Raw genomic sequence first — 57,671 nt, forward strand, 5'->3', positions numbered from 1 at the left:
TACGTTTAGAGGCAATAGTTCCGAAGATATAGTACAAGCCTGGTATCACTAAAATACCGAACACTGTTCCAAACAACATACCTCCCGCTGCTGCCGTACCGATCGTACGGTTTCCTATTGCACCTGGGCCAGACGCCATAACTAAGGGAATCAAGCCAGCGATAAAGGCAAAAGACGTCATCAAAATAGGCCTAAACCTAACTTTTGCCCCATCCAAGGCAGCTTCAATAATACTCAATCCTTGCGAATGCCGCTGAGCAGCAAACTCAACAATCAACACGGCATTTTTACCAAGTAAACCTATGAGCATGACCAAAGCGACCTGTGCATAAATGTTGTTTTCCAATCCCAATAACTTCAATAATAGAAAGGCACCAAAGATTCCGATTGGTAAAGAAAGTAGTACCGCGAAAGGCATAATAAAACTCTCATATTGAGCAGAAAGAATTAAATAAACGAAGCCGAGACAGATCAAAAAGATGTAAATCGCCTGATTTCCACGCCCTACTTGATCCTTGGAGATACCAGCCCAGTCAATACCATAGCCTCGAGGTAACGTTTTGGCGGCGACTTCATTAATCACCTGGATTGCTTCACCACTACTGTAGCCGGACGCGGCAGAACCTGAAATTTCAGAGGCCAAATACATATTGTGGCGCGTGATCTCAGAAAGACCATAGACCTTTTCCATATGCATAAATGCTGAAAATGGGACCATTTCATCCTTTTCATTCTTCACATACAGCTTTAAGATATCTTCCGGCAAAGCCCTGTATTGCGGCAAAGCCTGAACCATAACTTTATATTGACGGTCATACTTAATGAAGTTCGTTTCGTAGTTACTACCAACCAAAGTCGAAAGCGTATTCAGCGCATTGTCAATCGTAACACCCTTTTGTTGCGCTAGATCATTGTCTATATGCAACATGTACTGTGGAAAACTCGCGCTATAGAAGGTAAATACAGACGATAACTCAGATCTCTTGTTCAACTCACGCACAAAATCCTTGCTTACCGTTTCCATTTTTTTGTAGTCGCCAGAACCTGCTTTGTCCAGAAGACGAAGCTCAAATCCACCCGCGGCACCATAGCCCGGTACGGCTGGTGGTTGGAAAAACTCGATAGACGCCCCTGGGATATTTTTGGCAGCAGCCTCAAGTTGCTCAATAATCTCTTGTGAGGATTCTTTACGTTCTTCCCAGCTTTTCAAGTTGATCAAACAAGTACCTGTATTTGCTCCAGTTCCTTCAGTCAGGATTTCATAACCCGCTAACGACGATACCGATTGTACACCATCAATGTTTTCAGCTTCTTTTTGCAATGTCTGGGCCGCTAAATTGGTTCGTTCCAAAGTCGATCCTGGCGGCGTTTGAATAATGGCATAAATCATCCCCTGATCTTCATTGGGAATAAAACCTGCAGGAACAGCATTGTTCAAAAAATAGGCTCCAATACAAAAGCCAATTAATACTAAAAATGTAAACGTCCGTTTATCTACTATCCCTTTCAACAAGTAAACATATTTGTTGGACATCCTATCGAACAATCTATTGAAAGAATCCAGAAACTTATCGATAATGGATTTCCTTCTTGCCTTGCCATGATTATTCTTCAGCATGATCGCACATAATGCAGGAGTCAGGGTCAATGCAACAACCCCGGACAAAATAATTGAAGTTGCCATGGTAATCGAAAACTGCCGATAGAATATACCCACGGGACCGGACATAAAGGCAACGGGGATAAAAACCGCCGCCATAAGGAAGGTGATCGCAACAATGGCACCACTGATTTCATGCATCGCTTTTTTGGTTGCCTTATAAGCCGAAATATGAAGCTCTTCCATCTTGGCATGGACGGCTTCAATAACCACAATCGCATCATCCACAACCACACCAATGGCAAGCACCAATGCAAACAGTGTAATCAAGTTGATGGTAATTCCAAAAAACTGCATGAATAAAAACGATCCCACCAATGAAACCGGCACTGCAATGGTGGGAATCAACGTTGAGCGCCAATCTCCTAAGAATAGAAATACGACAATAGCGACAAGCATAAATGCTTCCAATAACGTATGAACTACTTTTTCCATGGATGCATCCAAAAACTTGGAAACGTCGTAACTAATTTCATAATCGAGTCCCTTCGGAAAAGATGCCTTCAACTCTTTCATTTTGCTTTTTACATCTTGAATGACCTGAGATGCGTTACTTCCATAAGATTGTTTCAAGACAATCGCCGCAGATGGCTTTCCGTTCAGTGTCGAATAGATATCGTACATCGCCGAGCCAAATTTGATATCCGCAACGTCTTTTAAACGTAGCATTTCGCCATTTTCGCCCGCACGTAAAACGATGTTGCCATAACCTTCAGTTGTGGTAAAGCGTCCAGGGTATTTCAATACATATTCGAAAGATTGGGAGGTCATACCGGACGATTCACCAGCTTTACCCGGTGAAGCTTCTAAACTCTGTTCAGATAAGGCCTTCATTACCTCTTCTGCAGATATTTTGTAAGCCGTCATACGATCGGGTTTCAACCAAATACGCATGGCTAATTCACGGGTTCCAAGTATATTTGCCACCCCAACACCGTCCACGCGGCGCAATTCGGAGACAATGTTCATGTCCGCATAGTTATACATAAAGTTTCCATCCAGCTCTTTATCTTTACTGTAAAGATTGATGTACATGAGCATATTGGATTCTTCGCGTGTAATCTTCACTCCTTCACGCACCACAATTGGTGGAAGTTTATTGACCACAGAAGCTACACGGTTCTGCACATTTAAGGATGCCTGATTGGGATCGGTACCTAGGTTGAATACCACTTGGATACTGGCTTCACCGTCGTTACCGGCATCAGAAGCCATATATTTCATGCCCGGAACTCCATTAATTGCCCGTTCTAAAGGAATGATAACTGATTTAATCATCAACTCACCATTTGCTCCTGGATACTCGGCTGTAATATTGACCTTCGGTGGCGATATCGAGGGGAATTGTGTTACAGGAAGCTGCACCATAGAAAGTACACCCAAAAACACAATAATCAGTGATATAACGATTGAAAGCACTGGTCTATTTATAAAACGACTAAACATAAGAATTTAAGTGTAAGGGGCTATTCTGTTTTTAATTTCAAATTGGAAATGGCGTCTTTAGGTTGTACAAAGCTGTAACTGACCTTCTCATCTTCCTTCGCTTTCTGAATACCGTCCAACAAAAATTTATCATCTTTTTGAAGCCCACTCGTTACCACATACAAATCTGGTAGGGAGTTACCAATTGTGATATGACGCGCTTTTAATTTACCATCCTTATCGACGACATACACATATTTACGGTCCTGCATTTCGTATGTCGCTTTCTGTGGTATAATTAAAACCTGTTTCAACGGAAAATTCATGACGACCTTGCCGCTCTCGCCATGTTTTAATAGACGGTTTGGATTGGGAAACTTCGCTCTAAAAGCAATATTTCCAGTTTCACTGTTAAATTCACTTTCTATGGTTTCTACAAGACCATTTTGAGAAAATAGCTCATTATTGGCAAGTAACAGGCCCACATGGGTATCGCCGCGTTTACTAACGTTAGTTTGATAGCTCAAATATTCTGGTTCGGAAACATTAAAATAAACCAGCATCTCGCTATTGTCGGAAAGACTGGTTAATAATTCACCTTCATCCACCAAACTTCCCAGTTTCAACGGAATACGGTCGATAGTTCCGTCAAAAGGTGCTCTGATTTCTGTAAAGGAAAGATGCAATTTCGCAATCGCAGCCTCCGCCTTAGCCTGTTCAAGCTTTGCTTTAGCCATCGCTAATTCATTGGGCGATACGACGTTTTTATCAGCTAGCATTTTTGTATTTTGAACTTCAATTTCTGCCACATTAACCTCTGCCGAAGATTTACGGTATTCGGCCTCATACATCTTCGGCATAATCCGAAAAAGTAGTTGCCCTTTGTGGACAAATTGTCCTTCATCTACGAAGATCTGCTCGAGATAGCCTTTCTCCTGAGCCCGAAGCTCAATATTTCGGAAAGACCTAATCTGGGAAACAAAGTCCTTACGGATAGTGGTGTCCATTTGCACCGGAGAGGTCGCTGTAAATTTCTCCTTTTCTTCCTTTTCTTCCTTTTTGGAAGTACACCCGATTTGGCATAAGGTAATAGCCAAACTAGCGAGCATAAATACTCTTTTCATTTGTAAGCGTCTAATTAAAAAATAAGTTTGATTGTTTGTTGTGCTGGTTGGTGAAATGACCTCTACTTTGGTTTATAGTCGTTCCGACTTGTTAATAGATTGTATAAATCGATTACGACTAAGCGGAGCATCCTTTAGGATATCCACCAAAGCATATGAAATTTCGAAGGATATATTTTAAATTCTCCAGTTTTGTTGAAGAACGTATCTTTGAGGGAAAAGATAGGCTATGAAATTGCAAAAAGGAATTTTCTTTGCAAATCGTAAAACAAAAATAAAAAGGACAATTGCAAAGAGAAGCAGCGCAATAAGTTGGGATGTGGCATGCAAATCTTTGGTCAATTGAAAATTCTCGTAATCAAATTCAGCTATTACAGGGGTATCGTCATGTACACTACCATAAAACAGCGGATCAATGTGTTCAGCCGATGCATCAATATACTGCTGTAAATCGACGTGATTGTGCTGATACATAAAACTAACGGTCGGACGATCGGATTCAATGAGAACTGCATGGCTATTACTGCTTCTTATAATTAAGAAGCATAAGAAAAAGAATATGGTAATAACCGCTTTCATTGCGGGAGCAAATATACTAGCGTAAAAACGATTTTATCGATCTTTAACAAATTTTAACAAAACAATTACAATTGAAAGATCCTCCTAGAAAAGACTGAGTTGCAATCCATGTGCATTCTTTCTTTGAGGTGCTGCATCCCCGTAAACTGTCCGTCCACCGTATTTCCAGGAATCTCGCTTTTCCTCTGCAATAATTTGCTGAATATCAAACTGTGGCTCAAAATTTCGTTCACTATCCAACACCAACTGATGTAATTTCTGGACGGACTTTAATTTGTCACTATGACCCAATTTAGATTTTTCAATGCCTTTTTTCAAAATCTGAATACTTTCATCGTAAATAGTTAATGGAACCGGAAACGGGTGACCATCCTTTCCCCCATGAGCAAAAGAAAATCGAGCCGGATCTTTAAATCGTGATGGTGCACCATGAATTACTTCGCTGACTAAGGCCAATGATTGCAACGTACGGGGGCCAATTCCCTTTAAAAGAAGTAGATCTTCAAAATCAATAAGTGGACTTTCCCGAGCAACGTATAACATAGCGCCCAACCTTTTTAGATTGACATCCGAGGCACGTACATCGTGATGAGATGGCATGGCCAATTTAGCGAATTCTTGTATAACTTTAAACGAATCCTCTCCCACCAACGTCATAATACCCGCTCTGTTTGCCGCCGCTTCAGTAGCCGTTAAATTGAAGATCATACCCTGTGAAGGACCGGTGATACCCGCATGCGGTTCCTCTACAAACGATTTAATCTTTTCAGAATGCCAATGGTAACGACGGGCAGTCCCATCTTTTTCATGCATACCTTGCTGCACGACTGACCAATTGCCATTATCTGCCACGATAAAATTATGTAAATACAATTGGTAACCGTCTTGAACGGCTGTGTTATCCACCTTCGCAACAAGCTTGCTACTGCGAATCAAGTCGCTACCATTTAATCCAATACGATCAGAAACCTGAAGCAGTTCTTGTGGGGTATGCATGGACAACTTGCCTTTTCCACCGCAGATGTAGAGTCCCAATGACTTGGCGTCTGGATTAATAGCGCGTTTTAATGCACCCATAACAGCCGTTGTAATTCCAGAGGAATGCCAGTCCATGCCAAGAACAGCTCCAAAGCTTTGAAACCAAAATGGATCAGCAAGCCTCCTTAAAACCTCATCCTTTCCATAATCCATTAGCATAACTTCCACGATTGAACGCCCTAATGAAGCCATACGCTCGTAAAGCCACGCAGGTACTTTACCATAATGCAATGGAAGGTCTGCAGTACCGGATTTCCTCATATTAAACTAAATTTATTAGCACAAATCTATATCTTTTATTTTTAAAAAGCGAAAAAGGCTAGAATTTATCTAGCCTTTTCATTGTATGAGTAATGAGACGTTTACGACAACTATCGCTTCCTGCTTAACGACATCGCGCTGTATATAACATTTCAACTACTTACCCGTTAGCGCGGACAATAATCCAACCCGGAACGAAGGATCTTTCTCCGAAAACTCAATGGATTGTTTGTAGGTATCAACGTTAAAGAAGAGCTCAGCCGGTTCAGCTTTCTTATTATCCAAGAATAATTTAAAGCTATAGGCTGTTTTTTTAGATAGATCCGCATTCACTTTATTGGATGAAAATACGTTCGGAAGAATCACATCCTTTGTAAAAGAATCAGTCGTTGGTGTCTGAAATAATTCACCTAAAGCTTTAATTAAATTATCAGACTGTTGACCTGACGACGAGATTCTAATTTTACCTTTGGTAAAACCAACGTCATCACTTGGCTGGCCATCTATTATACCTGCGGGTATAAAATCTACAACCTCAAACTTCGCTCCCACCGTATCTTGCTTGTAAAGAGATTTTGTGATATAAATACGACTTGAATCCGTTTTGATTTCATCAGTAATACGTAAGAAAAAATTCTTTTTCTCAGCTCCCGGAGCACCATTTGTAAACTGCTCGATTTTCACGCCATCAATTTTGTTCGTTGCTGTGGTATCGCTTCCATCAGTTTTCTTCTGATTGGAGTTTCCGCAACCAGCCATCAGCATCGTAGCGGTTGCAAGAAATGCTATAGATTTAATCTTGTACATAATGAATTGTTTGTTATCAGTTATCAATGATTATTGCTCTTATAATATTACCATTATTACAGATAACAAACAACTATTAGCAATGTTTTTATTTTATTTCAATAAAGCATCATATAAAATTTCCACAGGATGATAAGATTTTCTTCCGACCCCATCTTTGATTTGATGTCTACAAGAGGTACCTGCTGCGGCAATCAAAGTATCGGCTTCCGTTTTCCGTACAGCTGGTAACAAAACCAGCTCGGCCACTTTCATTGAAACGTCGTAATGCTCGGCCTCATAACCAAATGAACCCGCCATACCACAGCAGCCAGAAGGAATTGTCTCTACGCTAAAGTTCGTCGGAAATGATAATACCTGTTCCGTAACAGTAACCAGATGGAAAGCCTTTTGGTAACAGTGACCATGAAGCTTGATTTTTCTTGCTGCCGTTGTAAACTGTTCTGGACGAATACGTCCTGCTTTCATCTCTGTCAGTAAAAATTCATCGATCATCAATGCATTTTTAGCGATGTTTTGCGCCTCAATACGAATATCGTCATCCACCAGGCTTAAATATTCATCTCTAAACGTAATGATACCGGATGGTTCAACCCCTAAAAGCGGGGTTTCGTCGGTGATTAATCCCTTTAAAAAATGTATATTTTTATTAGCAATTTTCTTTGCTTCTTTCACAAAACCTTTAGAAAGGTATGTCCGTCCACTTTGCACATGTTTTGGAATAATCACTTCATAGCCCAAGGCACTCAGCAATTTATACGCTATAATACCGATTTCTGCATCATTATATTCGGTAAACTCATCCGAGAAAAGATAGACCTTACGCTTGGCATCCCTGATAGGACCTTGTGTTTTTACCCACTGGCTCAAGGTTGTTCCATTTACTGTAGGCAGCGAACGTCTCGGTGCAAACCCGACAGTTTTCTTGACCAAGCCAGACAGAAAATCATTTTTTACAACAAAATTATAAAGGGGTGCGACCCACGACCCCAACTTCTGAGACTGCGTGAAATTAGCAATTAGTTTTGTTCTAAACCCTGCGCCATGCTCATCATAATAGTGCTGTAAAAATTCGGCTTTCATTTTGGCCACATCTACACTCGAAGGACATTCCGTTTTACAGCCTTTGCAGCTTAAGCAAAGGTCCATAACTTCCTTGATCTCCTCATGATCGAAACGATTTTTCTTTGTGGAATTCGTTAAAAACTGACGCAACATATTTGCCCGCGCCCGTGTCGTATCTTTTTCATCGCGCGTAGCCATAAACGAGGGACACATTGTTCCACCGGTAATTTCAGTCTTTCGGCAATCTCCCGAACCAGAACACTTCTCTGCCAACCGAAGAATAGACTCATCTCTAGAAAAATCGAAATAGGTCTTTATTTGTGTTCGGTTACTATCGTTGTCATAACGTAAATGAGCATCCATTGGCGGCGTGTTGACAATCTTATTAGCATTAAAAACGCCCTGTGGATCAAAGATATATTTTACATCTTCAAGTAATTTGTAGACTTTATCGCCGAGCACCTTGCCAATAAACTCTCCGCGAAGACGACCGTCACCATGCTCACCACTCAATGAGCCATTATATTTCAAAACTAGATCACTGGTTTTTTCAAGTATAGAACGAAAAGTACGCTTCCCTGCTGCTGTTTTCAAATTTACAAAAGGCTCAATATGCAATTCGCCTGCGCCAGCGTGCGCGTAATATGATGCATGCACGCCCTCTTCCATCAAAAGCTTTTGAATATCGCTCACATAAGCAGGGAGATCTTCAGGCGATACCGCACAATCCTCAATTAAATTTACGGGCTGACTATCCCCCGGTAAATTACGAATGAGCCCCAGTCCCGCTTTGCGTACATCCCAAACTAAATTCGTCTGTTCCATACCCGTAATATAGGGATAAGCATAACCAAGGCCACGCGCAACGAGATCGGCTTTCAATGCCATCGCTTTCGCTGCTGTTTCGGCCGCTGTATGCCCCCTAAACTCCACAATCAATAGCGCTTGCGGATCGCCTTCTATAAAAAAGCGATTATACTTGTACGTTGGATGCCCAACTGTAAAATCCATGATGTATTTATCCACTAATTCGGAAGCTTCCGGCTTGTGCGCTAAGGCTACCACATTACCATGCATACACTCCACCATATCCGCAAAATGAACACAGAGTAAACCTAGTTCCTGCGGTGGTAAGGACATCAGTTTGAGTTTCGCTTCTATAACGATAGCCAGCGTACCTTCAGAACCCGCCAACAAGTTACACATATTGAAAGGTGTCGAACGATCAGCAAGAATATCTAAAGCATAACCGGTATTTCTGCGCGTGATAGATCGTTTTGGATAGCCCGCTTCAATGGCACTTAAATGCTGTGGATCTGTCAATAATTCATTCATATTACGATAGATATCCCCCTCACGGCCCGCTAATAATAATTTCTTAAAATAGGCTGCTTCATCAACTGCTTCAAAGGTTACTTCAGAACAGTCGTCCAGCAGTACATTGGCTGAAATCAAATTGTGCCTTGTATCGCCCCAAACAATAGAATGCAGACCCGAAGAGTTATTGCCAATCATTCCGCCTATCATGGCGCGGCTCGCCGTTGAAGTTTCAGGACCAAACATCAGCCCAAAAGGCTTAAGATAGTTGTTTAAGTCATCGCGAATCACCCCCGGTTGAACTCGAACCCACTGCTCTTCAACATTAAGCTCAATAATATGGTTAAAATAACGGGAAATATCCATAATAATACCATGGCCGACTACCTGGCCTGCCAAGGAAGTGCCGGCAGTACGTGGTATGATAGTGACCTTATTCTGTCGCGCAAAATCAATTAATTTTTTAATATCATCAATATCTGCGGGTATCGCTACGGCCAACGGTTTTTCCTGATAGACAGACGCATCGGTCGAATAGGCTAGCAACATCGTTTGGTCCTTAGTTTCATGGGTATAATAGAGCTCCCCTTTGAGTTGTGAAGCTAATGAGGCTAATTGATTCTGATCTTTCACTTAATCTGCATTTAAAGTATAAAACAAATCTAGTTAAATTTATGCATTGGTAAAAGAGAAGAATGCAAGAAATAACCAAATCAAAAGCAAAAAACGCACAAAAACGCAAACAGGAACATTTGCCATAAATGAAGATTATATTTCGTTCCTTCAAACAATGCTTGTATTTTTGTAGCACTACATCATTTAAATTAACGATTGATTTCTTATATGCGTAATCTATTCCTTCGCTATACGCTCCATTCAGATTTTATTATATATACGATTCGCGTACTAATTGGCTTCCTTATCGGTTATCCTTTATTTGTATCCTTTCCTCAATATTCTGTTTCTTGGACCCTTATCTCGATTATACTGGTGATTTCTCCACAAGAGAATGAGTCAAAAAAAATAGCGATCGATCGGGCCAAATCCAATTTCATAGGATCCGCCATTGGACTGAGCTTATATTTTGTTCCGATCCAGCAACTTTACGCAATGGTAATCGGTATCCTGGCCTCGTTGATTACTTGTAAAGCACTCAACATTATAGCTGTAGCGAGGACATCGATGGTTGCGCTAATTATAGTCTATCTGCATGAACAGGAAAGCCGCTCCTACTTCGCTGCCCTAGATCGCTTTGGTTGTGTTTGTTTAGGCTGTTTGATCGGACTGGGCGTCATACTTTCTACAAGAAATATTATTTTGAAATTAAGAAAAAGATACATTTTTTAATCACAAACGCTGCTTACTAAAAGGCAATATATTTATTTTCAACCCATTAGCATATCCGATCAAATCAAAGCATTACCATACACGAACAATATTCACCAATACCAACAAGCTAACAGAATTATATTCATTATTCATTATAATATTTTGAATTTTATACTTAATTACGTACCTTTGCAGTCGAAATGACAAAAGTAGAATATAATTTAGATCAGGTTGACTATAGAATCTTGCGTTTAATGCAGGATAATGGACGTATCAACAACGCCGATATCGCCAGAGAGCTGGGAATGGCACCTTCTGCGATTCTAGAACGGGTAAAAAAGCTCGAGCAAAAAGAGGTAATTTTAAAATACAGTGCCAAGATCAATCCTGCAGCGGTCGATCAAAAACTTTTATCATTTATTTTCATAAAAGCCAATGATATCATTGGTGAACAAACAGTTGGATTGGCACTTGCCGAAATTCCTGAAGTACAGGAAGTACATGACATTGCAGGTGATGATGGTTACCTGATTAAAGTAAGAACTGCAGATTCGACCGGATTAGTTGATCTGATGCGAAATACTTTAAGTAAAGTGGAAGGGATCATCTCCACCCGTACTACAATTGTACTTCAAACGGTTAAGGAAGATCAGCAGGTCGTAATACCTGAGTAATAGAAAGGAAGTTTAATCATGTTGCAAGGACAAAAAAAGGCCGCTAACCCGTTGATGGTTGTTGTCGCCTATATCATTATTTATGTTGTATGGGGATCGACCTTTTTCTTTATAGAAAAGGCACTACATAGTTTTCCACCATTTATTTTAGGTTCGTTTCGATTTGTTACAGCCAGCGCAATCCTAATGGCATATTGCGCAATGAAAGGTTATAAATTGTTTAATAAGCGATCCGTTCAGGAAGCAGCGATCGTAGGATTTCTATTGCTTTTTGTCGATATGGCTGGGGTTATCTGGGCCGAACAATATGTTTCAGGTGGTGTTGCCGCCATTATTGCTGCAGCAGCAGCGATCTGGTTTATTTTATTGGATAAACCCAAATGGAAAGAAAATTTCAGCAGTGTTACCACGATTTTAGGTGTCGCGTTAGGCTTCTGTGGAGTGGTGATGTTATTCGCTGAACAGATTATGTCGACCAATGATAATACCGATGGAACACTTAAGGTGATCGCCCTATCTATTTTAGTATTGGGTTCTATCGCTTGGACCGTAGGGTCTCTAATTTCCAAATATTTCAAAAAATCTGAGAAACAAGAGGAAGAGGATTTACATGTCATGGTGAAGACCGCTTGGCAAATGGTTACTGCAGGTATACTCTTTAATATCACCGCCCTTTTCACCGGTGAGTATACAACATTTACGCTAAGTAGCGTGGCACCGGTGGACTGGTTCAATTTGGGCTACCTAATCACTTTTGGCTCAATCCTCGCCTTTAGCTCCTATATTTGGTTACTACAGGTTCGCCCCGCAATGGAAGTTAGTACGTATGCCTATGTGAATCCAATCATTGCACTTATTTTAAGTCATTTCTTCACTTCGCATGTAGTGACCTCATTGCAGATTTTCGGACTAGCTGTGATCTTATTTTCAGTCCTGTTAATGAACTGGAAAGCGTATCGAGCCAAACTGTCCGCGCGTAGCAAAAGTAGAAAAGTTCTCCAACCAGAGAGTAAGTTGGATACCAACCCTATCGCCGAGTCGGAATTAGTACACTAGGTTGTTATTTTTCTAATTATATGGACAAAGCTTAACATACGATGTTAAGCTTTTGTTGTTTTTAAAAATTAGCTAACATTGGATAAGATTTGTTCATATATAATTGGCTAACTTTGCCCAATATTTGGTTAAACGAAAAAAGAATGAAGATATCAAAGCAAATTGCCTTTATTGGTAGCCTTGGATTCGGTTCGCTTTTGATGGTTGCCAGTTGTAGCAAGCAGCTCCATCCAACGCAGAAAGATTTCCAACAATATCATATCAATAGCGATATGCAAGCTGATCCTACAGTCGTATCAATCTACGAGCCTTTCAAACATAAAATGGAAGTGGAGATGAATCGAGTTATAGGACATGCAGACAAAGCGTTGACAAAAGAGAAGACGGCAGAAACATTAATGGGCAATTTTTTTTGTGAAGCCTTGTTGTGGATGAGTGAACACAATGCCCATAACCCTGCGGATATAGCATTTGCTACTAAGGGTGGAATCCGAAATGATCTGAAAGCAGGCGATATTACCGTTGGACATATCTTCGAGGTGATGCCTTTCGAAAACACTTTAACAATTCTCGAACTCAAGGGAACTCAAATTCGTCAACTTGCAGACTATATCGCCTCAACACATGGTCAACCCATCGCTGGGATGACGTTGACCATTACAGGCAACAAAGCCCAGGACATTAAAATCAAAGGTCTAGCAATTGAAGACAATAAGTTATATAAATTGGTAACCTATGATTATCTCGCTAATGGTGGCGACAACCTGACGCTGTTGACACAATCTGTATCGCGGGCAAATTATCCGCAGCGGATGCGTGAAGGACTGATTGAATACGTGAGTGAATTAACGAAAGAAGGCAAAAAAGTAAATGCAGAATTAGATGGAAGAATTAAAATCAATTAACCGAAGATCATTTATCAAGCAAGTTGGTGGATTTTCTGCTGCAGTTGCATTGGGGTCACTTCCTTTTCAAGCTAACGCTAAGAGCAAAAAAGTAAAACTTACAATCTTACATACCAACGATGTGCATAGCCGAATTGAACCTTTTCCTATGGATGGTGGCAAATATCAAGGATTGGGTGGTGTGGCACGCCGGAGCACGCTTATCAATAAAATTCGCAAAGAAGAAGAACACCTCCTATTATTAGATGCGGGCGATATGTTTCAAGGTACTCCCTATTTTAATCTATTTGGAGGGAAGCTGGAGCTGGATCTCATGACGAAATTGGGGTATGACGCTGGGACATTTGGAAATCACGAATTTGACAATGGACTGGACGGACTTGTGAAATACCTGGACCATGCTAAATTTCCGTTTTTAACGGCCAATTACGACTTTAAAGGAACAGTATTGGAAGGAAAAACCAACGATTACACCTTATTTCATAAGGGTGGTATAAAAATCGGTGTATTCGGGCTCGGTGTAGATATCGAAGGATTGGTAGATCCCAATAACTTTAAGGGAATGAAATATCTGGATCCAATTGAGGTATCCAAAAAGGTGGTAAAGATACTCAAGGAAAAACATAAATGCGATCTCATCATCTGTCTGTCGCATTTAGGTTACCAATATGAAAACGATAAAGTGTCGGATTTGGTGCTTGCCGCCAAAACATCAGATATCGACTTAATTATAGGCGGGCATACGCATACATTTTTAAATGAACCCACATTAGTTACCAATTTAAAAGGTACGAAGACCGTTGTGAATCAAGTCGGTTTTGCAGGGATTAATCTGGGGAGGATTGATTTCATTATGGAGCCGGGTTCCAAAAAGAAACAAATGGTGGCGAGCACCTATCAAGTCGATCCTACAATTCCAGCGTCCATGTTGGCATAATTTGATTCACTATTCATAAATGCCAAATTGACTAATCAATTTGGCATTTTTTTTCAAGACAACAAGAAGACTTATAGACTTAAAACACGAGGTTTATATAAGCTGATTTACCCTTTAATGAAAAGAATTTTATCAATATACCTAGACTCCTTTAGAGGACTCTCACAAGCTGCATGGCTGCTTGCTATCGTCATGCTGATCAATAGAATGGGAAGCATGGTGATTCCATTTCTAGGCCTTTACATGACCAGAGTTTTGCACTTCGATATAAAACAAGTCGGAATTGTTTTGATGTGTTATGGCGTTGGCTCCGTCTGTGGATCTTATATAGGCGGCTGGCTGACCGATCGGATTGGTAGTTTCAAGGTTCAGTTTGGAAGTCTTGTGTTGGCCGCTCCTTTATTCCTACTGATACCATACTTTAAAGAGGTACAGTCGCTATCCATAATGATTTTTACGTTAAGCTTGATTTTTGATGCTTTTAGACCTGCAAACTCCGTATCAGTAGCAAGTTACGCTAAACCCGAAAATATCACCCGCGCCTTTTCATTGAATCGTTTGGCTATCAATCTGGGCTTCTCGATCGGTCCAGCGGTGGCAGGTTTTCTGGCATCCATCTCTTTCAATTGGATATTTTATGGAAATTCCCTTGCCGTTCTCTGTGCAGCAATAATTTTCTTTGTCTTTTTTCATAAAAGACAAAAAAGAAGCGATATCAAATCAAAAAAAGAGACTGCACCTGATAATGAAATGCCTCAACAAGGACGAAATCCTTATACCGATGTGCCATTTATCCTATTCAATATCTTTTGTTGTATCTTCTCTTTTTGTTTTTTTCAGCTGATCACTACCTTACCGATATTCTATCGAGAAGTTCACCATTTGAATGATCACCAAATTGGATTTCTGCTTGGATGGAGCGGCTTCGTCATCGTGTTGTTAGAAATGTTTATTGTTCATATGGCCGAGAAGAGATTTTCATTAATTAGCACACTCGTCTTTGGAACATTTTTATGTGCCATTTCATATGCCATGCTAAATTTCACTGGTGGACTTGCTTGGTTATATTTCACATTTTTTATTTTTGGATTGGGAGAAATGCTCACATTGCCTTTTATGGCAACCGTGTCTGTCAATCGGTCTTCCCCGAAAACCCAAGGAGCCTACATGGGCTTCAACTCGCTGGCCTTTTCAGCTGCAAATATTTTTTCGCCAATCCTGGGCACAAGTATTGTTGATTCCTTTGGTTTCACAACGCTATGGTGGGCAACTGCAACGAGTTTATCTGTTACAGCCATTGGGTTCTATTTGGTTTTGAAATGGATGAGATAGCTCAAATTGAGTCAATATAAAGGGCATATTTCATTTTGCAATACGCCCTTTTTTAATTGATCTCATGAACAAACTACCAAATTTTAATCCGCTTATTCACAGGAACAAACATTTTGTCTCCCTCCTTGGTATTCCAAGCTTTGTGAAAAGCGTCCAGGTTAATAATCGGCGCAAAAGCACGATACTGCGCTGGGGAATGTGGATCGGTCTTCACTTGGTTGACCACAAACTCATCCGTTGTTTTGGTCCTCCAAATAGTTGCCCAAGAAAGGAAGAAGCGTTGATCTTGTGTAAACCCATCTATCAATCCAGGATTGCCCTTATCTTTCAAATAAAGCTGCAAGGCATCAAAAGCGACAGATGAGCCGCCCAAATCACCGATGTTCTCGCCCAATGTGAAACGACCGTTTACAAAAACTCCTGGGACAGGCTCATAAGATTCAAATTGACGGACCAATGCATCTGCAGCGGCTTCAAATTTTGCCTTATCACTATCGCTCCACCAGTTGTTCAGATTTCCATTCCCATCATATTTAGCACCCTGATCGTCAAAGCCGTGTGAAAGTTCGTGACCAATTACCGCGCCAATACCACCGAAATTAACAGCTGCATCGGCCTTGTAATCATAGAACGGAGGTTGAAGAATAGCCGCTGGAAAGACAATTTCGTTAAACAATGGACTATAATAAGCGTTTACAGTTTGCGGGGTCATCCCCCATTCAGACTTGTCCACTGGCTTATCTTGTTTAGCCAAATTTTGATAAAATGCCCATTTGCTTGATGCCAATACGTTTTCATACAACGACATGCCCACTTCAAGTTTGCTATAATCTTTCCACTTATCCGGGTAACCAATTTTAACTTTAAACTTAGCCAGTTTTTCCAAAGCCTTTACTTTTGTGTCGTCAGACATCCAGGTCAGGTCCTTGATATGCTGGCCGAATGCTTTAATCAGATAGCTTACAAGCTCCTCAGCCTCGGCTTTAGCCTTTGGAGGAAAGCTTTCTTTCACATATAATTTACCCAATAGCTCTCCCGCGATGGAGTTAACAAACTCTACGCCGCGCTTGTCTAGCGCACGTTGTTCTTTTTGTCCTTTTAACTTACGCCCCCAAAAATCAAAAGACAGATCGTTTAATTCTTGCGTAGTGTATGACGCCGCGTTATTTAGCACATGAAATGTCAATAACTCTTTAATCACCGGTAGATTTTGAAGATTGAAAACTTTGTCAAGATTTTCATAGTATTTTATTTCCGGTATAATAACCGTGTCAGCCTTAAAACCGACGTCATTTAAGTATTTTGCAATATCGATATTCTTCACGATTTTTTTCAGATCCGCAACAGCGATAGGATTATACCGGCCATTGGCATCCCTTGATTGCTCAACAGTTTTAAGATTTGAGGCCAACTGCTTTTCAAAGGCAACAATTTTCGGCCCCTTTAGATCCCTTGTAAGTTGACCTGATTTGGCATAAAGTGAAGAGATATAAGTGGAATAATCATTTAATGTCTCTTCATTCTTCTTGTCATTTACCTGATAATAGGATCTTCCCAACCCGAGACTTCCTCCACCTAAATATAGCGTATTGACATCTGAATTCTTTAGATGTGCATAAACATAACCACTGAAAAAAGGATTTCCGCCAATAGGCGCCACTTCGACAAGATACTCATACAAGTCGTTGAAATTTTTAATCGCAGCGATTTTATTAAGATATGGTTTAACTGGCTCCAAACCTAGTTTGTTACGCGTATCCATATCAACGAAAGATTTATACAAATCTGCGATCTTCTGATTGTCTGTTCCTTTCTGAAATTCGCCTGAAAGTGACTCTTGCAGTACCTTTAACGTAGCAATATCTGTATTTTCACGAAGCTCATCAAATGATCCCCACCGCGCCTTATCGGAAGGAATCTTGACTGTTTTCATCCATTGTCCATTCACAAAATTGTAAAAGTCATCTTGAGGGCGCACGCTTTTATCCATGTAAGTCACATTAATTGCATTGTTTTGCGCGTTGCTTATCAATGAGCCACAGGTTAGCAGGGCTGCTAAGAGTATGTTTTTCTTCATATAAAATTGAGTTTGTTTGTCGCTATCTACAAACTTAAGAAAAGTTATGCTATTGTCGATGCAACAAATAAGTTTCAAAAAGCAACTCAGATTATCCCTGTTTGATTTCCCCCAAATGGATAACATCTTTCAGGTCAAAAGGTGTTTCTTGATAAACGAAGTAATTCAACCAATTATTGAACAACAGATTTGCATGGCTTGTCCAGCGAACCAAAGGGCGATTTTCAGGATTATCATCGATATAATAATTGACCGGCATTGCAATCTGCTGACCTTTTTCCAAATCTCGTTTATATTCTTCGTCCAATGTAAAAGGTGCATATTCCGAGTGTCCAGTCAAATAAAACTCTCGCCCCCCACGGGATGAAGCGATCGCAATGCCCGCTTCCGGAGATTCTGAAAGAATTTCCAAGCCATCTTTCGTTAAAAGATCATCCTTTTCAACAGTCGTATGGCGGCTATGGGGGATATAGAATTCATCATCAAACCCCCGGAACAAAGGGTGCCTTTTATCTAAAGCGGTATGCTTAAATACACCAAAAAGTTTCTCCCTTAACGGCTTCTTCTCTACCTCATAAAAATGATATAATGCTGCTTGGGAAGCCCAGCAGATATACAAACTGGAGGTTACATGCGTTCTCGCCCAATCAAAGATCGTCTTGATTTCGTTCCAATAGGTCACCTCCTCAAAAGCAACCATTTCAACCGGAGCACCCGTAATGATCATACCATCGTAGAAGTTTTCCTTTACCTCAGTCAGACTCTTATAAAACATTTCCAAGTGCTCTTCTGGTGTGTTCTTGGAGACATGTGTTTTAAGTCGTAAAAACTCCATTTCCACCTGCAAGGGATTATTGGACAGCAAACGGATAAAATCTGTTTCAGTGGTAATTTTAAGAGGCATTAAATTAAGTACTAAAACACGTAGTGGTCTAATATCTTGCTCATTTGCTCTTAAATCGCTCATGACAAATATATTTTCTTTTTTCAGCAGCTCAATAGCAGGAAGGTTATTAGGAAGTTTGACGGGCATAGATAATTTCTCCTTATACAATTAGCATGCAATATTAGCAAGAAAATGCCGAAAATACTAAATGAAACATAAATTATCTTCCATTACCTTGCTATCTTTACTAATCCTAGCATCTATCCAAAGTCTGATTCTAGCGGTGCCGAAAAAACAATAAACTTTTTACATAAACTAGGTAAAGAGATGTGTGTAAAAGATATTACAAACAAATTTGGGCCTATGCGTATTATATACTAATAAAAATACGTAGATGAATATGAGCAAAGAGAAATCAATACGCGAAATTGAAATTAACGGAAGATCTTACCATTACAGTTCCATTAAGGACCTTCCGGAAGGTAGCATCAATCGCTTACCTTTTAGCATTCGTATATTATTGGAGAATGTTTTGCGTAACCACGATGGATTCAGTATCACGAATGATCATGTTAATACACTGATCAACTGGTCGCCCCAGCCTGTAGATAAAGATATTCCCTTCAAACCGGCCCGGATTTTAATGCAAGATTTTACAGGAGTACCTGCAGTGGTCGATATGGCATCCTTGCGTGCAGAATTTATCCGTCATGGCAAGGATGGACAGAAGATAAATCCCGCCATACCAGTGGATCTCGTGGTTGACCACTCCGTTCAGGTAGATTACTTTGGCACTGAATATTCTTATGATAAAAATGTCGCGCTGGAATATGAACGTAACCGCGAACGTTATGAACTTCTGAAATGGGCGCAGAAAGGATTAGAAAATTTTACTGTCGTTCCACCCGGTATGGGTATCTGTCACCAGGTCAATTTGGAATATCTAGCCAAAGGCGTTATAGCACGTGACAATTGGCTTTTTCCAGACACATTAGTAGGGACAGACTCGCACACGCCAATGGTCAATGGTATTGGCGTGTTAGGCTGGGGAGTTGGCGGCATAGAAGCTGAAGCAGCCATGCTGGGACAACCCATCTTTTTCACCTGCCCAGAAGTTATCGGTCTCAAGCTCAGTGGAAAAATACCAGGTATGTGCACCGCCACGGATATGGTGCTTTCCATAACAAAAGTGCTACGCGAAAAAGGCGTTGTCGGAAAATTTGTTGAAGTATTTGGAGAAGGATTAGACAGCCTATCGGTAACAGATCGTGCAACAATATCAAATATGTCTCCGGAATTTGGCTGTACGGTTACGTATTTCCCAATTGATGACCGGACCCTCGAATACATGCATAGTACCAATCGAAGTGCTGAACAAATTAAAATTGTCGAAGATTATTGCAAAGACAACCTACTTTGGCGCACGGGTAAGGAGGATATTCAGTATTCGTCGGTGGTAGAGTTCGACTTGTCCAGTCTAGAGCCTACCGTGTCAGGCCCCAAACGGCCTCAAGATAAGATTTTGGTAAAAGATTTAAAAGCTACATTTTCAGCACTGTTAGACAGCGAACACCATCGACAATATGTTCCTGTGCTGCAGCGATCTGAATCAGCATGGCTCGCCGATGGCGGTTCAGGCACAGAGTTTACCTTTGGAAAAGTACCTGTCGACCATGCTTCGCCACATGAAGTTATTCAGGAGTCTATACATGCGGTTCGCATAAAACATAATCATAAGGAGTATATTGTTAGTGATGGTAGTATTGCCATTGCAGCCATCACAAGCTGTACCAATACGTCGAATCCTACCGTCATGATCGGCGCTGGCTTATTGGCTCGAAACGCGATCGAACGCGGACTTCGCACCAAATCTTGGGTAAAAACTTCCTTAGCACCAGGCTCAAAGGTCGTTACGCAATACCTAGAACGATCTGGACTCCAAGCAGACCTTGACGCCTTACGTTTTCACACCGTGGGCTATGGTTGTACCTCCTGTATTGGAAACTCAGGCCCCCTCCCGCCCCAAATCGCAGAAGCGGTAGAAAAGGGTGAACTGATTGTCGCCTCAGTATTATCTGGAAATCGAAATTTTGAAGCACGCGTACATCCGCAGGTCAAAATGAATTTTTTGATGTCGCCGATGCTAGTTGTTGCATATGCCCTCGTCGGGAGAGTTGATATCAATCTATTGGAAGAGCCAATTGATTACGACCCCAACGGTGAGCCTGTATATCTTAAAGATATTTGGCCCACTCGGGAAGATATTATGCAAACCGTCAATGCCTGTGTCAAACAGTCAGACTTTCAAGAAGTTTATGATGTGATCTTCGACGGGTCAACAGATTGGCAAGAACTTGAAGTAAATCTTGACCAAAATTACCAATGGGACAACACTTCCACTTACATCAAGGAATCACCTTTTTTCGAAAATTTACAAGCTGTTCCTAACCCGATACAGGATATTAAAAACGCAAGAGTGCTTCTTTATCTCGGCGATTCGGTAACAACGGATCATATCTCTCCTGCCGGCTCATTCAAAGAAGATACGGCAGCTGGACAATACCTTAGATCACATCAGGTAAGTAAAGAAGATTTTAATTCTTATGGATCTAGACGTGGGAATCACGAAGTCATGATGCGCGGAACATTTGCCAATGTGCGTATTAAAAACAAAATTACCGATCGTGAAGGTGGATTTAGCCGTTACTTCCCCACCAATGAGGTGAAGACGGTGTATGAAACCGCTATGGAATACCGTAAAAACAACACAGCGCTTATCATACTTGCGGGAAAAGAGTATGGTTCGGGTTCCTCTAGAGATTGGGCAGCAAAGGGAACATTCCTTCTTGGCGTGCGGGCTGTAATTGCTGAAAGCTTCGAGCGTATCCATCGAAGCAATCTGGTCGGTATGGGCGTAGCACCACTGGTTTTTATCAATGATGAAAATACAGAGAAATTAGGACTAGATGGAACAGAAGTCTATAGCATCACAGGACTTGAGACCGATTTAACACCCCATAAACTTCTCTCGGTAAAGGCGGTACATGAAACCGGAAAAGTCACCACATTTCAGGTAAAAGCAAGGCTTGATTCAGCGATCGAAATTGAGTATTTCAAGAATGACGGGATTCTACAATATGTGCTGCGTCAATATTTAAAGAACAACTAACATTGTCCAAATTAGCGCATCAAAATATCTAAAAAAGTAAAGGGCATTGATCAGTGCCCTTTAACTAACTATATAAAAACCTACCAGAGTTCTACAATACTTCAGTCTTACGCCCCAGCAGCCCAAGAATTATGTTTTAATGGCTAAATCAAAAATAGCTATAAAAAATCCCCGTTTTTATCCATGAAATCAGGTATTTTGTGCGCAAGCGGAAATAGCGCCTTTGACTTTATTTTAAAGTAAAATCATTTGGGAGAATTGCTTATTTTCGCTAAAATCAATGCCAACACGATACAGAATGGAAGAACTTGTCGAACAAACAATCACTAGACAGACATTTACAGCTGAACTGAAGCAAGTTCAGGAATTCTACAAATGCACCTTTGAGCAATGTGATTTCCAGGACGCAGAACTCGTAGATCTTCTATTCACAAATTGTGACTTTAAATCATGTAATCTTTCTAATGTAAGTCTAAAGGGCACACAATTAGATCATGTTGTTTTTGATGACTGCAAAATGCTAGGCATACACTTTAATGAATGTAGTTCATTTTCCTTTCATGCCAATTTCAGCCACTCGGTTCTGGATTACTCCTCTTTTTTTGAAAGAAACCTAAAGAAGTTTCAATTTGAAAACTGCTCTTTGCAACATGTAGATTTTGAACGGGCCAACCTTCAACAGGTGCTGTTTAAAAAAACGAATTTGCTAAATGCCCGTTTTGTACAATGCAATCTCGAAGGCTGCGATTTTCGGTCTTCGATCAATATCGAGCTAGATCCAGAGGCCAATCGTATGAAAAAAAGTAAATTTGGCCCGGAGCAACTACCTGGCCTACTACTTAAATATCAGCTGATTATTGATTAAATATGGAAAAGGTCGTTCAGCTTACTCCCAAAATCAATGTATTCAGTTAAAACATGTTGATTTATCGTTAAATAACGGATTTCAGGGATAAAACTCCCCACTTTGGATCAGGATATTTGTCATTCAAAGTTTAATAAGATGAAAAAAATATCCCTATCATTCGCAGCTATCTTAGCGGCCAGCACAATGTCGTTTGCACAGATCAATAAAGCATTCAAGATCAACTATGCCATTACTTATGCTGTCGATCCCAGCGAAAAAGTACAAGCAGCTCCAGTTTCTGTTTACGAAGCGTATGTTAACAATGATAAAATTAAAGTTATATCAGCTTCCGGAGACAGCGAAGAGTCAATCTTTCTCCTTAAAAAAAATGAAGAACAATCCATTATATTGTACCCTGCGCTGGCAAAATACGTCGTTAAAGAAAATGCGCGCAGCCCACATGCGATCAAACTCGTCCCGAACCAGACGAAAATGATTGCCGGTTATCCCTGCAAACTAGCTCAGGTCGAAATGCCAATTTCAGAAGATAATGATGAAAACAGTACCTTGTCGATCTGGTATAGCGATAAATTGCCAGCCACCTATTGGGAGGGATTTGATCTGTTCAAAAAAATCCCCGGGGCGGTGCTGCAGTTAACAACACCTCTTGGAATGGATATGATTGCCCAGAACATCGCCGATAGCCAACTGGACGATAAAGATTTTATCGTTCCTGAGGATTATGAGCAAGTAACATCCATGTATGACGACGAGGAAGATTCGGAAGAAAGCAATCAGATTGCTGAAAACCTGTATTTATTTGAAGATACTGAAACTAATCTCCTAGGGGTACAAGACGGTGAAGAAAAAACAATTGTACCAGCACAATACCTATACATCGCACCATTTGTTGGCGATCTTAGTATAGTTCAATATAAAAATGAAAAATATGGTGCCATTAATCTGGCCGGTAAACCAGTCATCCCCTTCCAATACGATTATTTAGGTTACGATGATTACCTTGGACAACTGGTTTTTGGACTAAACGAAAAATATGGGGTCATGGATAAATCCGGCAAAATTTTAATCTCCGCAAATTATGATATGATATCGTTCATTAACGGTGGTTATGCGGTATTTCAGCAGAAAAATAAATATGGTATATTGAATCAGGCGGGCAAAATAATTGTCCCGGCGACCTATAGCTATATTTCTGAAAATAATTCAACGCATTTCATCAGTATCGAAAACGACACGTATAATCTTACTGAAATAAAAACCAATAAAATCGTTGCTCCAGACTACGATTTAATTTCAGTTACAGAAGAACCTAATCTTTTCCTTGCTAGTAAAGATGGAAAATATGGTTATTTAGATGGCCAGGGAAAAGTGGCCATACCATTTATATACAGCGGGGCTACCTCTTTCAGTGATGGTGTAGCTTCTGTCTCATTAGCGGATTCGGACGATGTAATTTTGATTAATACAAAAGGTGAACGTGTAGAAATAGATGCCGCTGCAGAGGCAACAGATACAATTTAAGAACCAGAAACGACAAAAGGCAGCAGATATACCTGCTGCCTTTTTTGTTATACGGTTGCCATCATCAAAGATCAATAGGTGTTTATTTTTTCTTTTTAAACAGCTTTTTGCCAATCGTAGTTAAAATCACCACGATAATACCTCCTCCTAGTCCAAACAACAGCTCTTTTATCATTCCTGGCAGGGCTGGTAGCGCATGGTGTAAAAAATCAATATAATGCGCAAATATTCCGCCTGAAACCAGAATTAAAGCAAATGTACCTACAACAGCCAATAATTTGATAACAAAGGGCAGTGCACGGACTAAAAACCGACCTAGGCTCGCAACAGGACCTTTTTCACGGGAAGTTTTAATTAATTTATAACCTGCATCGTCCATACGAACGATAAGTGCTACAATACCATAGACTCCGACTGTAGCCAGAAAAGCAACAACCGAAACCGTAATAATTTGTAAGGACAAGCTTTTTCCCAGAACCGTTCCCAAAGCAATAATGACGATTTCCACAGAAAGAATAAAGTCTGTCGTAATAGCCGATTTTACCTTCGCTTTTTCAGCGGCAACTGAGTTTTCAGCAACAACAGTCTCCACTTTTGTTTCCTCCGTAGGATGTTTGCGATGGAACAGGTATTCAATAATCTTCTCAACACCTTCAAAAGCAAGATAGAAACCTCCTAAGATTAAAATATATTTGATGGCAATTGGAAAAAATACATTTAGTAATAATGCTATAGGTACAATTATCAATTTATTGAGCAGTGAGCCCTTTGTAATTGCCCATAAAACCGGGAGCTCGCGTGAAGCTAAAAAGCCAGTCGCTTTTTCGGCATTAACCGCTAAATCGTCACCTAAGATTCCAGCAGTTTTTTTTGTTGCGATTTTACTCGCTACTGCCACATCATCCATCAACGCTGCAATATCATCTAGAATTGCAAATATTCCTGAAGCCATATTTATATAAAAATTGAACGTAAAAATATAAATTTAATTCAATTTTGAAACAAGGAATTTAATTCATTTGCAATATCAAGCTACATTACATTTGAATTAAATACGTAATTTTAATACCACAAAGACAACCATTATGAAAAATTCAATTGCACCAGAGGACCAGTCTTTACTGCTGGAGACTTTAGAAAAAAGATTTAATAAATTTACGAATAGGCATCCACAGATCAGTTGGAATGAGGTTGCTGACAAATTACGTGACAATCCCCAAAAATTGTGGAGCCTCCACCAGATGGAAAAGAGTGCCGGTGAGCCTGATATCGTTATTATTGATCCAGAAACAAAGGTATATGCCTACGTAGACTGTGCGGAGGAAAGCCCCAAAGGAAGAAGAAGTCTTTGTTTTGACCAAAAGGCACTAAATGATAGAAAAGAAAACAAACCTATTGGAAGTGCAGTGGAAGAGGCTAAGAAGATGGGGACTGAGCTACTTTCCGAAGAACAGTATCGCCAGCTACAGATGTTCGGTGAATTTGATTTGAAAACTTCTAGCTGGATACAAACGCCAGAAGCTATCCGCAAACTTGGTGGTGCTTTATTCTGTGACCGACGCTATAGCCGAGTTTTTACGTATCATAATGGAGCCATCTCTTATTATGCAGCACGCGGTTTTCGCACCATACTTTTTCTTTAAATAAAAGCAATCAAATACCTAAAATAAACGCATTATTTTCCCACTCGTGACATACCGCTGTCATTCGCTAAACTAACTTTGAGGAAAAATAAGACGCATGAAAAATAAAACACTTCCTTCATTTAGTATAATTGGCCTCGCCATCCGTACGAGCAACCAAGATGGACAGGCAGCTAAAGACATTCCAGAACTTTGGGCACGCTTTTTTCAAGAAGATGTATTAAGCCGTATACCCAACAAGATATCCAGCGAACTCTACTGTATCTATACCGAATATGAAAAGGATCACACCTTACCTTATACCACTTTCTTGGGCTGTAAAGTGAGCAATCTTGAAGAAGTACCCGAAGACTTGGACGGTATTCATATCGCTGAAAATCGTTACCAACACTTTACGGCAGAAGGAAGTTTAGAAGATGGTATCGTTTATGAAACTTGGCAAAAGATATGGAGCTCAGATCTACCAAGAACGTATGCCGCAGACTTTGAAATATATGGCGAAAAAGCCCAAAATCCACAAGATGCAAAAGTGGATATATACATCGGTATCCATTAGTGGGTATACCGTAACAAAAAGTATGTCTTAAGGTATTCATCATATATTTTAAACTAAATAACACTTACCTTTGTACCGATTTAAAGAAAAATATTATGCAAGGCAATACGACATACAGAAAAAAAGTTGTTCGATATAGCTATTTAAAATTAATTGGAAGTTCAGTATTTGTCAGTATCATTTGTTGCTTATTGGCATACAGTCTCAAGCACAGCACAGGTTATGTACAGGAAGAGTTGTTTGAAAGAGTATTTGCCTGGAATCCTAAACTGTTTATTATTCTACCCAGCATAGGTATTACAGCTATTTATTTCTTACGGAAATACGCTTTTCAAAATAGAAAAAACAAAGGGATCAAAGAAATCTATACAACATTGGAAACAAGAAAAGACCATTTGCCTTTTTTTAAGATTCCATCACATTATATCAATGGTTTTCTAACTGTAATTTTTGGTGGTTCAACCGGTGTTGAAGTCTCCACAGTCGTTGCCACAGCCACAGTAGGTAACCAAGCGTATAAGAGATTACATCCGGCTTGGGCCTACAAAACCGAGTTGATCTGCGCAGGCGTAATTGCTGGAGTCACACTGTTGTTTGGAAGCGCATTGGGTGGTTTTCTTTTTGCTTTTGAGGTTATTGCACGGAGATATAATAAGACTTTACTCATTAGCGGACTAACTTCAATGGCTGTGGCATCCGTATTCGTTTATTACCTTGACGCAAGTCCTTTATTTACATTTGAGGTAAAAGCATGGCGATGGCAGGCGATCCCTTTTGTCGCTATTTTAGGACTGATTGGCGGGATCTTAGCGTTATATTTTACTAAAATTGTTATTTATGCAAAGTCCTATTTTGCAGGCATAAAAAGTAATTTTATCCGTGTCAATTTGGGCACAATCACTGTTGGGACGTTAATCTTTTTCTTGCCGGCACTGTATGGTGACAGCTATCATGGTCTTGGAGAAATTCTAAAAAGCAGTCTGCATGATTCTGTCAATTTACTATACTTTCTTCCGCTGATCCTGCTTGTTCTCTTAAAACCTTTTGTAGCCTCTTTGACCTTAGGTGCAGGTGGTGATGGCGGCGTTTTTGCCCCAAGTATTGTTACCGGTGCATTTTTAGGCGTTTTGTTTGCACAGCTTTGTAATCATTACCTCGGCACACAATTGGTGGTTATAAATTTTGCTCTTTTTGGTGCTGCAGCTATGCTTTCTGCGGCTATTCACGCACCATTTACGGCAATCTTTATTATTGCAAGCCTTGTTCCTTCAGGCTATTTATTACTAGCACCGCTACTCATCAGTAGTTTTATTGCGAAAGCGCTGGCAAAAAAACTATATCCTTATAATGTATACACCTATAAGGAAGTGGCGACAGCCAAACCACTTTAATCGCACTCATTGATCAACAAAACATGATCAAATTACAATAAAAAAGCACCTCAAATGTATTTGAGGCGCTTTTTTCATGATTTAATCTTCCCTGCTTCCATCATCTGCCATACGGACTACCTTGGGCGAAAATTTTGCCACGACATCAACAAGATCTCTTTGTGAAGCCATTACGGTATGGATGTCTTTATAGGCCATCGGCGCTTCATCCATCCCTGCCCCAAGCAACATAATACCTTTATCTTTAAGCATCGAATGGAGATCATGGGAAGATAGCGTTTTAATCGCTTGTGTACGGCTCATCAATCGACCTGCCCCATGAGATGCCGATTGTATCGCATTCGACTCCCCTTTTCCACGAACCAAAAATCCTGGTGTAGCCATGGAGCCTGGAATAATCCCCATAACCCCTTTTGCAGCTGGCGTAGCACCTTTTCGATGGACAATAACCTCTTGACCATTCCACGTTTCCTTCCATGCAAAATTGTGGTGATTTTCAACCTTCGCCAACAATTCGGCCCCTAAAGCCACCGTAATCTTTTCATGGATCACTTCATGGCAAGCTGACGCATAGTCGCCGGCGAGATTCATCGCTAGCCAATATTCTTGCCCTTCATGAGTATCTAAGTCTAAATAGGCCAGATTTTCAGCCTGGTAAGGCAACTTACACAAGGATTTAGCCAACTTGGTATAATGTGCCGCAATGGTAGCGCCCATTCCTCTTGAACCTGAATGGGTCAGTAAGCCTAAATAGGCTCCGCTATCAATGTTCAAAACCTCATCTCTTTCTTCAAATTCGACTATACCAAACTCCACAAAATGATTCCCCCCACCTGAAGATCCCAATTGCGTCCAGGCTTTATCCTTCAATGCGGAAAGGAAGCTGTTCTCAGTGAACAACTCGTTATCCAATACAGCATGATCTACACGTTCATGTCTCAAATATCCATTGCCAGCACCAAACTTACTATTACGCAGAATAATGTCTTTCAAGGTCATTAAATTGTCTTCCAAAAATGAGGCTGGCAAATCAAAGATCGACAAAGCCATACGACAGCCAATATCAACACCGACCCCATAAGGAATCACAGCATTATTAGTCGCCAGTACGCCACCAATTGGCAACCCATATCCTTGATGCGCATCTGGCATCAACGCTCCTGCAACTGAAACAGGTAATTTCATGGCAACACTCATTTGTGCTTTCGCCCCTGTTTCGATTTCAGATGCACCATAAATCGTATATTCCGCAGGAGTCTCGTTCAATGCAATTAACGACTTATCAACAGCCTCTTGCCCAAGTATAGCATGGGCCAAAATTCCGAAAACAGCATCTTCTGAATACCCAGTCGGATCTTCCAGGACAGACTTGAACTTTTCGAGCATTTCTACCCGCGTAAAACCGTGTCTTTTACTGTTGATTTTCAATGCAACACCCAAAGTATGATTCTCTTTATACCCTAATGCAATTAAATCATTGCCATTTATTCTCTTATTTTCCATTTTTTACTTTCTTTTTTGATGGAGCAGCCATACAACTTCTCCAAAGCAGGTAACAACATCTCTTTACGTTGCTACCTGCACCTCTTTCAACTTATTAATCTTTTATTTCACAAACAATTGCTTGAGTTGGTCAACAATTTGTCCATTTCCGGAAACCGAAATCGTATTGATCTTTTCAGCAATCTTTTCGACATATTCCATTTCCTTCAATTTAAACAACATACTGTTTTCTTCCATCAGCTTCGCTGTATTCAACAAACTCCGTGTCGAAGCAGTCTCTTCACGACGCATGATACTATTTGCCTGTGCCCTCTTCTCTGCAATCAACACCTGGTTCATGATGTCCCGCACATCTCCTGGTAAAATAACATCTTTAACGCCGCAGGTCAACAGTGTTATATCCAAGCCCGCGACTTGTGGCAAAGTGTTTTCTAAGACATAGCCCTGTATTTCGGTCTTTCGCTCCATCAACTCGTCCAAAGTCATCTGGCCAATATAGGACCGTAAGGTCAACTGCATCAACGAATACAATTGCTTTTCATATTCTTTATTATCCAATAGCGCTTTAACAATATCCACAATCTGATATTGCAGCGTGAAATTGATTCTGATCTGTGCCTTATCTTTGGACAAGATCTCCTGTCCTACCACCTCCAATGTCAAGACTCTCATATCAGCTTTTGAAATCGCTATGGTTTTTGCATTCTTCCACCAACAATACGTTCCAGATTTCAAAATATCCACATACACACCGTCTACAAAAAGCAGCGCTTTCTCATTTGGTTCAATCTTATATTGACGTACATAATAGCCTAAGCTTTGCTTCTCCAGCAATTGACGATTAACAGATGCAGGGATCTCAATCTCCGTAATGTCTTCCAATTGAAATCTGCGTTCGCGCAATTCCTTCCAAAAAACATGTCTGCCAGACGCTAACGTCTTTTCAAAATTACCATTCAAAAAAACAAGACAGATTTCCGTATCACCCACTTCAACGATATCGACCAATTCGCGAAAACCTGTCAACTGCAACAGTACATCGACATTGCGACCGGAAGGAAATGGATGAGTCGTCGTGTACTTCTCCAGTTTTTCACCAAATCCCAACCAGTAGTTACCGGATTTCAAAACACGGATCACCGCATTGTCCTTAACAACCAATCCGATTTCGTCTGTAGTTAGCTGTACTCTTTTCATTGTATATTCTTTTAAATTTTCCTCATTTCTATTATAAAACCTGCTATTTTTTATCCCTTGACCTCAAGCGGGATTCGAAAGTCCTGGTACCTTTTTTTTAAATCAAAAGTCGATGAACAAATACCCCATCTTATCGTCATGACCTTTTATGATAAATGCAGATACCTCACTTAGGAATCTCAGGCCATCAATCAATTGCTCAATCGCATGAAAAACAGCGCATAAGCAGGATAAAAGATAGCAAGCTTCTACCAAATGACCTTTTTGAAGAAAGTCTTAACTTTGAATGTCCGAATGGACAGTTCGATGCAATACCCTTATGCTATTCCATCCGAAAATGGAAGTGGGATTCGAACCCACACGATTGTGTTGTTATTCTAACCAGACTGAACTATCCTGATTGCTCAGGAGTAGGAATCGAACCTACGACCCACAACTAACTGCTTTGCTCTACCCTTGAGCTACCTTTTTTACAGGAGAGGATTCGAACCTCTAACACGAGCACTTTCCTTTCAACTTCTCGTTTTATCAGTATATTGAAGCTCATAGAGAACAATACTAACCTGCTATACTGAAACAGGTGACCAGGATGCCATCTGAAGAAGAAAGGCTCTTTTATACTTCATAATGAAGTATATATCTTAAAGCTTTTCGCTATAATTTCCATCAAAGAACGTTTGTCACTGTTGACATTACAAATATCGTTGGCTTAATGCGCAGGGAGTTTGCGTAATAATAAAAAGAAATAAGAATATTTATAAAAAAAATATAAAATACTGATATATAGATAATAAAAAACAAATAAGTAGTATCGAGAAAAATTAGAAGTCCTGAACTACGCAGATTCATTGCGTCTTTACTCGACACGGTAGACTTACGGCCCGCTGCATTATTTCAAAAAGAATGGAAAATTAGATTTTTTGATGAATATTCTGTTGAATATAGTGGTAATCCGTGATCATGTTATCCAATTTATATCCTAATTTTATTCCAATTTTAAGACGATATCAAAAAATGAAAAGTTTATATGCAACAATAGGGCTGTTTTGCATGCTAACAAGCTGTACAAATTCAGCGCAAGACCATAAAAGCGCTACTGCAAATCATCCTGCAAAGCAAATACCATTCAAAGACAGCACAAGGACAGTGAAGCAAGACACGGCGGTGGGTCAGCATCAGCAAGCAGAAGCTTGGTTGAAAGGAATTTTTCAATGTACAGGTTCCGCATCTGGAAAATATTGTTACTATCTGGATAAAGAGGACGCATTATGTACCAAGCGATTCCAAGCCTTTTTAAAAGATGCGAATGAAATTTACGGTCCCTCCAACCTCACAGATGAAGAACTACCCAAAGCTGAGGCAGCTTACAGGGCCAAATGGGAGAAAATCTACCCTCTATATACGGAGGAAACCTGGTTATTTGGAAGAGGTAATGACGACGCATTGGATATCAAGGATGTCAAAATCGACAAAGTAACTGAAAGCAAATTTATCGTATTTATTGATTACGGTAATGACATCCGAACCAAAAATGAAGTTCAATTGGTCAATGAGCAAGGTTCTTATAAAATAGATTACTGCAAGACGACTTTCCTACACTAAACGTTCCCACTAGCATTGAAAATGCCAATTTTCTAGACGATAAATTGGCATTTTCAATTTATGATTGTTTCCTATTTTCAATTAAGCTTGGGAGCTATTGTTCCATTTAACAACATTTCCCTGATGGATAAGCCCATAGACGGTTGAGATCCGAGAAACTGCTTCTGCAGAACAACTCGCATCGACAAAAAGGAGGTTAGCATCATCTCCAACTTTCGGCCATACGGAATTCCCTTGATCATCAAGCGGAATTTTGCCATTGGTCGCATAACGAAGGCAACGGGATAACTCGAATTCAGTTTCATAACCATATAATTCCGCAGCTAGATTGGCTTTTTGAAGCATATTACCGCTACCGAAAGTACCCCAATGGTCCTGAACATTGTCGTTTCCTACAAAAACTTCCACTCCCGCTTTTTTCAATTCCCGAAATGGCATCAACATATTGCGAAAAGGAACCGAACTGCATATACCAACTTTCGCTTCTGCCAATCGTTCGGCCGTATGTGCTAAGTCCTTTTTCGGCATGTAACCTAAGGCGAAAGCATGACTGATAAATGTACGTCCCTGCAATGCCGGATTTTCCAATGCTTTATCAATCAAATAATGTATGGTCTTAACACCTGATTCCCCACCCTCATGTAAGTGGATATCGATTCCTTTGTTATTATCCAATGCAAGTTGAACTGTCAGGTCCATCGGTTTCTCAATACTGCCGTCAATACTAAAGGGATCCAAACCACCAATAAAATCCACCTGCTCCCATTTAGCGACTTCCTCCATCAGCTTCGCTGATGCTGTGTAGAATAGACCGTGCTGAGGGAATGCAACCAGTTCTGCAGCAAATGAATATTTTAAATGTTCCAGCGCCTTTAACAAATGCTCCAATGACTTTGTTCCCGATGTAGGCTCTACATTAAAATGCGTCCGTGCAAAATTTGTTCCGTAGCCCTGTAAAAGCGCGATTAACTTTTCGGCCCGTTCGACAGAGGTTTTCAACAACTCGGGGATAATTACCTGTTCCTTGGCAATCATATCTTTTACAGTCCTATTTTTTGGAAATACCGCCTTCCAGGGCAGGCCATATAAGGTTTTATCCAAATGAATATGCATGTCACGGAATGGCGGCAATGCCAATTTACCTTTCGCATCAAAGGTTTCTCCGGGCCCCGCCGATTGCGCAGGCTCAATACTTTTTATTTTATTTGCCTCAATTTGAATATCAAATAATGCCGTTTTCGTAGCAACAATTTCTTCCCTCTCATAAAGAAAGCCAGTTTCTAGCAATACATTCTTCAACAAATAAGTATCTTGATTTTGATTGATTTCATTCATGACTATATCATTTTTCACCAAAGCTAAGTGATTTGAGCCAATGATATTTGTACGAATTATTACAGCTTGTGTAGATATTATGGCTACGTCGTACAGACATACTACTTACAGTCTGAAGTTGGTTACTCGTAGTCCATAATTTGTTCAAACGAAACTCTTATTGTTTGAATTCCGTGTTTAAAAGAAAATTGTTACGATTATAACTATTATTTAATATAAAAAAATGTTACTTTAACACGGCTGCTAGGCTGTCAAGCGATATTGAATGCCGACGCTCCATATCTAATTTAAAATCGAGAAATGCAAATCGAAATCGGTCGTATATTTTATGAAATAGTTCCCTGGAATAAAGATTATATCCAAATTTCCGGTAGTTCATCACCCTATCGTGTACATGCTCCGGCACATTGCGATGTTGCTTTCCTTAAAGAGTACATCAAGTTAAACCCTCCAGAAAGTAAATCGGAAGGTATATCCTATTCCTATCTAGAAAATCCCTACCACCTATTTGGAAAACCTTATTTGGTCAAAATCTATCCTTCCACAACGCTAGCAGCCGTTGAACTGACAGCTACAAGTATATGTGTATATCAAAAGAAGAGCACGAATACATTGAAATTACTGCACAAATGGAGTCAGGAATTACTCTACCATGAAATAATCAAGCAGATTGCTTATTGGGAAGAACAGTTGGATATATATGATGTAGCTACAGTAACCATCCATAAATTATCCAAAAACGATTTTAGAATCGTTGAAGGTGGATTTCATTTTTCAAATCGACTCATTGATTTCGAAAAAGAATACATCAATCTAATTATTCTAAAGGCTTTCTGTAAATTTGCTCATAAGACGCGAAAAGAAACAGAAGCAATTTTCAGTTTATATATTCCAAACTGGAGAGATCTTTATTAGTACAGCATAATAAGATGACAGAAATTAACATCAGAATCCAACTAAAAAAAGACGATTTAATCATACCATTCAGCAATCAAGATCTTATACCATTCATCGCCAAACATCAGCAAGAAATCAATGATTACGTTATCGAGCAATTGGAAGATAAAGACGGCGCACCGCATTTAAGTGACTTTAGCATAAGTGGATTAACTTTTTATACAAATAGTACCGAAGGTTCATTTAGACTTCATTTTAAAATTGATCGTCAATTTTGCTGCAGTGATCTCTCATCGTGTCAAATGGATTATATAGACTTTAAGTTTAATAAATCAAATAATAGTATCACACTAACTGGAAGTTATACCGTTTGGACAATTCAATAGAAGATATGCGAGTACCCGAACGTTATCAAGTTAAGACAAGTTCATTTTCTTTTTATTGGTCGAAGGGGCTTGGTGTCGAATTGCTTCGCAAATTGCCGACGAAACTTTCCATCGCTGCTGCCGATCAATTTACTCCTTTACTCTATCAATTTGACAATAGCTGCGACCAACTTGTCGAGCAGCTACACCTAAAAATTGGTTTCCATCAAGGTCAACAACTGCTTAAAGATGCACTTGCAGGCAAGCCTATTGATGCAGCATACGAACATGTATTGCTGAATTTTTTAAATACATTAGATCTCAGCCCTTCTTGGTTAGATTGGGATAAAATAGAACAAGGCATTGGGCTCAGTCAACGTTCTGGTTTATCAGGACTTATTGTATTACGGGATTATGTCCTCATGGGGGGCTATCAATCCAGTGCGATCAATAAACCCTTAATCTTTACAGGTGCGTTAAAAAAAGGGGCTGTCAAACGACTCACCGAAACGGTAACCTTTTGGGTGGATATCACAGGCGATGATGCGCTGAAAAAGGGTAATATCGGCATAGAGGCCATTCTACTTACCCGATGTATCCATTCGTATGCGCGATTAAACATTCTAAAGCACGGTCAGTGGCAAACAGAAAAATGGGGTATTCCATTAAATACGTGGGATATGCTTGCAACCAATCTCGGATTTTCTCTTGTTTACCTAACAGGGCTAAAACGTATGAAATTCAATGTATTGGAAAACGAGGTAGAAGGTTTATTCCATGTCTGGAAGTTTATCGGAACATTGCTGGGTATTCCATTGCAACTTCTCCCCGACACAGAGGAGCAAGCCATTGAAGCTTTGTATTATTGGACCATGACACAACAATCAGGAGATCAGGATAGTTTAGCTTTAGCAAAATCACTCATGGAAGAGCCCATTAAAGCGGCCTACCCCACAAACAAATGGGGACGAAAGATCATGCGCGAAATTCACCTCTACTACAATCATTATCTATTGGGAGACTATTCGTGTTCACTATTGGGTTTAAAAAAGACGGTACTCGGTAAAATTGCTTATGTGAATATCTTAAAAAATAAAAAAGCAAATCGTATGGTTACCGACAGCTTATGGCGACAACAACAAATTGACAAAGGAAGAAAAGTACACGAAGGCGTGAAACAAATCTATCTGAAATACAATTAACCAACGTTGCGCTCGTAAGGCACCCGTGTCGCAATGGAGCGTCCCAGGGTTAGCTCATCGACATATTCCAACTCGCCACCAAAGGCAATACCGCGGGCAATCGTTGTAATTTTTACATCAAATTCACGCAATTTACGGTATAAATAAAAAATGGTGGTATCCCCTTCCATTGTTGCTGAAAGCGCCAAAATAACTTCTTCTACCTCACCTCTCTGGATTCGATTAATTAAACCTTCAATTTTTAGATCAGCGGGGCCAATACCATCCATAGGCGAAATTAATCCCCCCAATACATGATATACGCCTTGATATGAATTTGTATTTTCGATGGCCATCACGTCTCGCGTGTCTTCTACAACACAGATCAAATTTTTATCGCGTTTGAATGAGGCGCATATCTCACATATACTGTGGTCAGAAATATTGAAACATTCCTGGCAATACTGAATATCTTCTTTCAAGCGATCGATAGAGGCCGTAAAACGAGCTACATCCGCATCCGATTGCTTCAGTAGATGCAAAACTAACCTCAATGATGTCTTTTGTCCCACGCCAGGCAGTTTTCCAAATTCGGCAACGGCGTTCTCGAGAAGCTTAGAAGAAAAATTCATAATGCAAATGTAAGAATAATCGGAAAAAGTAGCTACTATTAAAAAAATACCTATATTGTATTCCTTTTTGGAAAATTGAATTTAGAAATTTAAGGTATAACGTTATATATGGACATTACAAAAGAAGATAAAATTATCCGTGCATTTGAGAACAAAACATGGCAAGAAATTAAAGTAAAAGACTCTTGGCAGATTTTTAAAGTGATGTCAGAGTTCGTGGATGGATTTGAGAAATTGGCAAAAATTGGGCCCTGTGTGTCAATATTTGGATCTGCGCGTACCCCGCGTGAACACAAATATTATCAAATGGCGGTAGAAATTGCAAGTTTATTGACAGCACGTGGTTACGGTATTATTTCGGGCGGCGGGCCAGGTATCATGGAAGCAGCGAACAAAGGTGCTTATGAGTCAGGGGGTAAATCTGTTGGATTGAACATTGAACTACCCTTTGAACAATTCCACAACAAATATATCGACCGAGATAAGCTCCTAGAATTTAAGTACTTCTTCGTGAGAAAAGTGATGTTTATGAAGTATTCTCAAGGCTATATTGTTATGCCGGGAGGTTTTGGAACGATGGACGAACTTTTTGAAGCAATCACATTGATCCAAACGGGCAAAATCGCACGTTTTCCAATCGTATTGGTGGGCTCTGATTATTGGAAAGGATTAATGGACTGGGTTCAAAACACGATGATTTCCAATAAATATATCAGTGAAGAGGATTTAAAACTGTATCGAATTGTGGATACTGCGGAGGAGGCTGCTGACCATATTTTCCGATTCTACGACAAGTACCTGTTGAAGCCAAACTTCTAAAAAGTAGTTACTTTGAAAAAAAAGAGTATCTGAGAATTAACAGATGCTCTTTTTTTATGCCTATCGCGCAGGTAATATTTTAGGAAAGCATCAAATTTGTTCGTGAGCATCGCATTTATTAATTAAAGTTATATTATTAATTATTTAGTCATTACATTTACTCCGCTATTAGCTTAGCGTAACCATAGAAAAACATAGTATTGACGTGTATGAAAGATTTTGGAGCCCATTCAGATGAGGAGCTAATCGTATTGATTCAACAGGACGATTCCATCGCTTTCGCAGCCTTATATGATCGTTACTGGAAAACCCTCTATTATCAGGCTGCCCGCAAAACAAATTCGCTGGAAGATGCACATGAAATCGTACAGAATATATTTGCTTCCTTATGGCTACGCCGTAATCAACTCCAAATTGAAAGCAATCTTGCTTCCTACCTCGCTGTGGCCGTTAAATACAAAGTATTTAAATATCTGGCACAACAATACAAACAGGAGGCTTTTAAGCACGATACGGAATGGGTGGATTTTGATAACTCGACGGAAAATTGGCTCCAGTTTGAAGAGCTTCGTGTTCGGTTAGATCAGCTTGTTTCCGAACTGCCCGAAAAATGCCAGCTTGTTTTCAAATTATCCCGCGAAGAAGGACTTACTTATAAACAGATCGCTGAGCACATGAACATCTCTGTGAAAACGGTCGAAACCCAATTAGGCCGTGCCTTAAAAAAAATACGCGCTGGTATTCAGCGCTTTCTGATTACTTTGTAATTTTTTTTCTCTTCTTGTCAGGGTATCAGCCCAATTTAGGGACTCTATATAAAAAATAACTCCTAAATATGGTTGATCATAATCAATTCCGGATAAAGAAATTGGCTTACAAATGGATTCAAGGCACATGTACCCCTGAAGAGGAAGCCGAATTGCAAGAGTGGTATGAAACAAGTAATGGCGAACCTCTCCCTATCCCCGAGGAGCTCGCAACGGATGAACAACAACTCAAAGAGCGGTTATTCTTACATATAAAGCAGGAAATCCAAGCGTCAAAAATCAAGCGAATTCCAAAATGGGTGAAATTGAGTGGAATAGCTGCTGCTTTAGCACTGTTATTTATACTACCCCTCTACCTTGTTAAAAGAACAACCGAAGATAGCCCGCAGGTAGCCGTGAAGACGCAAGAGCAAGCTCATCCGGGTATTAAGGCAGCGGTATTAACTTTAGCCGACGGAACTAAAATTGACCTTTCTGCCCACCAACAGAGCGTTCTTCATCAGGATGAACAAGTGAAAATTGTTACAACTGCTTCCGGAACCGTGCAATATCAATTTACAGCCAGTAAGAATACTGATACTAGCCGTACCAATACCATTGAAACGCCGATTGGAACAGAGTATACGATAATTTTGGCCGATGGCAGTAAGGTATGGCTAAACGCTGGCTCCGTGCTAACGTTTCCTGAATCTTTTGCGTCAAATAGCCGTGAAGTAAAATTATCTGGTGAAGCCTATTTTGAAGTCAGCCACGATAGTAAGCGACCATTCTATGTGCGATCGAATGAACAAACCATTCGCGTATTCGGAACACATTTTAATGTAAGCTCCTATCCAAATGAAAACAATAAAACCACACTTATAGCAGGCTCTGTACAAGTCTCGCAATTCGGCAAGTCAAAAATGCTGAAACCTGGTCAAGCAGCATTTACCGCAGGCGGGAATCTTATCGTAGCAGAAGCCAATATCGAAGAAGCAATGGCCTGGAAAAATGGCTTTTTCTATTTTGAATCGACACCAATAAAAGATGCACTCGCTGCCATAAAACGCTGGTATAATGTAGATGTTGTCTACAAAGGGACAAACTTGAAGCGTGAATTGACCGGAAAAATAAAACGCAATTCCACAGCAAAGGAATTGGTTGAGACGCTCAATTTCCTTGATATAAAGTGCCAATTACGCAACAATAAAATTGAAGTGGAACTCTAAATTTATCAATATAAAACCTAATTAACCAACTGATTATGAATAAACGTATACCCATTCAAAAGGCTGGCAAAAGAGCAAAGTTATTTGCCGCTTTACTAGCTATCCAGTGCATTTCCCATGCAAATAATGTTGCGCTGGCAAATGTGAGCCAGTCTAAAATCAAATTACAACACGAAGAATACACGTTGGCAAAGTTCGCAAAAGAAATCGAACGTCAGAGTTCTTATGTGTTTCTGTACGATAACTCGCAGATTAATGATAACCAAAAAATCCGAATAAACCATAAAGATGGTTCTATTGTTGAAATTCTGGATGACAACCTGAAAAAGCTCTCGTATTCTTATAAAATTGTCAACAACACCATTGTCTTAAAAAGGAAAACAGATGATATGCCCTTAAGAAACACGATGAATGTACAACAGCTTGTCAAAGGGCGCGTTTCCGATAGCGATGGTAAAGCATTAACAGGGGTCACAATCCGCAATACAACAACAGGTAAACAAGCGGAAACAGACAGTAAAGGTGAATTCTCTATTGAAGCAACCTCTACACATCAACTGAGCTTTAGTTCGATAGGTTATGAGACTATCATTAGTACGGTAGGTTCCAATAACTTCCTCAACGTGCAGCTAAAAGTTGCCAACAATCAATTGGAGCAGATCGTTGTGGTCGGTTTTGGAACACAGAAAAAAAAGGACATCACGGGTGCCATTGCAACCATGAGTACAAAAGATATAGAAGACCGACCAGTGACCCAGTTAGCGGGTGCCATGGAAGGTAAAATGGCAGGAGTAGAAATTGTAAAATCATCGGGACAGCCACAAGCAGGCTTTTCCATTCGGGTTCGCGGAACCTCAACAATCACTGCAGGTAGCAACCCTTTATATATTGTAGATGGAGTTCCTACAGAAAATATAGCAGAACTAAACCCTTCCGATATTCAAAGCATTTCGGTCTTAAAAGATGCTGCTTCTGCCGCTGTCTATGGGTCTTCTGGAGCCAATGGCGTGGTGTTGATTACGACCAAAAGAGGAACAAACGGTAAGACACTGGTAAATTTCGAAACCTATCAAGGATTTTCAGCCATCAGAAAAAAGCCTAGCGTTCTAAATGCGGTACAATATAGAGAATTAATGACTGAGATGGGAGAAGCCTTAGATTGGTCGAAATATACCGCTGATACGAACTGGCCAGATCAGCTATTCCGCACCGGTCACAGCCAAAAATACCAGGCTTCAGTACGCGGTGGAGATGAAAAGACAGGATTTTACATCTCTGGATCTTATCAAAAAGATAATGGTACAGTCATCACAAATACAGTAAACAAGGTCAATTTCAAGGTTAATTTGGATCATCAGATCAACAAAATCTTTAAAGTTGGAACAAGCTTATCTTACAACCGTTGGTACGACGTGGACATTACCGAGAACTCCCGAAATGGAGTTATCATGAATGCTTACCTGGGCTCTCCAGTAATCGGCATATATGGCGATAAAGGTGCTTTCACAGTGGATCCATTCTATACAGATCTTGACAACCCCGTTGCATTGGCAACAGGCAACGAGCATAGCTATATCAACAACAGATTTACAGGAAATGCCTTTGTGGAAGCCAATATCCTACCGGGACTAAAATTCAAATCGCTGTTTGGGTATGAGAAATTTAACAACCAGTACCGTACTTTTGTGGATCCGTTCCGCACGACAGAGGGTAGAAAATATAAAGGGATGGCGACGCTCCAGCAGCAGGACAATCAGTATTGGATGTCCGAAAATACATTAAACTATGACAGAACTTTTAGTGACAAGCACCACTTCACAGGTTTACTAGGTTATATTGCCACTAAAACACAAACAACAATCTCAAATATCGCTACCCAGAATTTTGCTAATCCAGCAATTCACACCGTTAATGGAGGTTCGATGATTACGGCGATGCCAACAGCGATAGATGCTGCTGTATCCACTGTTTCTGGCATTGCAAAAATCGGTTATGATTATAACGACAAGTACTTATTTACAGCAAATCTGCGGGCTGACGCATCATCTGTATTTGGCCCAAATAACCGTTGGGGTTACTTCCCTTCTTTCTCTGCCGGCTGGCGTTTATCCAATGAAGATTTCTTTAGTTCGCTGAAAAACACGGTAAACGATTTGAAAATCCGCGCGAGTTGGGGTAAGGTTGGAAATAGCCAAATCCCGGCCTTTTCCTATCTTGGTTTAGTTGACGTCACGGGATCGTACAATATCGGCGATCAGGTTGTACCGGGGTATACACCTTCTACCTTGGACAATCCCAATTTAAAATGGGAAACAACAAATCAGACCGATATTGGTGTGGATGCCAGTTTCTTTAATTCAAGATTGATATTTGGTGCAGATTATTATGCAAAAAGGACTGTAGGCCTACTTCTCAGCTCAAGGGTTCCGTACAGTTCGGGCTATAGAACTGCGCTGAAAAACTTAGGCGACCTACAAAATAGAGGTTTCGAATTCGAATTGAGTAGCCGAAATTTCGTTCACGATTTCAAATGGAATACAACAGTCACCTTTGGGCTCAATCGCAATAAAGTACTGAATATTGATGGCGGAACCTACTATGACGGAAATATTGATGGCCGGGGTAATAGTACGATTGCAAAAGAAGGGGTTGCATTGGGATCATTCTGGGGTTACGTCGCGAAAGGCGTCAATCCAGCGACCGGAGATATGATCTATCAGATGGCTGATCCGGAAGCAGGTCTTCAAACGAGTGATATGGCTATCATTGGTAATGCTACACCAAAATTCTCTTATGGCATGACAAACGATTTTAGTTATAAGAACTTCAGCTTTTCTTTTTTCTTACAGGGTGTACAGGGAAATGATATCCTTAATGCGACACGTATTTATACAGAGGGTATGTGGGAACCGAGAAACCAAAGTACTGCCGTATTAAACAGATGGACAGTCAATAACAAAAATAGTACTATGCCGCGTCCGGATCTAAATAATACAGATGACAACTACAATTCACAGATTTCTTCCCGTTTTGTAGAGAAAGGTTCCTACCTCAGGGTAAAATCGATGACCTTGGCCTATACGCTACCTAAACAAGTGCTTGAACGATGGAAGCTCAATAAGGTCCGTCTTTATGTGACAGGCGAGAATCTGTTAACATTCACAAAATACTCAGGTCTAGATCCTGAGGTAAGCATGTATGGGGGAACTAACCAGGAAACCGTGAGCTCCAATATGGCACCGGGCATCGATTTTGGAACTTCGCCACAGGCACGCACCTTTATTGTTGGTTTAAACCTGACTTTTTAACCTTTTAGCTTACAAACAATGAAATCAAATAGATACACCTCATTAGCCATCGCCTTATTGGCTTCTCTTGCTCTAAACTCCTGCAAAAAGTTTTTAGATCTTCAGCCTACCTCCACGGTAACGAGTGAAAATGCCTATCTCACCGGAGACAATATTGAGAAAGCATTAAACGGAGCCTATAATTCTTTTATAGGCAATGGTACCCGCCCAGGAAGCAATGCCAATTATTATCAATGGGAGATGATTTTACAGACCGATATCCGTTCGGACAATGCGCATGCGGCCGGTGGTGGTGAGATAGACTTTGCACAAATTGACTATAATACGATTACCAATACCAATGAAATGGTACGTAGGGATTGGGAAGAACTGTATGGAGCAATCTCAAAATGCAATATCGTTATCGACAATGTTGATAAAGTCACAGATCCTACTTTTTCGGATGAAAGACGCAAACAAATTCTTGGAGAAGCTTCATTTTTAAGAGCCTTCCATTATTATCAATTGGTCAAACTTTACGGTGGTGTCCCCTTGGAAAAACACTCCAACAGTACAGATTCGGAAGTATTACGCATCAAGCGATCAACTGTAGAGGAGGTTTATGATTTTATAGATTCGGATCTACAAGTGGCAGCAAACAATCTTCCCGATGGGTTTGGACAGCCCTCTATTGACAAGGTTAGAGCTACAAAAGGTGCTGCAAATGCCTTGCTGACCAAGATATGGGCACAACGCCCTGATCGCGATTACAATAAGGTATTGCAATACGCCAATGCAGTGATTACTGGAAAAGGTGGCTATCAGCTCCTTCAAAACTATGCGGATCTTTTTGACGGTAAACATAACTATAACAGTGAATCCATCATAGAGATTCCCTATATCGCCGGCAGTCCCAATCTAAGCTGTTGGGGTGGCGCATTCTTTTTCCCGGATCTTGATGAAAATGGCCAAATCAACGAAAACGAATGGCGCCGGTATGGCACACCTTCGAAAGATCTTGTCGAAGCTTATGACAACGCTGGCGACACTGAACGAAAGAATGCCAACATCTGGTTTTTCTCTGTTCCTTGGGCAGATGAGTTCTGGAACCCTTGTGGAGATGCCGATACAGAAATCCCATTTAATGTAAAGCAAAAACATGCCAACAGCTTCCAAAGTGGCGATCATTTTTACCTTTTGCGGCTTGCGGACATCATTCTGCTTAAAGCAGAAGCTCAAAACGCCTTGGGAAATGCTTCTGGTGCGATAAACACTATAAACATCATACGTCATCGCGCAGGGCTGTCCGATTTATCCGGTGTCAGCTCCAGTGCACTAAAGGCCATCATTCTCAACGAGCGCCGATTGGAACTTGCTTTCGAAGGTCAACGTTGGGATGATCTGAATCGCTATGGTGTCACAGTGGAAGTCATGAATAAATTGAATGAGATTAAATTTACATGCGATAATGGCACTCAGAGTAATGCCACACAAATTAAGTATAATTTTAACCAAAATAGCCTGCTCCTCCCTATACCATTATTGGAATTGCAGGCAAACCCGAGCCTCACTCAAAATCCAGGCTATTAATTAGACCAAGCATAGGCTGTTCAAAGGATTAATTCCTTGAACAGCCTTTTTTTACAAATATACTTTATTATGACTCGTTTTAAATCACTGGATATTTTCCGTGGGTTTACACTCGCGGCTATGATTCTCGTCAATAATCCCGGCAACTATCATCATGTGTTTCCTCAACTTGAACACTCCATCTGGCATGGATGTACGTTTACAGATCTTATATTTCCATTTTTCTTATTTGCTGTTGGAAACTCGATGGCATTTTCTTTAAAAAATAGCGATCAGCTGGCACCAGGACTATACTGGAATAAAATTGTCAAAAGAACAATCATCCTTTTTCTACTCGGTCTGTTTTTAAATGTTTTCCCTTTTGTAGAATGGAATAGTCTTCACCAGCTCGAGTGGATTCCATTTGCCAAGTATAGGTATTTCGGCGTATTGCAACGTATCGCTATCTGTTATTTCAGTTGCGCTATGTTAGTATATTATTTTAAAGATAAAGGTGCGTTAATAGTTAGCGCGGTATTTCTTTTGTGCTATTGGCTGATTTGCTATTATAGTAACCCATCAGACCCTTATAGTTTGGACGGTTGGTTCGGAACCAAACTTGATATTAGTATGTTCGGAGCCTCTCATCTCTATCATGGTGAAGGAACAGCGTTTGATCCTGAAGACATTTGGAGCGTATTCCCAGCCATAAGTCAAACCTTATTTGGTTATATCGCAGGTAAATACATTATTCAAAAATTGAGGGGTAAGAGGGAGCTGAACGTGCTACTGTTGGTCGGTCTATCTTTTATTTTTGCCGGTTATATCTGGTCGTTCTTTTTCCCACTCAATAAGAAAATCTGGACAAGTAGTTATTGCCTATTTACCACTGGTATTGCTCTATCCTTCCTATGTATATTGATATACCTTTTTGAATTTCAAAAAGTCAACAGATTATTTTATATTATCTTTGATGATTTCGGCAAGAATACACTATTTATTTACTTTATAAGTGGGCTGATCCCAACGATTTGCTCATTTATCCTCATAGGGGTCTCCCGGCAAAATCTCTGGGACTTTAGCTACAATATCCTGTTTGGCAGTTGGCAGAATCAACAATTATCCTCCGCCCTATTTGCATTGCTATTTGTCGCTTTGAATTGGTTGATCGCCTATTACTTACGAAAGAAAAAGATCTATATCAAAATCTAGGTCAAGGTACCTTTAGCGTAAAATAAGCGATCTGGATTAGAAATAAAAAAAAGGGCCAAGGCCCTTTTTATATATAAAGATATGGATAAGATATACCGTAGCTACTTTAAGAAAACGCCCCATCTTTGTTTTACTATTTCGCCGTTTACAGTATACGGATACTAAAGTAGCTTAAACTAACTATATAGAGAAAAAACTTAGGGGGACAAAACGGGGACAAATGTTATTTAACTGACATACATGCGATTAAAACCTTTTTTTATTAAATAAAGAGTTGTTTGACGCAAAAAACTACACCTTGTCCCTTCGCTCATTTTTAATGCAATTTTTAGACAGTAATCAGTCAATGATTATACAGTGGATACTGAGTCATCACTGAACAAGCACTGAACAAGCACTGAACAAGTAGTGTCGAAAGGTCAAATTTCGTAGCCCGTATCCTCCTGCATGTTTTAAATGAATGCTAGTTCCAAAAGGAGTAAAAAAAGAAAAACCTGAGGTTGGGAACCTCAGGTTTTAACTAACCAATTATTAACCTAAATTATGAAAAGTCTTTACTAATATATAACAAACACATTTCAATTATCGGACCATTATAATCTACAATTTTTTATTTCACATTTCTTTAACAAATAACTGAGATTAAGATGACCAAAATCTAAGAAAATGACTACGATACCAAGTATAGACAATTAGCTAAAGTTGAAAAGACTATTTAGCTCTAACTTTTCATAATGGAAATCCGGTTCGGCAGCAGTATTTGGTAAAAAAGTCGATTCTGTTAAAAAATGTATTTTAGCAGGATGCCTTGCTGCTGCCATTTTGACTAATTCCAGCATGTAATGATTACTCGGATATCTTTTAACATGTGCTTTTAAATCTTCAAAACCATAATTTTGATAGTATTGATCAATATAGCCCATGCCATAGAAAGTACCATTTTCAATAACAATACAGCTTTTCTCTTCACAATGACGTCCCTTATCGATCAGTACATACGATGGACGTTGCACTAACCACTCCTCAATACAGCGTTCAATTCTGGTATTGTGTAAGTCGCGATCGGGCAACACATCCTTCTTAATGGACTTTGTTGACAAACTGGCTTGCCCAAACTGACAGAATTGCGGATTAATAGCATCTTGTTGGATAAATGTTTGGAGTAACTGAATTGCATCGTATTCACGCTGGAAGACTTGAATACATGTCTGTCCCCTATTTGTCTTACCAATGGCAAGATGAAGGTATCCGTTTTGATCTTCATAGGAAAACAATCCGAACTTAGGTTCGTACCGTTTCAGTGCCCTATTGTATTTTGGCCAAAACCGTTTAATCTCCGCGCATTCCAAAAGTAGCGCCATAAGCTCCGTCCCACAGCATTCGTAACTGATATGATGAATTTCCTTTAAAAAATTTTGCCTTTGGGCTTGAATGTTATTTCCAGTAAAATGGGATAATACCCGTTTTTTGATATTTACAGCCTTTCCCACATAAATTACTTTTCCATCTTTGTCGTGAAAATAGTAGACTCCAGCCTCATTCGGCAATTGTTCATACGCTAACGGATTTAAGTGTGGCGGAAAACGTTGATCTATCGCCTTGTGTTTAATCATATCCTGAAAGATCTGTTCAGTATCCAGAACTTTCAAATAAGCAAAAAGAATAGCAGTTGCATCGGCGTCGCCACCTGCACGATGCCTATTTTCTATCGGTATATCTAAATAATCGCATAGACGTCCCAAACTATAGGATAATAACCCCGGTTTTATTTTTCGCGCATAGCGTACTGTACATAATTTTATCGCTGACCATTCGAATCCCGATTCATGCAGCTGAAAACGGATGAATGAGTAATCAAAATTGACATTATGCGCAACAAAGATACGGTCTTTAAGCATTCCATAAATGCGCTCGGCAACTTCCTCAAATGTTGGAGCATCCTTTACCATGTCATTATTGATGCCAGTAAGCGCAAAAATGGAGTTAGGAATTTCCTTTCCTGGATTTACTAATGTTTCCCAGCGTTCAAGAACTTGGTTACCATCATGAATAACAATAGCAACCTCTGTGATCCGACTAGATTTTGCATGGCCACCTGTAGTCTCTATATCCACGATGGCAAACTCTTGTTTTTTGCTTTGATTTACACTCATAACACAAAGCAAATATACTAAAAATATTAGCTACAGAAAATAATATCCGTAAACTTTTACAAAACAGGATATATCTTTATTGCCCGGCCGTTCCTTAGACTACCGTGAAAGTCACTGTCTAACGTGCTTTACGGTGGTTATTCAATCTTCGCTGCTAATTTATTTACCAGCTTAAATAGTAGATCAGCCGCTAATTTGGCTGTCCTCGAATCAATATCAAAATGCGGATTTAATTCAGCCAAATCGACAGATCTCAGATTAGGTAGATCCAAAAGAAAATCGTAGATCATAAAAAATAGCTGATCTGGGACTATGCCATTATATGCCGATGCACTGACTCCAGGGGCATAGGCCGTAGAAAAGGCATCAAGATCTATGGTTAAATACACATAATCCACCAATTTGGAAAAACCAATTATTTTGTCCCGAATCTCATCAAGTTTCTCATTGACCAAACTATCGCGTTCTATAATCTTTACATTCTTTTCGCAAGCATAATTTAGTAATCCCTTGGTATTGCTTATTTCCTGAATTCCGATTGCTAAGTAATGAAAAGGCAGACCTGCTGCCGATTGATCCTGTTCAATTTGATAGAATCCCGTTCCAGAATTTCCTTTGCCATCCTGTAAGGCACGAATATCTAAATGCGCATCCAAATTAATGATACCTAAACTTTCATTCACGTTTTTTAGATATTGACTAACCCCTAGATAATGGCCGTAGGTAATTTCATGACCTCCGCCTAATATGACAGGAAATCCTTCTCGTTCGAGAATAATTTTCAAAGCAGCCCCCAAATGTTCCTGACATGATTCTAAATCATTGTCTTTTAATATGACGTCACCGCAATCATTAAGTTTAAGTTTAGCTGGAAAATAAACAGGAAGGTTGGCCAATACATTCCGAAGTACGGCAGGGCCATCTTTGGCTCCTACTCGTCCCTGATTTCGTGCAACGCCTTCATCACTACAGCATCCAAGAAAAGCGATGGCTTGGCGAAGATCGGATGGTTCATGAAGGTCAACACAATTCATTACTTGATGCCAGCGCATCCATTCGCGACTCTGACCATCCACACGTCCCTTCCAAACAGCTTGATCACCTTTGCTATATATTTCGGAATCATTCAACAAACGTTTCATTCTTTCACATCAAATAATTGTTCAATAATTTGGTCATCAACAAGATGCGCACGGGTAACTAATAATTTAGCATTTCCTTCCATCGCACGGCCTAGCGCCTGGTTTGCCTCCTTGTTTCTAGCCCAGGCACGTCTAGCAATCCCATTATTCACATCAAAAAATAACATTTTTTCCAATTTAACAACCGCTTCGACTGAACCATCTAACAGGAGGCCAAAGCCACCGTTGATTACTTCTCCCCACCCGACCCCACCGCCATTGTGGATAGAAACCCAAGTCGCGCCTCGAAAGCTATCTCCAATGACGTTATGAATAGCCATATCCGCTGTGTATTGACTTCCATCATAAATATTGCTGGTTTCCCGATAAGGGGAGTCTGTTCCGCTAACGTCGTGGTGGTCTCTACCCAAAACAATCGGCCCTTCAAATAAACCAGTTTTTACCGCTTCGTTAAAGGCCTTTGCAATAGCAATACGTCCAATGGAATCGGCATATAAGATGCGCGCCTGAGAACCGACGACGAGTCTATTTTTCTCAGCTTCTTTAATCCATTGTATATTATCTTGCAGCTGCTGCTGAATTTCTAAGGGGGCTTCTGCTCGAAGATCGTCTAAAACGGTCATGGCGATTTCGTCAGATTTTCTCAGGTCCGAAGCCCTCCCTGAGGTGCAAACCCAACGGAATGGCCCAAAACCGTAATCAAAGCACATGGGACCAAGAATATCCTGCACATACGACGGATAGCGGAATTGGTCCTTTTTATCATTCCAGACTGCTGCGCCGGCACGGCTACTTTCCAAAAGAAATGCATTTCCGTAATCGAAGAAATACGTTCCTTTGCACACATGCTTATTGATCGCATCAACATGTCGTACCAAGCTTTCTCGCACACATTGCTTAAATTTGTCCGGTTCACTCGCCAATAAAACATTTGCTTCATCAAAGGTTAATCCCATGGGATAATATCCCCCGGACCACGGATTATGCAATGATGTCTGATCAGACCCTACGGTAATGTGGATATTTTCACGATCGAAAGCCTCCCATACTTCAACTATGTTACCGATATAGGCAAAGGATACAATTTCCTTTTGTTCCACTGCCCGTTTTACCTGTCTAACGAGCTCCTGTATGCTCACTATCAATTGGTCAACCCATCCCTGCTCATGTCGTTTTCTTGCTGCGTCGGGGTTTATTTCAGCGCATACCGTTATGCATCCCGCAATATTACCCGCTTTAGGCTGGGCTCCACTCATTCCCCCCAGTCCAGAAGTCAAAAAAACCTTGCCTTGTATGGTATCATCTACCGCCAAATGTTTCCGGAATGCATTCATAACCGTAATAGTCGTTCCATGCACAATACCCTGCGGGCCGATATACATGTACGAGCCGGCTGTCATCTGTCCATATTGCGTAACGCCCAACGCGTTGAAACGTTCCCAGTCATCCGGTTTCGAATAGTTTGGAATCATCATGCCATTGGTTATCACAACACGAGGAGCATCTTTTGAAGATGGAAAAAGTCCCATCGGATGACCACTGTAAAGATGTAATGTTTGCTCATCAGTCATTTGCGATAGATATTGCATAGTAAGACGATATTGAGCCCAATTTTGAAATACGGCTCCATTCCCACCATAAGTAATCAATTCGTGCGGATGCTGTGCGACCGCAGGATCGAGGTTGTTCTGAATCATCAACATAATTGCCGCCGCCTCCTTACTTAAGGCCGGATAATCAGCTATTGGTCGGGCATACATTGTGTATTGTGGTCTAAAACGGTACATATAAATTCGCCCATAGTCGCGAAGCTCCTGTAAAAATTCAGGCGCTAAAATGGCATGCCAGAGATTAGGGAAATAGCGTAAAGCATTACGTATAGCTAGCATCTCTTCTGATTTCGTAAGAATATTCTTTCGTCGGGGAGCGTGGCTGATTGTGTGATCACGCTCTACCGTTGGAGGTAGTGTGGTAGGAATGCCTTCCGCAACCTCTCGCTTAAATGTATCTTTCATGATGTTATATTGATAATACTTCCATACCATTTTTCCATACCGCTGTAGGCTGCAAACTTCCTTGGTAATATGTAATATCCTGATAATTGTCGGTATTAAATAAACTAAAATCTGCACGCATTCCTTTCGCCAAAATTCCCCTGTCAGACAAGTTCAATGCCTTCGCCGCACGGTAAGTTAATGCCGCGAGTAGTTCAGCATTGGTCAACTTTTCTGCTGCTGCCAAAATCGTCGCACTTGTCAATAACTGCCCCATCGGAGCAGACCCCGGATTCCAATCACTACCTATGGCTAGGCATGCGCTTGCATCTAACAGTTTTCTAGCGGGTGTAAACCCGCAACCCAATCCGATAGAAGCGGCAGGTAAAGCCACCGCGACAGTGTCCGACTGTGCGATAAGTTCAATTTCAAAAGCTGTTGATGCTTCAAGATGATCCGCAGATATAGCACCCAGTTCCACCGCAATCTGGCTTCCAGAAGTCGTAAACTGATCGGCATGAATTGTCAGATCAAAACCCATATTTTTTGCTTTCTGTAAATAAGCGACAATGTCTTCTCCCTGAAAAGCTGCTTTTTCGATAAATGCATCTATCCGATTTGATAGCCTTTCGGATTTTAATGCCGGAAACAGAACTTCAGCCAGCATATGGAGATAATCTTTTGCAGACCCATTGAAGTCGCGCGGAAGCATATGTGCTGCCAAACAAGTTGGGATAAGGTCTGGTTGTATTTGTCGATCTGATTCGCGGATGACACGCAATAATTTAAGTTCTTGTTCAACGTCAAGTCCATAACCGCTTTTAACTTCGATCGTTGTGATTCCCTGTTTCAATAGTAAATGTGCCCTCCCTATGGTGAGGTCTACCAATTCTCGGGCATCACAATCCCTTGTATGGGATACGGTACTCCAGATCCCCCCTCCTGCCGCCGCGATTTCCAAATAGCTTGAACCGGCATTTCGAAGGGCGAAATCATTTGCACGACTGCCTGCGAAAGCAATATGTGTATGGCAGTCAATAAAGCCTGGCAAAACGACCTGATCTCCCTCAACATGGATAAGATCCACCTGCTGCCCCCATTGTTGTTGTAATTGATCAAAAGCTGCCACATCCATTATCGTGTTTCCTGCAATTAAAATTCCCCCCTCATCAATAATAAACAATTGGCTATCGTCAATTGGCCCCTTTATCGGCATATTTGACAGGGTTAATATTTGCCTAAAAGGCCCAACTAATTTTAACTCCTTTTTCATCATTCTTAGTTTAAAATAACTCAAATTGCTGTTTCAGTTCTGCAGCAATATCTCCAGCAGCATATTGAGCATGCAATGCAATAAGGTCTCCTGATTTTACCAATTTTAACGCTTCGGTCAGCAGCTCTTCCATTGGCTGGTCCGATTCAATATGTGGTATGGACTGACGGATGCTCTCATGGATAGCTTCCAGTGCAGCAGTTGATGTTAACGGTTGATGATAATCTTTGGCTTGGGCGGCACACAACAGTTCAATGCTTAATATTTTGTCAACATTGTCAATCACCTGCAAAAGTTTTCGTCCGGAGACAGATCCCATACTCACATGGTCTTCTTGACCTAAAGAAGTTGGAATGCTATCGGCACTCGCCGGAAAACAGAGTCCTTTATTCTCACTTGCGAGGGCGGCCGTGCTATATTGAAGGATCATAAATCCTGAATTAAGTCCAGTTGATTTCATCAACAATTTGGGTACAGCGTTGGTTTGGCCTTCTAAAGACAAATAGACCCTCCGATCGGAAATATTCCCAATTTCAGACGCTGCCAGTGTGGCATAGTCCAAAGGTAATGCAATGGATTGCCCATGAAAGCTACCACCGCTAATCGTAAGTTCATCATTAATAATCACAGGGTTATCAGTCACTGCATTTATTTCAATTTCGATGGTGTCCTTTAAATGAAACCAAGCGCTGCGTGATGCGCCATGGACTTGAGGAATACAACGCAAAGAATAAGGATCCTGCACACGGGAACAGTGTTTGTGACTTTCCAAAATAGCTGATCCATGAAGCATATGGAAGATGCTTGCAGCAACATAACGATTTCCCTTATGTGGTCGTAATTCATGTAGCTCCGAAAAGAAGGGTTTTATAGAGCCATTTAACCCTTCAATCATTAAGGAGGCAATAATATCGGCATTTTGAAGCATGCGATATAGTTCAATGACGCCCATAACGCCATGCGCTGCCATAAATTGAGTCCCATTGATCAGCGCCAGCCCTTCTTTTGCGCCTAATTGAATCGGAGCCATACCGTATTTTTCCAAAATGGCGGCTGTATGCACAACATTCCCTTTCACCCTGACTTTTCCTAAACCAATTAATGGTAAAAATAAATGAGACAAAGGGGCTAAATCACCTGACGCTCCCACAGATCCTTGTTTTGGCACAATAGGAATGATATCGTTCTCAACATGCCAAATCATCCGCTCAATTGTATTGTATTGAACACCCGAAAATCCTTTAGAAAGCGCGTGAATTTTAAGAATAAGCATCAACTTAGCTAAATCATCGCTTATAGGTTCACCCACACCGACCGCATGGCTTTTAAGAATATTTTCCTGTAATAATTGCGTTTGACCGGCATCGATGTGTGTGGTACAGAGCGGACCGAAACCCGTGTTGATCCCATAGACGACCTCGCCGCGCCCAACTATTTTACTGACATAACTGGCGCTTTGATCGATCTTTTCCCTGACGTCCGACGATATCACTCCCCGAACCAATCCTTTCGCTATTGCTAAGGCGGTGGAACAAGTCAAATGCCCACTGCCATATAAAAATTTATCCATCTCCCAATCTGCTTTACTCAAAAGTACTTGCTATATTTGATAAGCAGAAATACCATTTTCATCATCAATTGATAACCATGAATTATCAAATAGAGTTTAGACACTTATTATATTTCAAAGTATTGGCCGAAGAATTACATTTCCGGAGGGCGGCGGAAAAATTATTTATTGCACAACCGGGCTTGAGCAGGCAAATTAAGCAGTTGGAGGAATGTTATGGGGTATTACTTTTTGAACGTACTAAGCGGAATGTCGTGTTAACAGAGGCCGGAATGTATCTCTTTAAAGAGGCACAGGAGTTATTTAGACATTTAACACAAATAGAAACTCAACTTCAGAGCTATGCAAATGGAAAAATAAGTACCTTAAAGCTCGGTTTTATCGGATCAGCTGTTCAGACTATTTTGCCTGAATTACTGATAAAACTAAAAAAACAGCAGCCCGACATTGAGTTATCCCTTCACGAATTGGCAAACGAAACGCAGCTGGATCTGCTGGAAAAAAAAGAATTGGACTTGGGATTCGTCCGTCTCTCCGAAGCCCCGCTTGGACTGAGTAGCCAGCCGATATATACGGAGCATTTCAGTCTTGTATTACCCAATAACCATCCGCTTTTGACGTCTCAACATCCAAGTCTGGATCACTTGAAAGACGAATCATTTATCTTGTTTTCCAAAAACTATAGTTACTCCTATTACGATCTGGTCATGAGTATTTTCAATGATCATAAGTTTATTCCCAAAGTAACGCTTCGTACAGTCAATGCATTGACCATATTTAATATGGTGGCTCAGGGGCTCGGTGTTGCAATTGTTCCGTCTTCCTTAAAAAATGGATACCATGTTGATGTTTCGTTTTTGGAACTGGATGATCTACCACAGCGAACAACACTTTCATTAGTTTGGAACGCCCAAAATCGTAATCCTGGAATTCCTTTAGTCCTCCAGCTTATGAATTTACGAGTCAACAATGCATAAATACATCTGATACATTGGTAAGACCTAAATCCTTTTTAAATTGCATATAGAATAAATTTCCTGGATAAGATTGTCACTGTATTGCATATAAAAAACAAATTCTCTAAGTTTGATATATTACTAAACTTACATACAAAACGAAATTATGATTTTAGAAGTAGCTGTATTACAAATTATTAAAGGGCAACAATCCAATTTTGAGAGAGATTATAAAACTGCTTGCCAGTATATCAGTGCAAGTAAAGGTTATATCACGCATTCTCTACGTAAATGCATCGAAAAGGATAATCAGTACATCCTGTTGGTGGAATGGGAAACTTTAGAGGACCATACCATCGGTTTCAGGGAGTCTGCATTATTTAAGGAATGGGAGAAACTTTTACATCACTACTACGATCCATTTCCAACAGTCGAACATTACGAAGTATTAAAATAGTCGTTCTTTAGCCCTATTCTATAATAATCTAGTATCTTTGTAGAAATTTTTAACATTTAACTTTTAACCCCCTATAAGGCCACAAGCTTTGTAGCACTGAACAGATTAAGATGTACACAAAAGAAAAAGCAAAAGTAAATAGTTTTACGGTAGATCATACCAAATTGAAACAAGGGATCTACGCGAAAGCTTCTACGACCAATAACAGCAATGTCGAAAACTATACAACTTACGACATTCGAATGATTAGGCCGAATTCACCTGAGCGTATGTTGTCTCCTGAAGTGATGCACACACTGGAGCACTGCTTTGCAACGGAAATTAGAACGATTTTAGGTGATGAAGTCATTTATGTGGGCCCGATGGGATGCTGCACAGGATTTTATGTTGTATTGGCCGGAACAGAGCGAACTCCTCAAAACGTAGCGGAGTTGATGAACGAGGTTCTTGAAATAATTCTTACAGCTGGATATGAAGTTCCTTTCCAAAATCCTATTAGTTGTGGAAATTATACTTTCATGGATTTTGATTCCTCAAAACAAGCTTGTGTTAACTTTTTAAATTTAATCACTGCTGGAAAATTGGAATTTGAATACCCATATATTGAAGAAAATTAAATGATCCTGAATAAAGATATTGAAACAATAATCTTGGTAGCAAATAAGAACGAACTATCTTTTCCTTCGCCAAGTAAATCCACTTACATCTATGAAATTGGTGTTGGCAAAGTAAATGCGCTCTTGTCTGCCGCCAGACTTTACGAAGACATTAAAACACTGGAAATTAATCCAATTGTTCTCAATGTAGGTACAGTAGGCTGTACACGGTATCCGATTGGTCACGTTCTTTATCCTTCCTATTATGCACAAGGAGACGCTTATACGGATGGATTTTTTCTAGAGAACACATTATTTTTTAAGGGGCAGGGAGTATTGGAATCAATATCGGTTGATGAATTTAATTACGAAGATGCACTTTTGACATCAGATCGTTTTATCCATGTAAATTCATCTTTTTATCAAGATATTAAACATTTAAACCCTATGGCTTTTGACATGGAATCTTATGCGCTAGCAAATTTCTGTTTCCAAAAGAATCTTGCCTTTCATAGTATTAAAATCGTTTCAGACAACTGTGATGGCACAGTGAAAGATTGGGAAAGTATTTTAGGAGAAATTTCAGGTAGACTAGGTAACATACTCCAACAATTCATGAAAAATCTGGACGCAGAAAAAGCTCCAGCCAGCCTATCGTAATCCAATTGAAAATACCCTGTTAAGGCCTGTAAAAACTACAGGCCTTTTTTCTGCTATTTCTTTACTTACTATTCTGAATATAAATGCACCAAAGATTGTTCGTCAGATATTAAAATAAGCCAAAATATGCTTCGCCTTCGTTCCAATTGACCCTGGTAATTTGAATTTATCCAAACTATTTTCCGCCAAGGTTGTTAAAACAATGGATTAAATACCCACCGTTATATTCGATATAACTCTTCTACACGACAAATAAATCGATCTAATATTCTTATGAAAAAAAAGAAGAAAATAATAATTTCAAATAGACTGCCGATACAAATAGAACGAAAAAAAGAAAAATTAATCATCAAACCCAGTGCAGGAGGACTGGCAACTGGTTTAAATTCAGCCTTTGAAACAGATGCGATCTTATGGGTTGGATGGCCGGGAATTGTGCCTAAAGATGAAGAGGAACAGGAAAAAATTATTGAGCTTCTAAAACCGATGAATTTACTTCCTGTCTTCTTATCGAAAGACGAAATTCGCAATTTCTATGAAGGATATTCCAATGAGGTGCTTTGGCCTATCTGTCACTATCAACCGAGCTACATCCATTTTGATCCCGAATATTGGTCTACCTATGTCGCAGTGAATAAAAAGTTTTGTGAAGCGGCTCTTTCTATCGATCAGCTGTCCGATTTCATCTGGGTTCAGGACTATCAGCTTATGCTACTCCCACAGTTGCTACGCTCAGAAAATCAAGAACTCAACGTCGGTTATTTTCATCATATTCCCTTCCCCTCTGAGGAATTGTTTATGAACATCCCACAGCGAAAAGAATTAGTTGAAGGCTTGCTCGGAGCAGATCTTATCGGATTTCATACCTTTGCTGATAGCCAAAACTTTCTAAATGCCTGCAAAAAAATTCTCCACGTTTCTTCGGGACATAATCAGTTAAAATATAAAGACCGACACATTTTTATAGAGTCTTTTCCCATGGGTATCGACTTTCAAAAGTTTGTTGAAGTCAGTACTGAACCTAAAGTTCAGGCTGTAGCTACCCAATTTAGAAGTCACTTTCCTGATCAAAAAATAATAATCTCAGTCGACAGGCTCGATTATAGTAAAGGTATTTTAGAAAGACTGCGTGCTTACCTGACCTTCCTCCAAAAATACCCTGAATGGCACGCCAAGGTTGTTTTATATATGCTGATCGTACCATCTAGAGATAAGGTATCGCAATACAAAAAGTTGAAAGATGAGATTAATCGAACAGTAAGTGAAATCAATTCCATTTATGGAAACCTTAGTTGGACACCAGTATTATATTTCTACAAATCGCTTCCATTCGAAGAGCTGGTTGCATTATATGTTGCATCAGATATTTGTATGATTACTTCCACTCGGGATGGAATGAATTTGGTCAGTAAAGAATACATCGCCAGTAAAACATTATCGAAAGGTGTATTGATATTAAGCGAATTTGCAGGTGCTTCCAAAGAACTCGTTGATGGATTGATAATCAATCCATTTAATCGTATGGAAACTGCAGATAGTATTTATATGGCGCTAACAATGGCTCCTGAAGAGATTCAGGAACGGGCAGACTCCAATATGCAAATTATCAAGAAGTTTAATGTGCAGCATTGGGTCCAGCTCTTTACTAATCGCTTAGCTGAAACTAAGGCTATACA

45 protein-coding genes and 1 tRNA gene (2 of these 46 running past the window's edge) are annotated in these 57,671 nt (G+C 40.1%); 27 read left to right on the plus strand and 19 right to left on the minus strand.

The genetic code is table 11. The features are described 5' to 3' along the window. From B2107_RS20090 to B2107_RS20115, 6 genes are all read right to left on the minus strand, one after another. Window positions 1–3,106, minus strand: partial view of an efflux RND transporter permease subunit gene (locus B2107_RS20090; protein ID WP_293957538.1) — the 5' portion only. It extends 59 nt beyond the left edge of the window; 3,106 of the gene's 3,165 nt are visible here — the first part of the coding sequence; it begins with the start codon at window positions 3,104–3,106; its stop codon lies off the left edge, out of view. A 20-nt stretch (window positions 3,107–3,126) separates the two neighbouring features. Beyond that, entirely contained in the window at window positions 3,127–4,209 is a 1,083-nt protein-coding gene (locus tag B2107_RS20095) for an efflux RND transporter periplasmic adaptor subunit (protein WP_293957539.1), read from the minus strand. Between the two features lie 177 nt (window positions 4,210–4,386). Next, on the minus strand, window positions 4,387–4,788 hold the full coding sequence (locus B2107_RS20100; RefSeq protein ID WP_293957540.1) for a hypothetical protein: 402 nt from the start codon (window positions 4,786–4,788) through the stop codon (window positions 4,387–4,389). Window positions 4,789–4,872: 84 nt separating this feature from the next. Next, window positions 4,873–6,087, minus strand: coding sequence for a DUF763 domain-containing protein (locus tag B2107_RS20105; RefSeq protein ID WP_293957541.1), 1,215 nt, complete (start codon window positions 6,085–6,087; stop codon window positions 4,873–4,875). Between the two features lie 156 nt (window positions 6,088–6,243). Next, window positions 6,244–6,894, minus strand: coding sequence for a hypothetical protein (locus B2107_RS20110; RefSeq protein WP_293957542.1), 651 nt, complete (start codon window positions 6,892–6,894; stop codon window positions 6,244–6,246). A 93-nt stretch (window positions 6,895–6,987) separates the two neighbouring features. Further along, window positions 6,988–9,909 carry an FAD-binding and (Fe-S)-binding domain-containing protein gene (locus B2107_RS20115; protein WP_293957543.1) on the minus strand — a complete coding sequence of 974 codons (2,922 nt, stop codon included), beginning with the start codon at window positions 9,907–9,909 and terminating at the stop codon, window positions 6,988–6,990. A 210-nt stretch (window positions 9,910–10,119) separates the two neighbouring features. Here B2107_RS20115 and B2107_RS20120 point away from each other — a divergent pair, with 210 nt between their 5' ends. The 6 genes from B2107_RS20120 (at window position 10,120) to B2107_RS20145 (ending at window position 15,509) form a co-directional block, all read left to right on the plus strand. Beyond that, window positions 10,120–10,623, plus strand: coding sequence for an FUSC family protein (locus tag B2107_RS20120; protein WP_293957544.1), 504 nt, complete (start codon window positions 10,120–10,122; stop codon window positions 10,621–10,623). 182 nt (window positions 10,624–10,805) lie between these two features. After that, window positions 10,806–11,279 carry an Lrp/AsnC family transcriptional regulator gene (locus tag B2107_RS20125; RefSeq protein WP_209579461.1) on the plus strand — a complete coding sequence of 158 codons (474 nt, stop codon included), beginning with the start codon at window positions 10,806–10,808 and terminating at the stop codon, window positions 11,277–11,279. A gap of 18 nt (window positions 11,280–11,297) precedes the next feature. Further along, complete coding sequence (locus tag B2107_RS20130) at window positions 11,298–12,335, plus strand: EamA family transporter (protein WP_293957545.1); 1,038 nt, start codon at window positions 11,298–11,300, stop codon at window positions 12,333–12,335. Between the two features lie 143 nt (window positions 12,336–12,478). Continuing rightward, window positions 12,479–13,240, plus strand: a complete 762-nt coding sequence (locus B2107_RS20135; protein WP_293957546.1) for a 5'-nucleotidase C-terminal domain-containing protein — start codon at window positions 12,479–12,481, stop codon at window positions 13,238–13,240. Further along, window positions 13,218–14,177, plus strand: coding sequence for a bifunctional metallophosphatase/5'-nucleotidase (locus tag B2107_RS20140; protein ID WP_293957547.1), 960 nt, complete (start codon window positions 13,218–13,220; stop codon window positions 14,175–14,177). Before B2107_RS20135 ends, B2107_RS20140 begins: the two co-directional genes overlap by 23 nt. Window positions 14,178–14,294: 117 nt before the next feature. Continuing rightward, window positions 14,295–15,509, plus strand: a complete 1,215-nt coding sequence (locus B2107_RS20145; protein ID WP_293957548.1) for an MFS transporter — start codon at window positions 14,295–14,297, stop codon at window positions 15,507–15,509. A 73-nt stretch (window positions 15,510–15,582) separates the two neighbouring features. Here the strand turns inward: B2107_RS20145 and B2107_RS20150 are convergent, their stop codons facing one another. Continuing rightward, window positions 15,583–17,586, minus strand: a complete 2,004-nt coding sequence (locus tag B2107_RS20150; RefSeq protein ID WP_293957549.1) for a M13 family metallopeptidase — start codon at window positions 17,584–17,586, stop codon at window positions 15,583–15,585. Window positions 17,587–17,677: 91 nt separating this feature from the next. Next, the gene (gene metA, locus B2107_RS20155) at window positions 17,678–18,619 is read right to left on the minus strand and encodes a homoserine O-acetyltransferase MetA (RefSeq protein WP_293957550.1); all 942 of its coding nucleotides are present in this window, start codon (window positions 18,617–18,619) and stop codon (window positions 17,678–17,680) included. 253 nt (window positions 18,620–18,872) lie between these two features. Between metA and acnA the strand changes: the two genes are divergently transcribed. The 3 genes from acnA (at window position 18,873) to B2107_RS20170 (ending at window position 24,030) form a co-directional block, all read left to right on the plus strand. Beyond that, a complete protein-coding gene (acnA, locus tag B2107_RS20160; protein WP_293957551.1) occupies window positions 18,873–21,641 on the plus strand; it encodes an aconitate hydratase AcnA in 2,769 nt (922 codons plus the stop codon). A gap of 280 nt (window positions 21,642–21,921) precedes the next feature. Continuing rightward, window positions 21,922–22,506 (plus strand): pentapeptide repeat-containing protein, encoded by a 585-nt coding sequence (locus B2107_RS20165; protein ID WP_293957552.1) that lies wholly within the window; start codon window positions 21,922–21,924, stop codon window positions 22,504–22,506. Between the two features lie 138 nt (window positions 22,507–22,644). Further along, a complete protein-coding gene (locus B2107_RS20170; protein WP_293957553.1) occupies window positions 22,645–24,030 on the plus strand; it encodes a WG repeat-containing protein in 1,386 nt (461 codons plus the stop codon). 82 nt (window positions 24,031–24,112) lie between these two features. On the opposite strand, the gene B2107_RS20175 is transcribed toward B2107_RS20170, so the two are convergent. After that, complete coding sequence (locus B2107_RS20175) at window positions 24,113–24,982, minus strand: DUF808 domain-containing protein (RefSeq protein WP_293957554.1); 870 nt, start codon at window positions 24,980–24,982, stop codon at window positions 24,113–24,115. Window positions 24,983–25,115: 133 nt separating this feature from the next. Here B2107_RS20175 and B2107_RS20180 point away from each other — a divergent pair, with 133 nt between their 5' ends. From B2107_RS20180 to B2107_RS20190, 3 genes are all read left to right on the plus strand, one after another. Further along, on the plus strand, window positions 25,116–25,673 hold the full coding sequence (locus B2107_RS20180) for a DUF4256 domain-containing protein (RefSeq protein ID WP_293957555.1): 558 nt from the start codon (window positions 25,116–25,118) through the stop codon (window positions 25,671–25,673). Window positions 25,674–25,770: 97 nt separating this feature from the next. Beyond that, window positions 25,771–26,229 (plus strand): GyrI-like domain-containing protein, encoded by a 459-nt coding sequence (locus B2107_RS20185; protein WP_293957556.1) that lies wholly within the window; start codon window positions 25,771–25,773, stop codon window positions 26,227–26,229. A 95-nt stretch (window positions 26,230–26,324) separates the two neighbouring features. Then, window positions 26,325–27,620, plus strand: a complete 1,296-nt coding sequence (locus B2107_RS20190) for a chloride channel protein (RefSeq protein WP_293957557.1) — start codon at window positions 26,325–26,327, stop codon at window positions 27,618–27,620. 81 nt (window positions 27,621–27,701) lie between these two features. Here B2107_RS20190 and B2107_RS20195 read toward each other — a convergent pair whose 3' ends face one another. From B2107_RS20195 to B2107_RS20205, 3 genes are all read right to left on the minus strand, one after another. Then, window positions 27,702–29,123 carry an RtcB family protein gene (locus B2107_RS20195; protein ID WP_293957558.1) on the minus strand — a complete coding sequence of 474 codons (1,422 nt, stop codon included), beginning with the start codon at window positions 29,121–29,123 and terminating at the stop codon, window positions 27,702–27,704. 102 nt (window positions 29,124–29,225) lie between these two features. Further along, window positions 29,226–30,320 (minus strand): slipin family protein, encoded by a 1,095-nt coding sequence (locus B2107_RS20200; protein WP_293957559.1) that lies wholly within the window; start codon window positions 30,318–30,320, stop codon window positions 29,226–29,228. Window positions 30,321–30,724: 404 nt separating this feature from the next. Next, a tRNA-OTHER gene (locus B2107_RS20205) sits at window positions 30,725–30,786 on the minus strand. A gap of 548 nt (window positions 30,787–31,334) precedes the next feature. Here B2107_RS20205 and B2107_RS20210 point away from each other — a divergent pair. Beyond that, window positions 31,335–31,922 (plus strand): hypothetical protein, encoded by a 588-nt coding sequence (locus B2107_RS20210; protein ID WP_293957560.1) that lies wholly within the window; start codon window positions 31,335–31,337, stop codon window positions 31,920–31,922. 81 nt (window positions 31,923–32,003) lie between these two features. Here B2107_RS20210 and B2107_RS20215 read toward each other — a convergent pair whose 3' ends face one another. After that, a complete protein-coding gene (locus B2107_RS20215; protein ID WP_293957561.1) occupies window positions 32,004–33,257 on the minus strand; it encodes an amidohydrolase in 1,254 nt (417 codons plus the stop codon). Window positions 33,258–33,557: 300 nt separating this feature from the next. Here B2107_RS20215 and B2107_RS20220 point away from each other — a divergent pair, with 300 nt between their 5' ends. Genes B2107_RS20220 through B2107_RS20230 form a run of 3 tightly spaced genes read left to right on the plus strand, consistent with a single transcriptional unit; the run spans window position 33,558 to window position 35,721 of the window. After that, window positions 33,558–34,172 (plus strand): hypothetical protein, encoded by a 615-nt coding sequence (locus B2107_RS20220; RefSeq protein ID WP_293957562.1) that lies wholly within the window; start codon window positions 33,558–33,560, stop codon window positions 34,170–34,172. Window positions 34,173–34,186: 14 nt separating this feature from the next. Further along, window positions 34,187–34,540 (plus strand): hypothetical protein, encoded by a 354-nt coding sequence (locus tag B2107_RS20225; protein WP_293957563.1) that lies wholly within the window; start codon window positions 34,187–34,189, stop codon window positions 34,538–34,540. Further along, window positions 34,525–35,721, plus strand: coding sequence for an oxygenase MpaB family protein (locus B2107_RS20230; protein ID WP_293957564.1), 1,197 nt, complete (start codon window positions 34,525–34,527; stop codon window positions 35,719–35,721). Before B2107_RS20225 ends, B2107_RS20230 begins: the two co-directional genes overlap by 16 nt. On the opposite strand, the gene recR is transcribed toward B2107_RS20230, so the two are convergent. Further along, a complete protein-coding gene (gene recR, locus B2107_RS20235; protein WP_293957565.1) occupies window positions 35,718–36,332 on the minus strand; it encodes a recombination mediator RecR in 615 nt (204 codons plus the stop codon). The genes B2107_RS20230 and recR overlap by 4 nt on opposite strands. Window positions 36,333–36,446: 114 nt before the next feature. Here recR and B2107_RS20240 point away from each other — a divergent pair, with 114 nt between their 5' ends. From B2107_RS20240 to B2107_RS20265, 6 genes are all read left to right on the plus strand, one after another. Further along, a complete protein-coding gene (locus B2107_RS20240; protein WP_209579315.1) occupies window positions 36,447–37,151 on the plus strand; it encodes a TIGR00730 family Rossman fold protein in 705 nt (234 codons plus the stop codon). Window positions 37,152–37,360: 209 nt separating this feature from the next. Then, window positions 37,361–37,918 (plus strand): RNA polymerase sigma-70 factor, encoded by a 558-nt coding sequence (locus B2107_RS20245; RefSeq protein WP_293957566.1) that lies wholly within the window; start codon window positions 37,361–37,363, stop codon window positions 37,916–37,918. Window positions 37,919–37,986: 68 nt separating this feature from the next. After that, window positions 37,987–39,126 carry a FecR family protein gene (locus B2107_RS20250; protein ID WP_293957567.1) on the plus strand — a complete coding sequence of 380 codons (1,140 nt, stop codon included), beginning with the start codon at window positions 37,987–37,989 and terminating at the stop codon, window positions 39,124–39,126. Window positions 39,127–39,161: 35 nt separating this feature from the next. Beyond that, on the plus strand, window positions 39,162–42,434 hold the full coding sequence (locus B2107_RS20255) for a TonB-dependent receptor (protein WP_293957568.1): 3,273 nt from the start codon (window positions 39,162–39,164) through the stop codon (window positions 42,432–42,434). A gap of 18 nt (window positions 42,435–42,452) precedes the next feature. Continuing rightward, a complete protein-coding gene (locus B2107_RS20260; RefSeq protein WP_293957569.1) occupies window positions 42,453–44,003 on the plus strand; it encodes a RagB/SusD family nutrient uptake outer membrane protein in 1,551 nt (516 codons plus the stop codon). A 69-nt stretch (window positions 44,004–44,072) separates the two neighbouring features. Beyond that, window positions 44,073–45,194, plus strand: coding sequence for an acyltransferase family protein (locus tag B2107_RS20265; protein WP_293957570.1), 1,122 nt, complete (start codon window positions 44,073–44,075; stop codon window positions 45,192–45,194). A 692-nt stretch (window positions 45,195–45,886) separates the two neighbouring features. Here B2107_RS20265 and B2107_RS20270 read toward each other — a convergent pair. The 5 genes from B2107_RS20270 to hutH form a co-directional block, all read right to left on the minus strand. Next, window positions 45,887–47,347, minus strand: coding sequence for an exonuclease domain-containing protein (locus B2107_RS20270; protein WP_293957571.1), 1,461 nt, complete (start codon window positions 47,345–47,347; stop codon window positions 45,887–45,889). 137 nt (window positions 47,348–47,484) lie between these two features. After that, complete coding sequence (gene hutG, locus B2107_RS20275; RefSeq protein ID WP_293957572.1) at window positions 47,485–48,489, minus strand: formimidoylglutamase; 1,005 nt, start codon at window positions 48,487–48,489, stop codon at window positions 47,485–47,487. Continuing rightward, complete coding sequence (locus B2107_RS20280) at window positions 48,486–50,504, minus strand: urocanate hydratase (protein ID WP_293957573.1); 2,019 nt, start codon at window positions 50,502–50,504, stop codon at window positions 48,486–48,488. Before B2107_RS20280 ends, hutG begins: the two co-directional genes overlap by 4 nt. A gap of 4 nt (window positions 50,505–50,508) precedes the next feature. Continuing rightward, entirely contained in the window at window positions 50,509–51,756 is a 1,248-nt protein-coding gene (gene hutI / locus B2107_RS20285) for an imidazolonepropionase (RefSeq protein WP_293957574.1), read from the minus strand. Window positions 51,757–51,766: 10 nt separating this feature from the next. Beyond that, the gene (hutH, locus tag B2107_RS20290; RefSeq protein WP_293957575.1) at window positions 51,767–53,326 is read right to left on the minus strand and encodes a histidine ammonia-lyase; all 1,560 of its coding nucleotides are present in this window, start codon (window positions 53,324–53,326) and stop codon (window positions 51,767–51,769) included. A gap of 77 nt (window positions 53,327–53,403) precedes the next feature. On the opposite strand from hutH, the gene B2107_RS20295 reads away from it, so the two are divergent. From B2107_RS20295 to B2107_RS20315, 5 genes are all read left to right on the plus strand, one after another. Continuing rightward, window positions 53,404–54,303 (plus strand): LysR family transcriptional regulator, encoded by a 900-nt coding sequence (locus B2107_RS20295; protein ID WP_293957576.1) that lies wholly within the window; start codon window positions 53,404–53,406, stop codon window positions 54,301–54,303. Between the two features lie 145 nt (window positions 54,304–54,448). Next, window positions 54,449–54,739, plus strand: a complete 291-nt coding sequence (locus B2107_RS20300; protein ID WP_293957577.1) for an antibiotic biosynthesis monooxygenase family protein — start codon at window positions 54,449–54,451, stop codon at window positions 54,737–54,739. A gap of 110 nt (window positions 54,740–54,849) precedes the next feature. Then, complete coding sequence (locus B2107_RS20305; RefSeq protein WP_293957578.1) at window positions 54,850–55,356, plus strand: S-ribosylhomocysteine lyase; 507 nt, start codon at window positions 54,850–54,852, stop codon at window positions 55,354–55,356. Then, window positions 55,357–55,995 (plus strand): hypothetical protein, encoded by a 639-nt coding sequence (locus tag B2107_RS20310; protein ID WP_293957579.1) that lies wholly within the window; start codon window positions 55,357–55,359, stop codon window positions 55,993–55,995. It begins immediately after the preceding gene. 273 nt (window positions 55,996–56,268) lie between these two features. Beyond that, window positions 56,269–57,671 carry the 5' portion of a bifunctional alpha,alpha-trehalose-phosphate synthase (UDP-forming)/trehalose-phosphatase gene (locus tag B2107_RS20315; protein ID WP_293957580.1) on the plus strand. 781 nt of this gene lie beyond the right edge of the window, so 1,403 of the gene's 2,184 nt are visible here — the first part of the coding sequence; the start codon lies at window positions 56,269–56,271; its stop codon lies off the right edge, out of view.

This window comes from Sphingobacterium sp. UBA7855, assembly GCA_002500745.1.
Lineage (GTDB): Bacteria > Bacteroidota > Bacteroidia > Sphingobacteriales > Sphingobacteriaceae > Sphingobacterium.

Excerpts from the sequence above, each read along its gene's own strand:
- B2107_RS20165 (WP_293957552.1), top strand. The coding sequence starts at position 21,922 with ATGCCAACACGATACAGAATGGAAGAACTTGTCGAACAAACAATCACT.
- B2107_RS20170 (WP_293957553.1), top strand. The coding sequence starts at position 22,645 with ATGAAAAAAATATCCCTATCATTCGCAGCTATCTTAGCGGCCAGCACA.
- B2107_RS20145 (WP_293957548.1), top strand. The coding sequence starts at position 14,295 with ATGAAAAGAATTTTATCAATATACCTAGACTCCTTTAGAGGACTCTCA.
- recR (WP_293957565.1), bottom strand. The coding sequence starts at position 36,332 with ATGAATTTTTCTTCTAAGCTTCTCGAGAACGCCGTTGCCGAATTTGGA.
- hutG (WP_293957572.1), bottom strand. The coding sequence starts at position 48,489 with ATGAAACGTTTGTTGAATGATTCCGAAATATATAGCAAAGGTGATCAA.
- B2107_RS20255 (WP_293957568.1), top strand. The coding sequence starts at position 39,162 with ATGAATAAACGTATACCCATTCAAAAGGCTGGCAAAAGAGCAAAGTTA.
- B2107_RS20130 (WP_293957545.1), top strand. The coding sequence starts at position 11,298 with ATGTTGCAAGGACAAAAAAAGGCCGCTAACCCGTTGATGGTTGTTGTC.
- acnA (WP_293957551.1), top strand. The coding sequence starts at position 18,873 with ATGAGCAAAGAGAAATCAATACGCGAAATTGAAATTAACGGAAGATCT.
- B2107_RS20280 (WP_293957573.1), bottom strand. The coding sequence starts at position 50,504 with ATGAAAGATACATTTAAGCGAGAGGTTGCGGAAGGCATTCCTACCACA.
- metA (WP_293957550.1), bottom strand. The coding sequence starts at position 18,619 with ATGCCCGTCAAACTTCCTAATAACCTTCCTGCTATTGAGCTGCTGAAA.
- B2107_RS20175 (WP_293957554.1), bottom strand. The coding sequence starts at position 24,982 with ATGGCTTCAGGAATATTTGCAATTCTAGATGATATTGCAGCGTTGATG.
- B2107_RS20270 (WP_293957571.1), bottom strand. The coding sequence starts at position 47,347 with ATGAGTGTAAATCAAAGCAAAAAACAAGAGTTTGCCATCGTGGATATA.
- B2107_RS20310 (WP_293957579.1), top strand. The coding sequence starts at position 55,357 with ATGATCCTGAATAAAGATATTGAAACAATAATCTTGGTAGCAAATAAG.
- B2107_RS20100 (WP_293957540.1), bottom strand. The coding sequence starts at position 4,788 with ATGAAAGCGGTTATTACCATATTCTTTTTCTTATGCTTCTTAATTATA.
- B2107_RS20200 (WP_293957559.1), bottom strand. The coding sequence starts at position 30,320 with ATGAAAAGAGTACAGCTAACTACAGACGAAATCGGATTGGTTGTTAAG.
- B2107_RS20150 (WP_293957549.1), bottom strand. The coding sequence starts at position 17,586 with ATGAAGAAAAACATACTCTTAGCAGCCCTGCTAACCTGTGGCTCATTG.
- B2107_RS20135 (WP_293957546.1), top strand. The coding sequence starts at position 12,479 with ATGAAGATATCAAAGCAAATTGCCTTTATTGGTAGCCTTGGATTCGGT.
- B2107_RS20250 (WP_293957567.1), top strand. The coding sequence starts at position 37,987 with ATGGTTGATCATAATCAATTCCGGATAAAGAAATTGGCTTACAAATGG.
- B2107_RS20260 (WP_293957569.1), top strand. The coding sequence starts at position 42,453 with ATGAAATCAAATAGATACACCTCATTAGCCATCGCCTTATTGGCTTCT.
- B2107_RS20295 (WP_293957576.1), top strand. The coding sequence starts at position 53,404 with ATGAATTATCAAATAGAGTTTAGACACTTATTATATTTCAAAGTATTG.
- B2107_RS20190 (WP_293957557.1), top strand. The coding sequence starts at position 26,325 with ATGCAAGGCAATACGACATACAGAAAAAAAGTTGTTCGATATAGCTAT.
- B2107_RS20210 (WP_293957560.1), top strand. The coding sequence starts at position 31,335 with ATGAAAAGTTTATATGCAACAATAGGGCTGTTTTGCATGCTAACAAGC.
- B2107_RS20305 (WP_293957578.1), top strand. The coding sequence starts at position 54,850 with ATGTACACAAAAGAAAAAGCAAAAGTAAATAGTTTTACGGTAGATCAT.
- hutI (WP_293957574.1), bottom strand. The coding sequence starts at position 51,756 with ATGAAAAAGGAGTTAAAATTAGTTGGGCCTTTTAGGCAAATATTAACC.
- B2107_RS20300 (WP_293957577.1), top strand. The coding sequence starts at position 54,449 with ATGATTTTAGAAGTAGCTGTATTACAAATTATTAAAGGGCAACAATCC.
- B2107_RS20180 (WP_293957555.1), top strand. The coding sequence starts at position 25,116 with ATGAAAAATTCAATTGCACCAGAGGACCAGTCTTTACTGCTGGAGACT.
- hutH (WP_293957575.1), bottom strand. The coding sequence starts at position 53,326 with ATGGATAAATTTTTATATGGCAGTGGGCATTTGACTTGTTCCACCGCC.
- B2107_RS20215 (WP_293957561.1), bottom strand. The coding sequence starts at position 33,257 with ATGAATGAAATCAATCAAAATCAAGATACTTATTTGTTGAAGAATGTA.
- B2107_RS20245 (WP_293957566.1), top strand. The coding sequence starts at position 37,361 with ATGAAAGATTTTGGAGCCCATTCAGATGAGGAGCTAATCGTATTGATT.
- B2107_RS20225 (WP_293957563.1), top strand. The coding sequence starts at position 34,187 with ATGACAGAAATTAACATCAGAATCCAACTAAAAAAAGACGATTTAATC.
- B2107_RS20095 (WP_293957539.1), bottom strand. The coding sequence starts at position 4,209 with ATGAAAAGAGTATTTATGCTCGCTAGTTTGGCTATTACCTTATGCCAA.
- B2107_RS20185 (WP_293957556.1), top strand. The coding sequence starts at position 25,771 with ATGAAAAATAAAACACTTCCTTCATTTAGTATAATTGGCCTCGCCATC.
- B2107_RS20110 (WP_293957542.1), bottom strand. The coding sequence starts at position 6,894 with ATGTACAAGATTAAATCTATAGCATTTCTTGCAACCGCTACGATGCTG.
- B2107_RS20220 (WP_293957562.1), top strand. The coding sequence starts at position 33,558 with ATGCAAATCGAAATCGGTCGTATATTTTATGAAATAGTTCCCTGGAAT.
- B2107_RS20265 (WP_293957570.1), top strand. The coding sequence starts at position 44,073 with ATGACTCGTTTTAAATCACTGGATATTTTCCGTGGGTTTACACTCGCG.
- B2107_RS20125 (WP_209579461.1), top strand. The coding sequence starts at position 10,806 with ATGACAAAAGTAGAATATAATTTAGATCAGGTTGACTATAGAATCTTG.
- B2107_RS20195 (WP_293957558.1), bottom strand. The coding sequence starts at position 29,123 with ATGGAAAATAAGAGAATAAATGGCAATGATTTAATTGCATTAGGGTAT.
- B2107_RS20105 (WP_293957541.1), bottom strand. The coding sequence starts at position 6,087 with ATGAGGAAATCCGGTACTGCAGACCTTCCATTGCATTATGGTAAAGTA.
- B2107_RS20120 (WP_293957544.1), top strand. The coding sequence starts at position 10,120 with ATGCGTAATCTATTCCTTCGCTATACGCTCCATTCAGATTTTATTATA.
- B2107_RS20140 (WP_293957547.1), top strand. The coding sequence starts at position 13,218 with ATGGAAGAATTAAAATCAATTAACCGAAGATCATTTATCAAGCAAGTT.